The organism is Pectinatus cerevisiiphilus, assembly GCF_004341685.1.
Taxonomy (GTDB): Bacteria; Bacillota; Negativicutes; order Selenomonadales; family Selenomonadaceae; genus Pectinatus; species Pectinatus cerevisiiphilus.
This window is the reverse complement of sequence record NZ_SMAA01000019.1, coordinates 1-42,795: the sequence shown is the minus strand read 5'-3', so window position 1 is coordinate 42,795 and position 42,795 is coordinate 1. Positions and strand designations below refer to the sequence as shown.

General features: G+C 38.7%; 34 protein-coding genes, 2 tRNA genes, 1 pseudogene, 3 riboswitches and 1 other annotated feature. Of the genes and pseudogenes, 18 read left to right on the top strand and 19 right to left on the bottom strand.

The features are described 5' to 3' along the window. From EDC37_RS10760 to EDC37_RS10720, 9 genes are all read left to right on the top strand, one after another. On the top strand, positions 1-240 hold a 240-nt coding region (locus EDC37_RS10760), incomplete at its 5' end, for a transposase (RefSeq protein WP_207900831.1). A gap of 84 nt (positions 241-324) precedes the next feature. After that, a complete protein-coding gene (locus EDC37_RS10755) occupies positions 325-2,205 on the top strand; it encodes a sigma-54-dependent Fis family transcriptional regulator (protein ID WP_132551197.1) in 1,881 nt (626 codons plus the stop codon). Between the two features lie 149 nt (positions 2,206-2,354). Then, on the top strand, positions 2,355-3,665 hold the full coding sequence (locus tag EDC37_RS10750; RefSeq protein WP_132551195.1) for a four-carbon acid sugar kinase family protein: 1,311 nt from the start codon (positions 2,355-2,357) through the stop codon (positions 3,663-3,665). Beyond that, positions 3,662-4,672, top strand: a complete 1,011-nt coding sequence (pdxA, locus tag EDC37_RS10745; RefSeq protein ID WP_132551193.1) for a 4-hydroxythreonine-4-phosphate dehydrogenase PdxA — start codon at positions 3,662-3,664, stop codon at positions 4,670-4,672. Before EDC37_RS10750 ends, pdxA begins: the two co-directional genes overlap by 4 nt. 24 nt (positions 4,673-4,696) lie before the next feature. Then, positions 4,697-5,575: a 4-hydroxy-tetrahydrodipicolinate synthase gene (dapA, locus tag EDC37_RS10740; protein WP_132551191.1), complete on the top strand. Its 879-nt coding sequence runs from the start codon at positions 4,697-4,699 to the stop codon at positions 5,573-5,575. A 15-nt stretch (positions 5,576-5,590) separates the two neighbouring features. Continuing rightward, a complete protein-coding gene (locus tag EDC37_RS10735) occupies positions 5,591-6,568 on the top strand; it encodes a hydroxyacid dehydrogenase (protein ID WP_132551189.1) in 978 nt (325 codons plus the stop codon). Between the two features lie 45 nt (positions 6,569-6,613). Beyond that, complete coding sequence (locus EDC37_RS10730) at positions 6,614-7,762, top strand: iron-containing alcohol dehydrogenase (RefSeq protein ID WP_132551187.1); 1,149 nt, start codon at positions 6,614-6,616, stop codon at positions 7,760-7,762. 226 nt (positions 7,763-7,988) lie between these two features. Next, entirely contained in the window at positions 7,989-9,317 is a 1,329-nt protein-coding gene (locus EDC37_RS10725) for an MFS transporter (protein ID WP_132551185.1), read from the top strand. A 161-nt stretch (positions 9,318-9,478) separates the two neighbouring features. After that, positions 9,479-11,431, top strand: a complete 1,953-nt coding sequence (locus EDC37_RS10720) for a methyl-accepting chemotaxis protein (RefSeq protein WP_132551183.1) — start codon at positions 9,479-9,481, stop codon at positions 11,429-11,431. Between the two features lie 141 nt (positions 11,432-11,572). On the opposite strand, the gene EDC37_RS10715 is transcribed toward EDC37_RS10720, so the two are convergent. The 3 genes and pseudogenes from EDC37_RS10715 to EDC37_RS10705 form a co-directional block, all read right to left on the bottom strand. Next, a complete protein-coding gene (locus EDC37_RS10715) occupies positions 11,573-11,881 on the bottom strand; it encodes a transposase (protein ID WP_132551181.1) in 309 nt (102 codons plus the stop codon). Between the two features lie 12 nt (positions 11,882-11,893). After that, a pseudogene (locus tag EDC37_RS12695) lies at positions 11,894-12,954 on the bottom strand (IS30 family transposase). Between the two features lie 219 nt (positions 12,955-13,173). Continuing rightward, a complete protein-coding gene (locus EDC37_RS10705; RefSeq protein WP_132551179.1) occupies positions 13,174-13,830 on the bottom strand; it encodes an RsiV family protein in 657 nt (218 codons plus the stop codon). Between the two features lie 406 nt (positions 13,831-14,236). Here EDC37_RS10705 and EDC37_RS10700 point away from each other — a divergent pair, with 406 nt between their 5' ends. Further along, positions 14,237-15,337, top strand: coding sequence for a pyridoxal-phosphate dependent enzyme (locus EDC37_RS10700; RefSeq protein WP_132551177.1), 1,101 nt, complete (start codon positions 14,237-14,239; stop codon positions 15,335-15,337). Between the two features lie 102 nt (positions 15,338-15,439). Here the strand turns inward: EDC37_RS10700 and EDC37_RS10695 are convergent, their stop codons facing one another. From EDC37_RS10695 to EDC37_RS10685, 3 genes are all read right to left on the bottom strand, one after another. Beyond that, positions 15,440-16,528, bottom strand: a complete 1,089-nt coding sequence (locus EDC37_RS10695) for an NADH:flavin oxidoreductase (RefSeq protein WP_132551175.1) — start codon at positions 16,526-16,528, stop codon at positions 15,440-15,442. A 149-nt stretch (positions 16,529-16,677) separates the two neighbouring features. Beyond that, positions 16,678-17,943 (bottom strand): UDP-N-acetylglucosamine 1-carboxyvinyltransferase, encoded by a 1,266-nt coding sequence (gene murA, locus EDC37_RS10690; protein ID WP_132551173.1) that lies wholly within the window; start codon positions 17,941-17,943, stop codon positions 16,678-16,680. A 427-nt stretch (positions 17,944-18,370) separates the two neighbouring features. Next, the gene (locus tag EDC37_RS10685) at positions 18,371-19,342 is read right to left on the bottom strand and encodes an alpha/beta hydrolase (RefSeq protein ID WP_132551171.1); all 972 of its coding nucleotides are present in this window, start codon (positions 19,340-19,342) and stop codon (positions 18,371-18,373) included. A gap of 209 nt (positions 19,343-19,551) precedes the next feature. Between EDC37_RS10685 and EDC37_RS10680 the strand changes: the two genes are divergently transcribed. The 4 genes from EDC37_RS10680 (at position 19,552) to EDC37_RS10670 (ending at position 23,238) form a co-directional block, all read left to right on the top strand. After that, positions 19,552-19,627, top strand: a tRNA-Ala gene (locus tag EDC37_RS10680). Positions 19,628-19,639: 12 nt separating this feature from the next. Continuing rightward, positions 19,640-19,715 (top strand) — tRNA-Ala (locus EDC37_RS10675). Positions 19,716-20,131: 416 nt separating this feature from the next. Beyond that, positions 20,132-20,307, top strand: a riboswitch (cobalamin riboswitch). A gap of 146 nt (positions 20,308-20,453) precedes the next feature. Further along, a riboswitch (cobalamin riboswitch) is annotated at positions 20,454-20,635 on the top strand. A gap of 346 nt (positions 20,636-20,981) precedes the next feature. Beyond that, on the top strand, positions 20,982-21,137 hold the full coding sequence (locus tag EDC37_RS12320; protein WP_165874510.1) for a hypothetical protein: 156 nt from the start codon (positions 20,982-20,984) through the stop codon (positions 21,135-21,137). A gap of 1 nt (position 21,138) precedes the next feature. After that, a complete protein-coding gene (locus EDC37_RS10670) occupies positions 21,139-23,238 on the top strand; it encodes a TonB-dependent receptor (protein ID WP_132551169.1) in 2,100 nt (699 codons plus the stop codon). 275 nt (positions 23,239-23,513) lie between these two features. On the opposite strand, the gene leuB is transcribed toward EDC37_RS10670, so the two are convergent. The 4 genes from leuB to EDC37_RS10650 all read right to left on the bottom strand — a co-directional run bounded on the left by leuB (position 23,514) and on the right by EDC37_RS10650 (position 27,816). After that, positions 23,514-24,581, bottom strand: a complete 1,068-nt coding sequence (gene leuB / locus EDC37_RS10665) for a 3-isopropylmalate dehydrogenase (protein WP_132551167.1) — start codon at positions 24,579-24,581, stop codon at positions 23,514-23,516. After that, positions 24,574-25,071 (bottom strand): 3-isopropylmalate dehydratase small subunit, encoded by a 498-nt coding sequence (locus tag EDC37_RS10660; protein ID WP_132551199.1) that lies wholly within the window; start codon positions 25,069-25,071, stop codon positions 24,574-24,576. The genes leuB and EDC37_RS10660 overlap by 8 nt, the downstream gene beginning before the upstream one ends. A gap of 76 nt (positions 25,072-25,147) precedes the next feature. Next, on the bottom strand, positions 25,148-26,407 hold the full coding sequence (gene leuC, locus EDC37_RS10655) for a 3-isopropylmalate dehydratase large subunit (protein WP_132551165.1): 1,260 nt from the start codon (positions 26,405-26,407) through the stop codon (positions 25,148-25,150). Between the two features lie 233 nt (positions 26,408-26,640). After that, the gene (locus EDC37_RS10650) at positions 26,641-27,816 is read right to left on the bottom strand and encodes a PucR family transcriptional regulator (RefSeq protein ID WP_165874509.1); all 1,176 of its coding nucleotides are present in this window, start codon (positions 27,814-27,816) and stop codon (positions 26,641-26,643) included. Between the two features lie 232 nt (positions 27,817-28,048). Between EDC37_RS10650 and EDC37_RS10645 the strand changes: the two genes are divergently transcribed. The 3 genes from EDC37_RS10645 (at position 28,049) to EDC37_RS10635 (ending at position 31,583) form a co-directional block, all read left to right on the top strand. Next, on the top strand, positions 28,049-29,434 hold the full coding sequence (locus EDC37_RS10645) for an aspartate aminotransferase family protein (RefSeq protein ID WP_132551161.1): 1,386 nt from the start codon (positions 28,049-28,051) through the stop codon (positions 29,432-29,434). Between the two features lie 118 nt (positions 29,435-29,552). After that, positions 29,553-30,668 carry a 4-hydroxybutyrate dehydrogenase gene (locus EDC37_RS10640; RefSeq protein WP_132551159.1) on the top strand — a complete coding sequence of 372 codons (1,116 nt, stop codon included), beginning with the start codon at positions 29,553-29,555 and terminating at the stop codon, positions 30,666-30,668. Positions 30,669-30,923: 255 nt separating this feature from the next. Next, entirely contained in the window at positions 30,924-31,583 is a 660-nt protein-coding gene (locus EDC37_RS10635) for a hypothetical protein (protein WP_132551157.1), read from the top strand. Between the two features lie 190 nt (positions 31,584-31,773). On the opposite strand, the gene EDC37_RS10630 is transcribed toward EDC37_RS10635, so the two are convergent. From EDC37_RS10630 to nadA, 9 genes are all read right to left on the bottom strand, one after another. Beyond that, the gene (locus tag EDC37_RS10630; RefSeq protein WP_132551155.1) at positions 31,774-32,964 is read right to left on the bottom strand and encodes a MalY/PatB family protein; all 1,191 of its coding nucleotides are present in this window, start codon (positions 32,962-32,964) and stop codon (positions 31,774-31,776) included. Between the two features lie 21 nt (positions 32,965-32,985). Then, on the bottom strand, positions 32,986-34,119 hold the full coding sequence (locus tag EDC37_RS10625; protein WP_132551153.1) for a trans-sulfuration enzyme family protein: 1,134 nt from the start codon (positions 34,117-34,119) through the stop codon (positions 32,986-32,988). A gap of 68 nt (positions 34,120-34,187) precedes the next feature. Beyond that, a riboswitch (SAM riboswitch) is annotated at positions 34,188-34,287 on the bottom strand. 211 nt (positions 34,288-34,498) lie between these two features. Next, complete coding sequence (locus EDC37_RS10620; protein ID WP_132551151.1) at positions 34,499-35,395, bottom strand: ABC transporter substrate-binding protein; 897 nt, start codon at positions 35,393-35,395, stop codon at positions 34,499-34,501. 41 nt (positions 35,396-35,436) lie between these two features. Beyond that, a complete protein-coding gene (locus tag EDC37_RS10615; protein ID WP_132551149.1) occupies positions 35,437-36,150 on the bottom strand; it encodes an amino acid ABC transporter permease in 714 nt (237 codons plus the stop codon). Next, positions 36,143-36,880, bottom strand: a complete 738-nt coding sequence (locus EDC37_RS10610; RefSeq protein WP_132551147.1) for an amino acid ABC transporter ATP-binding protein — start codon at positions 36,878-36,880, stop codon at positions 36,143-36,145. Before EDC37_RS10610 ends, EDC37_RS10615 begins: the two co-directional genes overlap by 8 nt. A gap of 331 nt (positions 36,881-37,211) precedes the next feature. Then, the gene (locus EDC37_RS10605) at positions 37,212-37,757 is read right to left on the bottom strand and encodes a transcription repressor NadR (protein WP_132551145.1); all 546 of its coding nucleotides are present in this window, start codon (positions 37,755-37,757) and stop codon (positions 37,212-37,214) included. 65 nt (positions 37,758-37,822) lie between these two features. Then, a complete protein-coding gene (nadC, locus tag EDC37_RS10600; protein WP_132551143.1) occupies positions 37,823-38,674 on the bottom strand; it encodes a carboxylating nicotinate-nucleotide diphosphorylase in 852 nt (283 codons plus the stop codon). Between the two features lie 14 nt (positions 38,675-38,688). Then, positions 38,689-39,858, bottom strand: coding sequence for an L-aspartate oxidase (locus EDC37_RS10595; protein ID WP_132551141.1), 1,170 nt, complete (start codon positions 39,856-39,858; stop codon positions 38,689-38,691). Between the two features lie 21 nt (positions 39,859-39,879). After that, a complete protein-coding gene (nadA, locus tag EDC37_RS10590; RefSeq protein ID WP_132551139.1) occupies positions 39,880-40,782 on the bottom strand; it encodes a quinolinate synthase NadA in 903 nt (300 codons plus the stop codon). 327 nt (positions 40,783-41,109) lie between these two features. Here nadA and fucO point away from each other — a divergent pair, with 327 nt between their 5' ends. After that, positions 41,110-42,261 (top strand): lactaldehyde reductase, encoded by a 1,152-nt coding sequence (fucO, locus tag EDC37_RS10585; RefSeq protein WP_132551136.1) that lies wholly within the window; start codon positions 41,110-41,112, stop codon positions 42,259-42,261. A 157-nt stretch (positions 42,262-42,418) separates the two neighbouring features. Continuing rightward, positions 42,419-42,685, top strand: a binding site (T-box leader). Positions 42,686-42,795: the final 110 nt, after the last annotated feature.

The window sequence follows — 42,795 nt, the reverse complement described above, 5'->3', positions numbered from 1 at the left end:
TATAGTTTTGCACCAATAGATTTCCGTAAAATTGCTTCTACCAATATGCTTGAGCGGCTCAATCGGGAAATTCGCCGACGGACAACCGTTGTAGGAATTTTTCCCAGTATGGATTCTTATATTCGACTAGTTGTAACATATCTGATCGAATATAGTGAAGACTGGTCAACGAGTCGTTGCTATATTAATCCGAACACACTACAACAGGTCAAAGAAAAAAGACAAAAATCGGTTGCTTAATTGCTTCGGAGTTACCTTAGATTTTGCGAACTACTATTGACATTAGCTTGTAGGGTATCATAATAATAAGGAGGACAATATCTCATGGAGGCACAGGTATTATTTGTAGCGCCATTTTCAGATTTAGCGGAACTGGCATTAACAGTAATTGATGAAAAATTTTCTGATAGAAAAAATTTGTTCCACGTAGTTAAAGCTGATTTGCAAGAAGCTGATACCTTAGTTAAGCAGGCGACAGATAACGGGATAGAAGTTATTGTCAGCAGGGGAGGAACAGCCTCATTAATAGAAAAAAAAGTCGATGTACCAATTGTTTATATTCAAGTGACAGTTGCAGATATACTGCAAGCTCTATTAAAAGTTGGTAAATATCCTGAAAATATAGCTATTGCTGGGTTTGGCAATATGATATATGGTTGTGATGAATTAGGAAAAATATTACATATAAATCTTACGGAGATTCTTTTACAAAATTCTAATGAAGCAGCTCCTAAAATGGAAGCTGCGGTGATGAACGGAGTAGAATTAGTTGTCGGTGATGCCATTTCGGTTAAAATGTCTGCTAAATATGGTATAAAAAGCACTTTGATCCAATCGGGGAAAGAATCTATATATAGGGCATTGCAAACAGCAATATTAATTGCTTCAATACGACGGGCAGAACAGAAAAAAACTGAACAACTTCGAGCCGTTGTTGATGAATCACATGACGGCATAGTCGCAGTGAATCAAGATAAACGGATTACGATATTAAATCCGGTAGCAGAAAAAATATTTAAAAAATCTTGTTTTGATGTAAAAGGAGAATTTGTTGAAGATATTTTTCCTGAATTATCTACAGTGCAAATAAACGGAAAAGATAAATTAGTAAAGATTTTTGAAAAACAATATACTGTACGGAGGGCTTCCATCGCTGTACGAGATAATAACCAAGGTTATATTTATAATTTACAGAATATTTCTGAGGTACAGAAATTGGAAAGAAATATTCGTAAAAAACTTTCGGCAAAAGGTTTGGTCGCAAAATATAACATTAGTGACATAATAGGGAAATCGAAAGCCTGCCTGAGTATGAAAAGAAAGGCAGTTAAATATGCATTAACAGAGTCTACTATTTTAATTACAGGAGAATCAGGAACGGGTAAAGAGATGCTTGTCCAAAGTATCCATAACTTAAGTGTGCGGGCACAAGGGCCTTTCGTTGCTATTAATTGTGCGGCGTTACCTGAAAATCTGCTGGAGTCAGAACTGTTTGGTTATGTCGAAGGTGCTTTCACCGGAGCTAGACGAGGTGGCAGGCAAGGAATGTTTGAATTGGCGCATGGTGGGACATTGTTTTTGGACGAAATAGGAGAAATGCCATTACCTCTTCAATCACGTATTTTACGCGTATTACAGGAAAGAGAAGTTATGCCGCTTGGCGGAGAAGCGGTTATTCCTGTTGATGTAAGAATTATTGCCGCGACAAATAAAAATTTGGCGACAATGGTCACGGAAGGCAGCTTTAGAAATGATTTATATTATCGACTCAATATTTTACGTATCCATATACCGACTTTAGTAGATCGGCGTGAAGATATTCCCCTTTTAATAAAACACTTTTTGACTAGTATGCACGATAAAAATCCACGTGTTACAGATATTACAAAAGAAGCGGTAGATTATCTGGTAAAATTCGACTGGCTTGGAAATATCAGACAAATCGCTAATATGATGGAACGGATATTATTGCTTACAGCGGGAAATGTTATAACAATAGCTGATGTTAGAGATGCTTGTGAAGATGACGATAGAATGAATGCAAAAATTGGAGAGAAAGAGAATAAGGATATTGGGGATTTAACGCAGATGGAAAACAATCTATTGCAAAAAACCTTGGAAGAAGAAAATTTCAATTATACAAGAGCTGCAAAAAGATTGGGAATACATCGTACTACCTTATGGAGACGATTGAAGAAAATATAGTGCACGATGTTTTAATACGCATCATTTTGCGTTGCAAATAGCAACATAAAATGATGCGTATTTTTTTCAACCCTTAAAATATAAGGATATAAGAATTGGCACGGTGTTTGCATAATATTAAATATATAGATTGCAAAGTAGGTGATAGGATGACAAAATTAGCTGTTATTGCTGATGACCTAACCGGAGCTAATGACACAGCAGTACAATTTGCTAAAAGAAATATGTGCTCATATGTAAAGCTTAATATAAATAAATTGAATGTGGGTAAATCAGATGTTCTTGTAATTGATTCAGATAGCAGAAATTTAAGACCGGAAGAAGCTTATAACAAAGTGAAAGCTATTTGCACTGAAATAGCCAAACAAAAAATTCCTTGTGTGTATAAGAAAATAGATTCGACAATGCGTGGTAATGTAGGAATAGAAATAAAGGCTGCCGCAGATATTTTAAAACCAGAGATTGTAATTATTGCGCCGGCTTATCCAGAAAATAACCGTATTACAATAGGTGGTTATCATTTGCTAGATGGGATACCTTTAGAATATACAGAGATGGCACATGCACCTAAAACTCCAATTCATAATTCTTATATACCAGCAATTTTGCAACAACAGGTTGATGAGAAAGTAGGATTACTGGAATTGCTGGTTATTGATAAAGGTGAAAAATGTATTAAAAAAAGGATAGATGCATTAATCGCTGATAATATAAAATGGATAGTTTGTGATGCAGCCAAGCAAAGCGACTTTAGGCAATTAATGAAAGCGTTAAGTGCTTATAAAAATATTTTATGGGTTGGGTCAGCAGGCTTAGCGGAATATTTAAGTGATTTTTATGGCTGGCAGTGTGATTATGGTACTTCAATAATGCGAAGAGAAGGGCCTGTTTTGATAGTGGCAGGGAGCGTGAGCCATATTACCCAGAAACAAATAAAATATGCAGTGTCTAATAAAAATATTAGGGCTGTCAAATTGGATATATTATCAATATTAGCAGAGTCAAAAGAAAAAAAGGAGGGCATAATTAAAACAATAAAAAAGTTGCTGGCAAAACAAGAAGATGTGCTAATAACAGCGGCAATGGATGACAAAGATGTAAAGAAAGCTTTGTGGACAGGCAAACAGTATGGTTTAAAAATGGAGGAAGTTAGTGAGCGTACCGCCTGTTTTTTAGCGGATATAGTAGCACAGCTGGACTTACAAAAATTGGCTGGCATGATTTTGACTGGTGGGGATACAGCTGTTCATATTTGTAGAGCTATAGGTGCTGATACTATAGAAATAATAAAGGAAATAGACAGTGGTGTACCATTGGGGATGTTGTGTGGGACATGCGATGGTATGTTTGTTGTTACGAAGGCAGGTGCTTTTGGAAAGTCGGAAATTTTTGCGAAAGCTATTGATGTGATAAGAAACAATGAAATTTTAGAACGGAACATTGGAGGGATAGCTGAATGAAACCTGTTTTGGGTATTACTATGGGAGATGCTGCGGGAGTAGGACCAGAAGTTATCGTGAAGGCTTTAATGGATAAGAAAATATATCAGCAAGCTTGTCCTATTGTTTTTGGCGATAAAAAAATAATGCAAAGAGCCGTTAAGATAATTGGTGCTGATCTGAGATGCAGAAGTATCAAAAGTATTAATGAGGGTGGTACTGAATATGGAATTATTGATATAGTTGACCTTGATAATCTACCAGAGGATTTGCCATTTGCAAAGGTAGATGGACGTGCAGGCAAAGCCGCTTATGAATATATAGAAAAAGCTGTTGATTATGCCATGCAAAGAAAAGTGCACGCTATAGTCACAGCACCACTCAATAAGGAGGCACTTAATTTAGGTGGAGTACATTATCCGGGACATACAGAAATTTTAGGGGCGTTGATGGGACAGAAAGATTTTTCTATGATGCTGACAAGTCCCAAGCTTAGAGTTATTCATGTCAGTACACATGTTGCGATCAACCGTGTACCAGCATTGGTAAAGAAGGAACGGATAAGCAAAGTTATTGATTTAGCCTATGATGCACTAGGATTAATGGGAATCAAAGAACCACGAATAGCTGTAGCAGGTCTCAATCCGCATTGTGGTGAAGGTGGTCTTTTCGGTACTGAGGATCAAACAGAAATTGTTCCGGCAGTCGAACAGGCGCGTCGTAAGGGTTACAATGTCACAGGCCCATTACCACCAGACAGCGTGTTTCACAGGGCAGCAAATCTTAACGAATTTGATATTGTTGTCGTTATGTATCATGACCAGGGACATATACCAATCAAAGTGTTGGGATTTGACAGCGGCGTCAATGTAACAGTGGGGTTGCCCTGTATACGGACTTCAGTGGATCATGGAACTGCCTTTCCTGTTGCGGGCAAAGGGATAGCCAATAGTAAGAGTATGACAGCGGCTTTAGAACTTGGGGCGCAGATGGCAAAAGTAAAATTTGCAGATATTTTGAATAAATAATAATTTAATCGGAGGGTATTTATAATGAAAAAAATAGAACCACAAGGTATTATTACACCTGTTTTAACAACACTCACAGAAGATGAAAAATTTGCTCCAGAAAACTATGCGGCATTTATTGATAAGTTAATTAATGCAGGCGTCAACGGTATATTTCCTTTGGGTACGAATGGAGAATTTTATGCATTCAGCAATGAAGAAAAATTGGCAATAATAAAGACTGCCGTAAAGGCAGTAAATGGCAGAGTACCAGTTTATGCTGGTACAGGATGTGTAACTACTAAAGAAACGATTGAATTATCACTTAAAGTAAAAGAATTAGGCGTGGATGTGTTATCAATAATCTCACCTTATTTTGTCGCAGTTTCGCAGGATGATCTTTACAGGCATTATAGTGCGGTGGCTGATGCGGTAGATATGCCAATTCTTCTTTATAATATACCAGCAAGAACAGGCAATAATATTGATTTTAAGACAGTTAAAAAATTGGCAGCACATGAAAATATTATCGGTATAAAGGACAGCAGCGGTAATTTTGATAATACCCTTAAATATATTGAAAATACGGATCCACGCCTTAAAGTTTTGGCAGGCAGTGATTCACTTATTTTATGGACGCTTATGGCAGGAGGAGCAGGTGCCATATCAGGATGTTCCAATGTATTTCCTGAATTAATGGTAAGTATTTATAAATACTGGGCCACCGGTGATCTAGCAAAGGCTAATGAAGCACAGAAGAAAATACGTCCTTTCCGTAATGTGATGCAGATGGGGAATCCTAACTCTGTAGTAAAATTAGCGGCTAATATGCTTGGCAATAAGGTTGGCCCGGCAAGGGAACCGTCAAATTGTACAAATCCGGCTATAGTTGAAGCATTAAAGAAAGTATTTACTTTGTATTGATAGGAGCAATGGATAATGGCAAAAGTAGTTATTTCACATAGATTGCATGATGATGGTATGGCTGTATTGGAAAAAGCAGGACTGGATGTGGTTATAACCAATAGTGGTGAACCTGTAGATATGTTGCCAGAACTGATCGATGCGGAAGGGGTTATTATCAGAATCGGTTCTATTGATAAAGAAACCATGCTTAAATGCAAAAAATTAAAGGTGATAGGTCGTCCGGGAGTCGGTGTCGATAATGTTGATGTAGAAGCTGCAACCGAATTGGGAATACCTGTAGTTATTGCCCCTGGTGCTAATACACGTTCAGTAGCTGAACATGCTATGGCAATGATGTTTGCATGTGCAAAAGACATGGTACATTGTGATAAAGAAATGCGTAAAGGAAATTTTGCTGTACGAAGTGCGTATAAAGCGTATGAACTTTTAGGAAAAACATTAGGACTTATTGGCTGTGGACATATAGGTGGAATTCTTGCACAGATGGCATCGGCGATAGGCATGAATGTAATTATTTATGACCCATTTGTAAAAAAAGAAGCAGTTGAAAAACAAGGATATGGATATAAAGAGGATATTCATGACATTTTAAAAGAAGCAGATGTTGTTTCTATTCATACACCGTTAACACCACAAACTAAAAATATGATAGGTGAAGCTGAATTAAAAATAATGAAACCTACGGGTATACTTATTAATTGTGCTCGCGGAGGTATTGTTAATGAAAGTGCATTATGTAAAGCTTTGCATGAGAATTGGATTTATAGTGCTGCGACAGATGTCATCGTTAATGAGCCGATTAGTGCAGATGATCCGTTGTTCAAATGTGACAATATCATTGTTACACCACATATGGCAGGACAAACAAGGGAAGCCGCATCAGGTGTGGCAACAATGGCAGCTGAAGGTGTAGCTGCAATAATAAGAGGAGAAAAATGGGAGAAAGTGTGCAATCCTAAGGCTTATGAACATCCTAGATGGAATAAATAAATTGTTAAAAGTAAAATTATTACAATGTGTTTTGGAGGAATAAAAATGAAACAATGCCAATTGACAGTTCCGTCAGTTATCCATGCGGGACAAGGTTGTATTAATCAAATATCAGAAATTATTAATATAGAACAGGCTAAAAATATATTAATTTTTACTGATAAAGGTGTGCGTGGTGCCGGTTTGTGCGAAACAGTGGAAAAAATATGCGCAACTGTATCATATAAAGTGATTGATGATTTGACAGCAGAACCAGCTGTAGCCGATATTGAACGTGTAATAGCTGAAATAGGTGAAGCAAAGATTGACCTCATAATAGGTGTCGGCGGTGGTAGCGTTATGGATGCATCAAAGCTTGCCAGCATTATTGTGGGTGCAGACTATACATTAAGAGATTTATTGAAGGACAGCAGTATTGCCAAAAAACATATTAAAACAATAATGGTACCTACGACATGTGGTACAGGTTCAGAAGCAACATGCAATGCGATTGTGGCTATTCCGGAACAGGAATCAAAGCAGGGAATTGTAAATAATTGTATGATTCCTGATTATGTGATACTTGATGTAAATATGATAGCTAAATTACCACCGAAAATTATAGCGTCAACTGGTGTAGATGCTTTAGCCCATGTAGTGGAATGTTTTACTTCAAAAAAGGCCACAGTATTGAGTGACACCTATGCAAAAGAAGGGGCACGTAAGATCTTTCACAACATTAGAAAAGCTTATAATAATGCAGATGATATGGAAGCAAAAAGTGAAATGATGGTAGGCGCATTTTATGGTGGTGTGGCAATTACCGGCTCCGGCACTACAGCAGTCCATGCACTTTCTTACCCATTGGGCGGAAAGTATCATATAGCGCATGGAGTATCTAATGCAATTTTATTTGCCCATGTAATGGCATTTAACAAAGATGCATGTGCAGATAGGTTGGCACAGCTTTGTGATGCTGTTTATCCGGAACTTTCCAGTAAATCAATAGATGAAAAAGCTGAACATATAATAAGTGAAATAGCTGAGGTTGTTAAAGCTACAAATATACCGATAAGTTTAAAAGAATTTGGCGTAAAAGATAGCGACTTGGATTTTCTTGTTCAAGCAGGCAGCCAACAAACGCGATTGTTAGTTAATAATTGTAAAAAATTATCTTTGGATGATATACGTTATATTTACAAAAAGGTGATGTAACATTATAAGGCTGATAATAATTAAAAAAAATTAGGCTATATTATTGAGAAAGGCGTATTTTTTCGATAATTTTATAAATAAGGCCGTTTCAAACGGCCTTATTTATAAAAAAAACTGAATTTATATATAAAAATGTCAATACTGTATTTTAAACTTTTAATAAAAATACAGATAATTATCATTATTACAAAATCATTTTACAAGGAAAGTAAAAAGGAGAATACTTATGGAAAATGATAAAATTACAGCAGAAAATTATACTACCCTTGAAGCATCAAAAATATATAAGAAAACAAAAATGCGTTGGGTAATAGCTGGATTGATGTGGGCGGCAATTGCTATAAATTTTTTAGATAGAACTACTTTAGCTATAGCAACACCGCATATAATGCAAGATTTACATGTAACGACACAAGAAATGGGGATGTTGATGTCTGCATTCTTTCTATGTTATGCGTTATTACAAATTCCAGCGGGATTTGTTTCTGAAAAAATAGGGCAACGTAAGGCATTGGGATTATCTGTTCTTTGGTGGTCAATTGCAACAGGTTTAACTGGCATAGCAACAGGTTTTAAATCATTAATGGGATTGCGTATGGTTTTGGGGATAGGCGAAGCAGGAGCATATCCGAGTAACGCAGCAATTACACGTAAATGGTTTCCAAAAAGTGAAAGAGCTACAGTGGGCGGAATATTTGATAGTGGGCAAAAGTTTGGAGGTGCTTTTGGTGTTCCTGTTTTAACTTGGTTGATGATTTCTATTGGTTGGAGAGAAACATTTGCTGTCTTAGGAATTATTGGGATAGTGTGGTCTATAGCGTGGTGGTTCTTTTTTAAAGATGATCCAGCTGATCATAAAGGTGTAAATAAGCTAGAATTAGATTATATACATGATGGAGAAGAAGTAAAAGAGAAAGATAAGACGATGCCTTTAAAATGGTGGCAATTATTGCGCTATAGAAATGTAATTGCTATGTGTATAGGATTTTTCATGATAAATTATAATTCTTATTTTTTCATTACATGGCTTCCTATGTATCTAATGAAGGACAGAGGTCTTAGTTTCAGCCAAATGGGGTTTGCAGCTTCATTACCACTTTTATGTGGTGCGATTATAGAAATACTAGCAGGTTATTTGTCAGATAGAGTGCATTCATCAGGGAAAATGTCTTTGACTAAAACAAGAAAATTATTTTTATGTATCGGTTTGATTATGGCCGCATTTATTGGTTTTGCAGCTGTATCGGAGTCTCTAATAGTGGCGTTAATATTATTATGCATTTCAAAATCTGGTACAGTTGTTGCAGCTTCACAAGTTTGGGCAATTCCAAGTGAAATCGCCCCACGAAATATGACTGGTATCGTTGCGGGAATTCAAAATTGTATATCAAATTTTGGTGGAGTGGTAGGTCCTATAATAACAGGATTTATTGTTGGTTATACTGGACATTTTGAATTTGCTTTGCTATTTTCAGCATTTTTACTATTGATTGCAATTCTTAATTTTATTTTTGTATTAGGAAAGATAGAACCTATTCGAGTAGAAAAGCAATAAAAATTAAATAGCATAAATTGCAAAAATGCAGTATAAGCTATATTTATGTTTATACTGCATTTTCTCTAACTATCATAATATATATATAACTTGTATTTTTCAATTAACATGATAATATAGAAATGTGGGAAAATTTATATATTATACAGGGAGGTAGTTTAATGTCTTTAAGAAAAAAGGTTATGGCAATTATGCTGATGATGAGTTTTATTCCGCTGCTTATTGTAGCGGCAGTGTCAATGCGACACTTGAGCAACACACTGGAGCAAGAGACAATCTCGCAATGCAATGATATGACAAAACAAATCCAGATACAGATGGGAGAATATTTAGATAAAACTTTTCTTGTATTGAAGACAGTTGCTTCTAATCCAGCAGTAAAAACTTATGATCTGGCACAAACAAAAGTTTTTTTGACAGAAGCCTCGAAAATGAATCCCAATTCATTTTCTCTTGATGATGCGAAAGGAAATCAAGTAGTCAGGGGAGATGATATTAAACCGGCAAATATCTGGGAACGTCCTTTTTTCCAAGATGCGTTGAAAGGTAATGATGAAGCTATTTCAGGTGTTGTTTTCAGTAAAAACTCAGAAAGGCTTGTAGTTAACCTTATGACGCCAATACGTGATGCCGGTAATAATGTTATTGGTGTAATGCAAGGGTCACTGCCACTAACGAAGATGAGTGAATTTGTGACGAATCTTTCTAAAGATGGACGTGTAGCTTATATTGTCGACCAGGAAGGAAAGATAATAGCACATCCTGATGAGGAACTTGTTAAAAAACAGGAAGACCGCAGTAATTTATCTTTTATAAAAAATGCCTTAGACAATAAGACAAGTGGAGTAGATATAATTGATGGACAGTCTGGCAAGCAAGTTGTCAGTTACATATATGATCAACGTACGGGATGGGTAATCTGTCTGGAAACTCCTTATTCATTTATAACGCAAAAAACACATACGCTTCTCTTTACCATGATAGGTTTTATTATTTTTGTGTTACTTGTTGTAGCAGGGATTTCCTATGTTATCGCACGTAAATTTACACAACCTATTTTGGAGATGCAGGCGTTGGCGGAACAGATCGCGGATGGTAAGCTTGACCAAAAATTAAAGGCTGATGCAAAGGATGAAATAGGACGACTGGCAGTGGCTTTTAATAAGATGATTGATAGTTTAAGAAATTTGGTAAAGCATGTCCAGACTAATTCAACCCAGTTAATTGATTCGGCAGAGCAATTTACTACAGGGGCATCACAGACTGCTCTCGCGGCAGATCAGGTTGCCAATTCAATAGCAGGGGTAGCACAAAACAGTGAGCATAGCTATAAACTTTTAAATGATTCGGCAGAAGTGGTAAAAAATATGTCGAAACATATAGAAGATGTGTTTAAAAAGACGGCTGATGTGACTGATTACTCTCGCAAAACAGTAGATACCGCTAAAGCCGGTGGGAGTTCTGTGCAAAATGTTATAACAAAGATGCAGGACATTGAAAAAACAGTTAATGCTTCTGCGGGGTCGGTGGCAAATTTGGGAGAACGGTCAAAAGAAATAGGACAGATAGTGGATACTATTTTGGGAATAGCAGGCCAGACCAATTTGTTGGCACTTAATGCGGCTATTGAAGCGGCAAGAGCCGGTGAACAAGGCAAGGGCTTTGCAGTTGTAGCAGATGAGGTAAGGAAACTTGCTGAGCAGTCACAGGAAGCGGCTACTAAAATAGCTGAAATGATTAGTGAAATACAAAATGATACACAAAAAGCAGTTACAGATATGCAGGTAGGCACTGATGAAGTAAAAAATGGCATGGGAGCTATAAAAGAAGCCGGTACAAACTTTGATGCTATCATGAAAATGGTTACAGATCTTTCTGATGAGGTGGCAAATGTTTCATCTGTTATAAAAGGTTTAGCTGATGATGGACAAAATGTTGCAGCGTCGATGGCTCAAATAGATACATTGATGAAAAAATCTACTGATGAAACACAGACTGTTTCCGCGGCTACGCAAGAACAGGCAGCCTCAATGGAAGAAATAAATTCTTCGAGTGAAAAACTGAAGAAAATGGCACAAGAGCTACAGGAAGCAGTACGTCAATTTAAATTATAATGTTTTAATAACTTATGAACAAAATAGTAAAAGGTCATTGCATTTTAGTGTGATGGCCTTTTATTATTTCAATATATTTAGGTTCATTGTCAATGGTTGGGGTTATGAAAAATTCAAGATAGTACAAGGGCAGTAGGAAAATTATCCTGCTGCTTTTTTACAATTAGCAATAAACATCAATCTATTATGGAATCTCTTAAAGTTCCTGACACCGAAACATATTCTTTTTAAAACCTTAGTCCTGTTATTACAGCCTTCAGTATAACCATTTGTGTAACCTGTTAAAATAGCTCTTTTTATTGGATGGAGCCACTGTCTGACAGTTTTTGCCATGGCAAGGAATCTATCTATACCATATTTTTCTACTAAAAAAAGCCATTTATATATTCTTTTATAAAACTGTTTTTCATTTTTACGTAAATTGCAATAGCAAATTGAACAAAAAATCATTAAAAATAAATCTTAACAAGCATATACATGATCTAAAAAAGAATCAAAGAGATCTTCTGGTGAATGGTAACCGAGCACACGCCTTGGACGACTGTTAAGATCATCTGCAAAAGATAAGATTTCTTCATCTGTGTAGTGTTCAATGGACTTACCCTTGGGAATGTATGCACGCAGCATACCGTTGTGTCGTTCGTTGCGTGGCCGTTCCCATGAACTGTAGGGATGGGCAAAATAAACCCTTGTTCCCCATGCCTCGACAGCCGAAAAGTTCTGAAATTCAGGACCGTTGTCTGCAGTTATAGTTTTAAATACCTGCGCAAACCGTTCACCGTATAACTTGTGAAGCTGATTCATAGCCTCACTGACACCAGCACTATTCCTGCCGGAAATTTTAATGGCGATATAGTGGTCAGTGATACATTCTACCATGGTAAACACAACAGATTCCCTGCCCTGACGTCTGCCAACAACGGTGTCAGCTTCCCAATGACCAAACTCTTCGTGCGCAGCGACAACATCAGGACGTTCATCAATGCTGCGGCCGAGTATGCGCCTATTTTTCGGTTCCATTTGCGGTGCTGCTTGTGTGAAAGAGCATGTGGTACATCAAACAGTGTCAGCGGTAGCTTGCCAGCCCACAGCATATTATACAAGGTCTTGGTACAAGGTATTTGTTCTGCCGCAAACACTTGATGGAGTTTTGCATAACCAACACACATATCCAGAGACCATCGTTTTGTACGAACCTGCCTGGACATCCATTGAATAAACGCTTCACATGAATCACTGTCCAGTTTGTATGGTTTGCGGCAGTGTTTGCGGTGTTTGTTGTAAACATCCTGCCCGCGTTTTGCCGTGTATATGGGAATCCGGCCGCGACGGCCTCTGCGCTGCGGTGTACTGCGGCGCAGTTCGTACATGACTGTAGTGTGAGCACAGCCAACCTCAGCAGCGATGCTGCGCAGGGACATTCCCTGATGGTGTAAAGCTTGAATAATACCACGCTCGTCAAGAGATAAGTGCTTACCATGTTTACGAGAATTTGCATATATGTTAGAATGGGATTGATCCATAGTGATTTCTCCTTTGTGAATGTTTTGTGGTAAATCCATTCTAACACAGGTATATCACTGTGGATTATTTTTTTCTTATTTGTTTAATTTCATTTTACAACTAACCTTTTTTTGTTTTATGCTCTTTTTTTGTAAAAAAATAATGTTGGAGTAAGCTTGAATTTTTGCTTACCCCAACATTTAGTATAGAACCGGTTTTTGTTAATATTTTATTCTTATTTATCCTTTGGGCATAGGCACGAGAATATTGATTATGCCTGTAGACCAAGGTGCAAGTTCATAAGGGGGATATATAATACCTATATACATTCCGTCTGGGCGGTTGGTAAGGTAATAGTCAGCCGAAATATATTTGATTTTGTTGATATCGCTGGCAGAAAGAAGGGCATTACCATCACCACCATAAACTTTTGCGGTATTATTATCTATTAATTCTTGAAGCTGCTGGGGAGTGATCTTGAGATAGTTTTCCAATGGAACTTTGTCCCCCGTTTCTTTATTGTATACAACACCATGAATTTTGTAATCACCATGTGCTGCGCGGTCATAGTAACGATATTCATTGAACGTCAGGGAAACTGTTTTGCTGTCTTCATAACAGAGCTTATACTCGAACTTGCTGGTAACATTGGCAGCACTGTCAAAGGCAGCACGCATGTCAGCAAGATAATTTTCGATATCTCTATTTATTTTATAGCTGGCATCAAAATCAGCTGTCCTAACAAAAGGATATTCAGATTTTTCATTTCCTAGATAAAATTCGGCATGAGAAACTTCACTGACATCTGTTGTTTTATCAGCAGCAAAAGCAGTTGCGCTCAGGCACAGGATGACGACGGCGAAAAGTGTTAGTATTTTAAAATGTATTCTAGACATAATGGAACCTCCTTTAGAATTTATCTATTTACCTTAAAATAACATTAATCGGTTAGTATAGTCAATACAAATAAGTGTTTTAAGTCGGTTAAATTTGCTATATATATTAAAACGACAAATAAGAATAACAATACAGCAATATAATATGACAGTTAGAATATACTAAATAGATAGTATTATGCAATAAAATCATAGACTACATTACTCATTGGCATGATGCACTTTATGGGAAGCTTTTTATGTTATAATAAATATAAAGGATCCGTTTAATTATTTATGTGCTTGTCTTGAGGTGCTGTCGCTTTAGAATAATAGACGGTGCGATATTTAATTTAAAAAATATTAAGGGAATTTGCATAGAGAAGGGCACAGGACGGATAGTTATCGGCTAAATGGAGGAATTTATATGGATTTTGTGTGTTCGGACTGTGGGCATAGAGAAAGTGCTGCAACTTATAAACCTAAATGTGATAAATGCGGGGGACTCTGGAAGCTTGATTATGAGGCTCCTAAGTTTGATTTAGCTAAGGTTGATAAAGAAACTTGGAGTATTTTCCGGTACAGGGAGTTTATGCCAATTGAAGATGATTCCTGGCGTGATATTTCCCTTGGTGAAGGTATGACACCTATTATCAATTTTGATAAAAATGTTTTGTTTAAGATGGATTATTATATGCCAACGTTGTCCTTTAAAGACCGTGGTGCGGTAGTTTTGATTTCACATTGCCGCAGTATTGGGGTAAAAAGTGTTGTACAGGATTCCAGCGGTAATGCAGGCGATAGTGTAGCTGCATATTGTGGCAGGGCCGGTATAAAATGTGAAATATTTGTACCGCATAATACTTCTCCTAAAAAAATAGGAATGATCCGGGCACATGGGGCTATTTGTGATGTTATACAGGGATCACGGGATGACTGTGCAGATGTGTGCAGGGCAAAAGTGAAAAAAGAAGGCAGATATTATGCCAACCATGTATATAATCCATTCTTCTATGAAGGAACTAAGACTTATATTTATGAAGTATATGAACAATTAAAAAAAATTCCAGAAAATATTATTGTCCCTCTCGGTAATGGTACATTGTTGATTGGTGTGGTAAAAGCACTTGAAGAATTCCTTGCCGCGGGCATTATTGATAAAATGCCTAAAATTATTGCAGTACAAAGTGAATGCTGTGATCCTTTTGTAGAAGCTGTGAAAAATAAGTCCGCTGTTCCTGCAAAAGTGCAGATAAAGCCAACACTTGCAGAAGGCATTGCTGTGGGTGTACCTATGCGTGGGAAGGAAATACTGGAATATATTTATAAATACAATATAGAGGTAATTGCTGTACCGGAAGAAATGATTTTGCCAACACGTGGTAAATTGGCGGCAAAGGGAATTTTTTGCGAACATACGACGGTAATAAGTTACGCAGCATATCGGCTTTATTGTGAAAGGTTTGGTATGACCGGCAAATGCCTTATCCCAATATGCGGTGCTGGATTAAAGTCCGAACCATGGTAATTTATGTATATTAAAAGATAAGTAGACAGTTGAAATATAATAGATAGTGAAACCCCGCTTTGAAAATTTGGTTTTCAAAACGGGGTTTTTAGGTTGTTATTTTTATTTTAGATTTTGTTGTTGCTGTTGTTTGCGGATGTTTCGCCAATGCAAGACACAGCGTACGCCGTGATGCAGGTGAGGAACAGCAAAACAACGGTTACAGGAAAGGCAAACTGATTTTTGCGCTTTTTCCAAGGAAAATTTAGTTAATATATCCGGTTCACAAATTAGTGGACGCGCCAGGGAAATGAGCGGAATGGCACTGTTTAGAACCTTATTTATATCATCGACGCTTTTGATACCGCCTACTATACTCATAGGTAATGGGGCATCTTTGGCAAAGTTGGCGATTCGATCAAAGTAATATAATGAGCTTGTGCGTGGTTGGTTAATAAAATCAACGCCGCTCCATTCGATGAATTCGACATCAAGTTCATGGCACTTATTTATGACATACTGCATATCCGTGGCATAATCGTCATTGTCTGTATTCGTATCATTGTTTATTTTTATTGCTACAGGAAAATCTTTTCCACATTTTTCTTTAATATCTTTTATGATTTGCGCACATAGGCGGAAACGGTTTTCAATACTGCCACCGTATTCATCATTGCGCTTGTTAAAGGTTTTATCTATGAAACGCGAGAGGAGGTAACTGTGGGCACCATGCAATTGGACACCGTCAACACCGGCCTGCTTTAAACGATAAGCAGCATTGGCGAAAGCGGTACGTATGGTAGCGATTTGTTCGAGTGATAGTTCCTTCGCATAATGGTTTTTAGGTAAGGCACCTGCGCTGACATCGAAAAATTCTGTTGTATCGATGGCACGTGGACCGGCATGGCTTATTTGCGGCATAAATAAACAATGATTTTTGTGTATTAGGGTTGCAGCCTTACTAAATTGGCTGATATATTTGTCATCATCTATACGTATTTGTTCTTTATTAGCGAGGCCGCCAGCAAGGACACAGCAATGCCCACTTATTATAAGGGCAAGATTGTTACTGGAAAGCTCTTCATACATTTGATATTCTAAATCTGTCATAAATCCGTCTGCCGAACCTAAAAAGCTATGTACTGCTGAACGGATGAACGGATTTTTTAATGTTAAATGTGAAAGTTTTACAGGCTTGTCTAGGGGAATCATTTCTTACGTCCTTTACAAAAAAAATAATGAAATTGTCTTGCAAAAATCTATGTTTAATATTGCATGTATTTTGGATACTAATACTTATCCGCTCTGTATGAAAGAGCATTTCATAAGAGCGGATTTAATGAAAAAGTTATTTTATTAGTTCAATCGTTTATGCGCTTTATATTTGCGCCGAGACTGCATAGCTTACCGACAAGATTGTCATATCCACGGTCGATATGGTGGATATATCCGACTTTTGTTTCACCATCGGCCACGAGTCCCGCTAAAACCATAGCTGCACCTGCCCGTAAGTCTGTCGCTTTTACTTGACAGCCAAGCAGATGGTTTACCCCTTCAACGACAGAGGTACGCCCTTCTATTTTTATGTTGGCGCCCATTCGTTTTAGTTCATCAACATGCATGAACCTGTTTTCAAATACAGTTTCAGTCACTAAACCGGTTCCTTCGGCGATAGTAAGCATAGCCATGAATTGTGCCTGCATATCTGTCGGGAAACCGGGATAAGGCATTGTTTTTATATCGACAGCTTTAAGTTTTTTGTCGTTCCTTACGCGAATGCCTTTTACATCTTCGATAATTTCAGCACCAGCTTCAGAAAGTTTTGCTATGACGGGTTTTAAATGTTCACTGATGGCATTTTCTATATAAATATCACCTCTTGTCATAGCTGCGGCTACCATATAAGTTCCTGCTTCTATCCGGTCAGGGATAATAGTATAATCGCAGCCTGTGAGCTTTTTAACGCCTTCAATTTTGATAACGTTAGTGCCGGCTCCGCGGATATTAGCGCCCATCATATTAAGAAAATTAGCCAGGTCAATTATTTCAGGCTCCTGGGCAGGATTTTCTAAGAGCGTTTTTCCTTCTGCCATGCATGCTGCCATCATGATATTTTCTGTTGCGCCGACGCTTGGGAAATCCAAATAAATCTTAGCGCCACGCAGCTTATCGGGAACGGTGGCATTAATAAAACCATGACCTATCTCTATTTGTGCACCGAGTGCTTCAAATCCTTTGAGATGAAGGTCAATTGGGCGTGTACCTATTGCGCAGCCACCGGGTAGGGAAATTTTGGAGTGACCACAACGGGAGAGTAACGGACCCATAATAAGAAAAGAAGCCCGCATTTTACGGATGAGTTCATATGGTGCTTCGCATGAAGCTATATTGGTACTGTCGGCTGTAAAGGTATGACTGTTTTCGTCAAAGTTTACAGCAACACCAAGTTCATTTAAAACTTCAGAGATGGTTTCCACATCATCCAGGCTAGGAACTTCTTCCAGAACACAAGGATGATCTTGTCCTAATAGCGTTGCAGCGATAATAGGTAAAACAGCATTTTTTGCGCCGCTTATTTTAACGCGGCCACAAAGTCTTTTACCGCCGTTTATGACTAATTTTTCCAATTTATATCCCCCAAAAAATGCTTATATCTCATATAGTTTACCATTTAAAAATACATATGGCAAGCCTTATATTATAGGGGATTAAGACAAACGTATGAACTTAAATTCCAATAGAAAATAAAACCTAATAATTTTTTTTATTGAAACTTAAATCTGCATAAAGTCCTCTATATATTTTTCGGTATTTAAGCTAATCATATAACGTTTTGGTTTAAGACTAATATTTTTACTTCCAATACTAAGTAATTTAAATGTATTAATTACCAGTTTCCTATTGTATTAAATTGTAGACAATTGCCTTATCTATTGTATGATTCGCATCTTCATGGAAGGTTACATATAGATGTCAATGGTAGCTTGCTATCATTTAATGACTACAAATTGCCCCTGGCTATTTTTTTGATATTTACCGTGAATAAAAATGAAATTAATTGGATAAATTGATATTTTTAAGGAATTTATGGACTACAGCAAAATATTCTTCAGGGTTATTACTGATGGAAACAGCATGTGCAGCATTAGGAAAGACATAATATTCTTTATACGAAGGAGTTGCTTTGTATAACTTCTGCAAAGATTTTTCCGGTATAAGTGTATCGGCACCACTGTGCAAAAATAAAATAGGGGCTTGTGCTTTAACTACTGCTCTGATAGGTGATAAATCAGCCATTGTTTCTTTAGTATGCCAATACATTGATAGCTGGCAATAACGCCATAAAACGCCAATAACAAGATTATCCCGCGGTAGTTGAAAAAATTCTCGCAATTTTTCGCGGTAAATATGTGCCAAATCATCATAAGCACTATCTTCCACATAAAAATCAGCTTTTATAGGTGCATTTGATCCACTGTGCAGCAATGCATAGGAACCACCCAGGGAAACACCATGTATGCCTATTTTATTATTGTTTTTAATATTTTTTAGATAATCCATCCATTTGTCGATATCACCTGTTTCTTTTTTGCCCCAGGTCATTTGTCCACCACTTTGCCCGTGACCGCGTAAATCGACTAAAAGGATATTAAAGCCTAATTTTTGGTAAAGTGGCACATAATCCATTGACATAGCTCTATTTTGATATAAACCATGTAGTATGATGATTGCTTTATCAGTGTTTACAGGATTCTTTATATACGTACCAACGAGTTGATAACCATCCTGGGTAGTTACTTCTGCTCGTTCCCATTTTTTTGCTGCCTCCATTTCTCTGATCCTATCCACATTTTGTGAATGATTAGCCAATGCAGGTACTAGATCATCAACCTGTTGCTTATTGTTTAACATCACATAAAGTGTATTGCCAGCGATCATCCCAATAATGTTTATAACAATAAAAGCACCAATAAGAAATCCAGAGAAAAAGTATAGTAATTTATTGAATTTATGCACAGTTTTCATCACATCACCTAAATTTAGATATAAATAATAGTTAAAATGATAATTCTCTTTGGGAGTGATGTCAACTCTTAAAATAAGAAGCGATGTTATAAATTTTTATAGTAAAATATTCAGGTTATGTTTTATGGTATGGCTTAATATTTTTCTTGCATTTGATATTGGAATGCCCTATAATAATATGCAGTGTCAAGAGGTCTTCGACAAATTGTGGGGATGTAGCTCAGCTGGGAGAGCGTACGGTTCGCATCCGTAAGGTCGAGAGTTCAATCCTCTTCATCTCCACCAAAATTTTAATATGGGGACGTAGCTCAGTTGGGAGAGTGCTTGAATGGCATTCAAGAGGTCGAGGGTTCGATTCCCTTCGTCTCCACCATTATGAATAAAAAATTTATAGGGCGCGATGACTAAACCTATAAATTAAAGATAAACCGGCAGAAATTTTCTGTCGGTTTTTTGTTATGCAAAAAAGGATTCATCATCAATAGTTGAGGTTATAAAATGGCTCATCGTCAATGGTTGGGGTTATGAGAAATTCAAGATGGTACAAGAGCAGTAGGAAAATCGTTTTTTTGTTTTTACAGGTTGCGAAATCTTTAGTAATAAGATTATAAATACATATTTAGTATTAACATAAATACTAAATATTAAATATTAGTAAATGACTTTTAATAATATAGTTATAAATTACTGCTCTGATTACTAAATAATACGTACCATTATATATTGACGGTGGATTTTTAAAGTGTTAGTATGTGTAGAGGTAAAATTTATGTAATCTTACCTGTATTATTATGTCTATATGGAACAGGCGTCCGCAAGGACTTAATAGGGAATCCGTATAAAACCGGAGCGGTCCCGCCGCTGTGAGGATGAGCAAACCGTAAGATGCCATTGGGAATTTTCCTGAGAAGGTGCGATAAGCGATGAATCCGAGCCAGAAGAACTGCCTGTTTGACAATCACCGTTAGCATCATTGATGCTTATATACCTACGAGCGATGGGGAGGAGATTTCGTACTGGCAGTATTTTTTTACTGCTGTAAACGAAATGTGCTGTTACAGCCTTCATCTATTGTGGATGGAGGCTTTTTTGTTTTACTGACAAGTTAATAAAGAAATTAATGGGAAATAGGTAATTCTACAAAGAATTTTTATGGGAAAGCCGGCGCAAGTCCGGAGCTGTCCCGCAACCGTGAGGTGTAGTTCATCTAGCAATCCTAAAAGGAACCTCTTGCAAAGGGGCAGGTGAACGTTGATACCGAGCCGGAGCACCAACTGTTTTTAGCATCCACATAAACCTGCGAAAGACGGGCGGATAAATACAGCCAGACCGAGTCATCACAAAAATGTGTATGAAAAGGTCTATTAAAGTTATCCCTTTTATCGGGAAAATGAGCTGCATTTATCCGTCGAACAGAAAACCGCTGTATCGGCAAAACCATACGGCGGTTTTTTTATTTTTTATATAAATGTACTTAGGAGGGGATTGTCGATGAGTTCCTGCAAAACATAGCTTTTCTATCCACAATGGTACCAAATAAACGAACTTATATTTATTAATAAATTTATTAAAGAGAGGTTATCTATATGATTATGAACTACAAGTATACAACGGGCAGGGTAGGTGTGCATATACCCGCATGAATAGAATAGAAGAAACCCCAAAAGAAAACAATTTACAATTTTACCAAAAGAATCTTTTAACATTATTGCTGGATGCTGACGGTAATATGACAACAAGCACTATTATTGGGAAGAATACTGTGGCAACGGACAATAAAGGGAGGTATTTGTAAGATGGGAAAATTTTACAAGAGAGCCATTGTTTGTTGTGGTATTTTAATTGCGTCTATGTATCCACCAGCCTCTGCATGGATGGAAGGCGCTCCATCTGCTCAACCTGCTAATGATCAAGTTCAGTCCTATGACCTGGCGCCTGTGACTGTCACTGCCACGAAAGTGCAGAAAGATGTCAAAAAACTACCTGCCGATATGACTGTCATTACTGCACAGCAGATTAAAGATATGAATGCGCAAAGTTTGGAAGATGTATTGCGGGTGGTTCCAGGTGTCCAACTTTTGAGCTATGGTGCCTCCAACATGGATCAGAATTTGAATGGCATCCGCATTAATGGCAGTAAAGATATCATCCTTTTAATTGACGGTGTAAAGGTATCCGATCTGATGGGAGCCGGAGAAGGCGGGTATATTTTTGCTTCCATGATTAAAAACATGGATAGTATTGAACGGATAGAAGTACTCCGTAACGGCGGTACTGTTTTATATGGTTCCGGTGCTAAAGGCGGAGTCATTAATATTATCACGAAGAAAAAATTCAAAAATAAAAATTCATTATCTATTTCTACGGGAAGTTATCAGTCTAATAATTATAAGATCAGCAGTGAAGGAAATACAGGAAAACTGAATTATCAGTTGTATTTCAACCGCTATGTCCGGGGAAATAATGTTAAAGATGCCCATGGTTTTGTATGGCCGGGCAAAGAACATCAGTCGGTTTACGGTATTAACCTAAACTATTCGCCAGATAAAAATAATACATTTCGTCTGCTTGCTAATGACAACACCAATTATTTTACCAATTATGACTGGTGGTATCATGAAAATGTAACAGATGGAAAGTACCATGCAGTAGACTTTACTTTTTCTTATGACCATACTTTTTCAGACCATTGGAAAAACAGTTTTACCTTCCGTAATAACATGGTGGAAACAAAAGGGGGATTGGATACAGGTGCCAATCTCTGGTATAGTCGTTATTCCTATCAATTTCTAAATGATACTGTTACCTATCAGTCAAAAAGGTACCAAGGTGTCTTGGGCATTGAGCATTCCCTTATGAAGCCGAGAGACAAGGCGTCAACTTCTTATCAATTGTCCATTCCTATTGACGATCCACCAGATCCATTCTGGGGTCCTTTTGAAAGAGAGATCACCGTATCTGTTGAAAACTTGAAGATGGAAAACACTTCTTTATTCTGGAATAATACATTTAGAATTAGTCCCAAAATAGAACTGACCGCAGGATTGCGCCATGACCGGCCTAATTATATGGGACGTTACACAGCGGATACTGAAGCAGAAATGTCTAAAGATGAAAATAAACCATACTATGGTTATGGACTTCCCAAATTTGCCAGCCATACAAGCAAGGCCTTTAAGTTGACCTTCTATCCGACACGTAAAGATACATTTTATATCGGACGTAGTGATTTCTTCGTCATTCCTAGTATTTCCCAGCTGAATGACAATGAATTTGGTAATATCAAACTTAAACCATCAGAAGGATGGAACAGCGAAATCGGTTATATCCATGCGTTCAATGAAAAAGGAAATAACTACATGACCTTTAACCTATGGAACAGAAAAGGGAAAGATGCCATCGGTATGGATGAAGACGGCCAATGGGTCAATTATGGTAGTGAAGATGCCGCTGGCTGGAACCTGCAGATATTTAAACAGATTGGGAACAATACACAGGTTTCGGTAGGCTGGTCTCAATTCCTGCATGATAATATCCCGCAGAATGGCCAATATTACGCAGATAATTTTGCTAAAGGATATGAACCACGGACTGTATTGACATGGATGGTTGATCATCGCATTAACAAATTGGATATGGCGTTAGACGGAAGATACTTTGTCAGACAGAAATATGTCAATAATTACGATTATCCCGGTTGGCCTACCAATCGGTACGCTGTGACCAACCTGTCCTTCAATTATTCCCCTGACAAGCAGACTCGTGTAACATTTAAAATTAACAATCTTTTCAATAAATGGTACGGGGAAATGACACAGGCTGCCTGGGGCGGAAGAGATGAATTTTACACTATGCCGGGACGGAATTATACATTAGGTGTAGAATATACTTTTTAACCCAAAATTCTCTGAAAATGTGAGATAAGCTATATAGAACCATGTAGATTTTGATAAATACGTTAGCATAAATGAAGGTTAGTTTTATATTAAATGTTGGGGTAAGCGAAAATTCAAGCTTACTTCAACATTATTTTTTTACAAAAAAAGAGCATAAAAGCAAAAATCCATTACAATTAAAGTTTCTACACTCAAAAGAAAGGATTAATGTTTTATGCCCAATAAAGACTATTTTATAGAATTATTAAAGTTAAGAGGATTCAACGTAACTTTCATTATATATTGGCTAAGACAGCCTGTGTCATATCGGCGGTATTAGCTTTTTTGAAGCCATCACTAAAGAGATCAGCTGTCCTATACCCGTCAGCCAAAGCTTTTTTGACTGCATTTTCAATATCAACAGCAGCCGCTTCGGCATTAAAGGAATAGCGCAATAACAATGCCGCTGACAAGATTGTGCCCAAAGGATTAGCAATGCCTTTGCCTGCAATATCAGGTGCGGAACCATGAATCGGTTCGTAAAGGCTGGTTTCTTTACCAATGCTTGCCGATGGCATAAGGCCAATAGAACCGCCTAATACTGCTGCTTCATCGCTTAAAATATCACCAAACAGATTACCTGTCACGATAACATCAAAGCGTGTTGGCTTTATCGCCAACTGCATCGCACAATTATCTACATACATATGTTCCAGCGTTATTGCTGGATACTTTTCCGCTATTTTTGTTGCCGTTTTGCGCCACAGACGTGAAGTAGCTAAAACATTAGCTTTGTCAACGGAAGTTACCCTCCCTTTGCGCTTCATAGCAGCCTGCATAGCTAAGTCAACAATTCTTTCCACTTCAGGAATGCTGTAATTTTCCAGGTCCCAAGCTCTAACCGTTCCTTTATAAGTTTCTTGTTCGCATTTATCGCCGAAATATATGCCGCCGATAAGCTCTCTGACGATCAACACATCAGTGCCGCGGACAATATCCGGTTTCAGCGGTGAATAGGCGATCAATTCATCCATTGTCTGTACAGGCCGGAGATTAGCATATAGGCCGAGTCCCTTACGTAAACCTAAGATAGCTCTTTCAGGGCGGAGCTGGGGATCAACATCATCCCATTTATCTCCGCCAACTGCGCCGAAAAGTACCGCGTCAGCATTTTTGGCTGCGTTTAACGTATCGTCAGGAAGTGGCACACCAAATTTATCATAAGCTGTTCCACCAGCATCATAATAAGAATAGGCCAGATCAAGTCCATGTTTTTTATCTATTTTTTGCAAGACAGCGACGGCAGCAGCTGTTATTTCGCTGCCTATTCCGTCACCGGGGATAACAACAATTTGCTTAGGCATTTTTTCTCTTCTCCTTGATGTAGTTTATAAGTCCACCGGCTTTGGCTATATCTTCAACAAATCCTGGGAGAGGGTGTGCATGGAAAACGTCCCCCGTTGTAATATTTTTTATCTCACCAGTAGCTGTATCGACGCTGAGTTTGTCGCCGGCACTTATTTTTTCTACATCCTTGCCTATTTCCAGTAAGGGGAGTCCTATATTGATACCATTGCGGTAAAAAATACGGGCAAAACTAGCTGCTATCACAACTGGAATACCGCTTGCCTTTATCGCTACAGGCGCATGTTCACGCGATGAACCGCAACCAAAGTTTTTACCGCCGACAATGATATCGCCCTTCTGTACATTCTTTGCAAAGCTTTTATCAATATCAACCATACAATGTGATGCCAATTCCTGTGGATCAAAGGACATCAGATAACGCGCTGGGATGATGACATCCGTATCTATATTATCGCCATACCGCCATACTTTTCCTGTCAATGCCATATTCATCGTACCTTTCTTCTATGTTATAAAGCCGAACAGCTATATTTTCTTTTTTTATTGTTTTGTCATTGCAATATTATTGTAGATCTTTTGGCTGGGCTATCTTTCCCAGGATGGCACTGGCTGCTGCTACCTGTGGCCCGGCTAGATAAACTTCACTGTCTACATGACCCATTCTACCGCGGAAATTACGGTTTGTCGTTGAAACACAGCGTTCGCCCGCTGCAAGGATTCCCATATGTGCGCCAAGGCACGGCCCGCAGGTAGGGGTACTGACAGCTGCACCGGCATCGATAAAGATATCTATATAGCCTTTCTTTATAGATTCTTTATAAACTTGTTGGCTACCCGGTATGACAATACAGCGTACATCTTTATGCACCGTATGGCCTTTTAGGATCTGCGCTGCAATACGCATATCTTCAATACGTCCATTTGTACAGGAACCGATTACGACTTGGTCTATTTTTATATCACCAATTTCGTCCACTTTTTTTGTATTTCCCGGTAAATGGGGAAAAGCGACAACTGGTACAAGTTCATTTAGATTTATTGTCACGGTTCTGCAATATTTTGCATCGGCATCAGATTCAATAATAGTATAAGGTTTTTTAACCCTGTTTTTAATATAGGCCAATGTCACTTCATCGACAGGGAATATGCCGTTTTTGCCGCCGGCTTCGATAGCCATATTGGCGATAGTGAGACGATCATCCATAGAAAGGGAATGTACGCCTTCACCGGAAAATTCCAATGTCTTATAAAGCGCACCGTCCACACCGATCATGTCGATTAGCGTGAGCATTACATCTTTGCCTGTTATACCCGCAGGTTTAGTTCCGGTCAGTTTAACTTTTATGGCTTCTGGTACTTTGAACCATGCTTCGCCGGTAGCAAGAGCCACCGCCAGGTCTGTAGTGCCTACGCCTGTTGAAAAACCACCGAGTGCCCCATAAGTGCATGTATGCGAGTCTGCGCCGATAGTCAGCATACCCGGTGCTACGATGCCCTTTTCCGGCAGAATTACATGTTCGATACCGCCTCTGCCGACTTCAAAATAATTTATGATGTTATGTTTATTTACAAAATCACGCACAGCCTTAGAAAGCCCCGCTGATTTAATATCTTTATTAGGTGTAAAATGATCCGGCACAAGAACAATTTTTGTATTGTCAAAAACTGGTCCGCCAATTTTTTCAAATTCTTTGAAGGAAGGCGGTGCAGTGACATCATTTGCCAATACCATGTCGAGTTTACATGTTACTAGCTGTCCAGCTGCTACTTCTTTCAGTCCCGCATGGGTAGCGAGAATTTTTTCTGTCATATTCATTCCCATAAAAACTCCTCCATTTTATTAGGCGATATTTTATTTTCCTCACCAATATGTTTTCTATTTCATGTTTTACGAAAATTGCTAAGCCAGCAGCTTTCATCAATACTTTTGCCAGAGTATTTTTTTTGTAAAAATGTAAACCAGTCTGTATGCTATGATAGTACATATATAATTGTTTTGTCAAGATTATGTACCACATTAACTATCGCAAATGTATACTATAAATTCCCTGTAAATTAAACTGCCATTTTCAAATAATCAGCGATATAAAAGGCCATCATTAAATTAAAACGCGTCACTGCGTCATCAAGATCGCAGGCAAGTATGCTGCGTACCTTTGTCATACGGTAGTTTATCGTATTGCGATGTGTAAATGCTATATCCGCAGTTATTTTTAGGCTGTTATTATGGAAAAGATAAATACGCAGTGTATCATATAATTGGGAATGGTGTTTTTTATCATGCTCAAGCAGTGCAGCAAGCAAAGAGTCGTGTATTTTCTTTAATAGTTCCTTATCATTGGCCGCGAAAAGCAGTCGATATGCACCTAGTTCATCAAAAAAAGCCGTTCTCTTTTCATGCAGCACTGCCGGTGGAATGGCAGCCACCATCATCGCTTCATGGAAAGCATCACTGGCTCTAAAGATGTTTCCATAATAGGAGCTTACACCGCAACGCGTTTTATTATGTGGTAATGCCTTATCATAAATACTAAAAGCTTTTGTTGTAATTTCTTCCAATAATTCTTTCTGTACCGAAAAAATCATCATTATAAGCATATTTTTTTGCCAAAAGATAATATAATCTAACTTCATCTGGTTAAACAAGGTTCTGCTCTGTAAAAGTAAAAATGTTTCCCATTTTTTATTTACGGTGGTATTTTGCCAGTTGAACACTACCATATAAAAAGATTTTTTCAGTAAATCGTGTAATTCAAATTCTTTTTCGCATCGTTTTATTTTTTCTGGTTCAAAAACAGCGGTGCGGATGAGTTCGGTTATATTATTATCTTCCTGTGTGGCTAAAAATAATCTATTTAAATAATCCTGCATAATATCTGCTAAATGTATATGCCATGGCATAATAAACAAAGGAAACTTGTGTATATTACAAAGATTGATAATCTTCTCATCTAATTCTTGTGGTTGTATGTATTTTCCCGTGTTAACAATAAGTCCCGCTGATTTTCTCGCGATAAGTTCTTCAATGAAATTGCCTATCCATGTTTTGTCGTTGCTGCAAAGGCCGGTTGTAATGATCAGCTCATTTCCCCGCAGAAAATTAGACGTGGCAATATCCTCAGTATATTGCACCCATATTATTTCATTGTCGAGTCCGGCTGTTCCAGCCAGCAATTTCAATTGATAAACTTCTGCTGTTTCCGCAAAGAGCTTTTTTAACTGAATGGACATTTTAAGCCTCCCCTTTTTATTTACATAATACAGTAAAAACTTTTGTGCGTAAAGTACAAATAAACAGTAAAAAATTAGTTTCTCATCCCGTTGCGCCGCGTTTGCGGCCAGGCTATTATATAGGTACATCAAACATGACTGTACGGCAATGGAGCCAGTTGATCCGATTGGATAATATCTGCTCCGCAGCGTACAGTTTTTTATTATGTTGGTTTTTTAGGAGGATATGCCCATGTTGAAAGATGCAATGCCTGAAATAATTACAGATTGTTTACCGGGACCAAAGTCGGCTCAAGTTATAAAAAGAAGAAATGAAGCTGTTCCTAGTGCTATACGTTGTGGTTACCCAGTAGTAATCAAACAGGGGGCAGGCGCGATCATTGAAGATCTCGATGGCAACCGCTTTTTAGATTTTATCGGCGGTGTCGGTGTGCTCAACATTGGTTTCAGCCATCCCGAAGTAGTAGCTGCGGTAAAAGAACAAGCGGATAAATATTTTCATGGTATGTTTAATGTTGTCACACATGAAGGTTATGTCAAACTCGCAGAAACCATAAATGCACTTTCACCGGTAAAAGGTGATAAAAGACGTACATTCTTTGCCAACAGTGGTGCTGAAGCAGATGAAAATGCGGTGAAGATCGCGAAGGCTTTCACCAAGAGACCGAATATTATTGTTTTTTCCGGTGCATTTCATGGTCGTACATTATTGACCATGTCTATGACTGCCAAAAAAGCTTATGCCAAAGGCATGGGACCATTCCCTGACGGCGTATATCGTGCCGAATTCCCCTATGTATATCGTAGACCGGAAGGGATGCCAGCAGAAAAGGCAATTGATTATTATATAGAAAAACTGCATGAAACATTCAATGATTGCTCTGACCCTGAACATGTGGCGGCAATTGTAGTTGAACCGCTCCAAGGTGAAGGTGGTTTTATTCCGGCACCTTTGGAATGGGTAAAAGCTGTTCGCAAAATTTGCGACACATATGGAATTTTGTTGATCGCGGATGAAGTACAATGTGGGTTTTGCCGTACTGGACGCATGTTTGCAACTGAATATTGGAAGGAAACCGGTGTGCAGCCTGATATTATCGCAATGGCAAAATCCATTGCTGCCGGTGTACCGCTTAGTGGTATTACTGCACGCGAAGAAATTATGCAGTCTGTACCAGGCGGTGTAATCGGTGGTACCTATTGCGGTAATCCACTTGCCTGTGCAGCGGCCTTAAAGGTTATAGAAATAATGCAGCGTGACAATCTTGCTAAACGCTCTATTGAAATTGGTAAAAAAGTTATGGCACGTTATCATGCATGGATGGAAAAATATGCTGTAATAGGTGATGTACGTGGTATGGGTGGTATGATTGGCATTGAATTTGTCAAAGATCGTACCACCAAAGAACCAGACGCACCGCTCGTCAGCCAGCTTATAGCGGAAGCTGCGCAGCATGGTTTGTTGCTGGAAAATGCCGGCGTGCATGGCAATGTTATACGTTTCCTCGCTCCGTTGGTGATAAGTGACCAGCAGCTTGAAGCAGGGCTTGATATATTTGAAGCAGCTATTGCGAAATGTACAGGCTGTGAAGAAGTGGAACAGGCTCGCCTTGCGTAGTAAGTTTTATTTCTGAACAATCCCTGGGTTTGTAGATTATAATATGAAAATAATTATCCGGTGCCTGTTTCTATTGCGATAAGAGACAGGTACCGGATAAATATACTTTGGAGAGAAAATGAATAATTTTTTAATTAAACCTAAAATTGTTACCTGCTCTTCAGCAGATGAATTTTGCACAGCTTATCATATTGGCAAAGAAGACCTTGTTCTTGTCAGTGGTAATATGCGCAAGCGTAATTTCCCTAATGCATTTGCAGATGCGGTGGTTATTGATTATAGACAATATGTTACCGGAGAACCAACTGATACGATGATTGAGGATATTCGCCAAAGCATAGGCAACCAAAAAATCAATAGAATTTTTGCAATCGGTGGCGGCACGATTCTTGATGCGGCTAAACTTTTTGCCCTGAAAGAATACTCACCTGTAGATAAATTATTTGCCGGTGAAATTTTGCCGCAGAAGGATAAGAAACTTTTCCTTATTCCGACCACCTGTGGTACAGGCAGTGAAATGACTAATATTTCGATACTGGAACTCACTAAGAATAAAACTAAGCTTGGTCTTGCCAATGATGCCCTTTTTGCGGATGAAGCTATTCTAATTCCCGAATTGTTGCAAAATCTGCCATATCAATTTTTTGCTACTAGTTCTATGGATGCCCTCATTCATGCAATAGAATCCTATACTTCGCCTAAAGCTACGGATTTTACTCGTGTTTTTTCCGTTGGGGCTATAGAAAAAATCATTGCCGGTTATAAGGTAATTGCGACCGAAGGGAAAAATATTATCCCGACATTGCTTAAGGATTTTCTTGCGGCGAGCACTTATGCAGGTATCGCTTTTGGTAATGCCGGTTGCGCTGCTGTACATGCGCTTTCCTACCCCTTGGGAGCAGCACGGCATGTACCGCATGGCGAATCAAACTATGCTTTTTTTATCGAAGTATATAAAACCTATGCGAGTATACGTCAGGATGGTGCGCTCTGTCAGCTAAAACAACTCTTGGCAAAGCTGCTTGGCTGCACGCCCAGTATGGTTTTTGTAGAATTGGAAGGATTGCTGGAAAATATTATGCAGCGAAAAAACCTGCATGAATACGGTGTAGTAAAAAAAGATTTAGAAAGTTATACTGATATCGTTATGCAAAAACAGGGACGGCTTATGGCCAATAATTATGTGCCGCTTGACCGAGATACGGTATTAAGTATTTATCAAAAACTATTTTGATAAATAGCGCGGATAATTTTATATAAAAGCTGTTTATTAAAAGCTTAATATAAATTATAAATTTGCAGTTACCATATGCGCTGTTTCCTTTGAAAAATGGACAAGTTTTAAGAATCCTAGTATATATTTAAAAAATAAAAGTAATTGTCACAAATAAATTTTACTTTTGCCTTATTTTTGTCAAAATTCACCTGTATTATAAAGATAAATCAAGGGAATCATATTGATCGAAAATATACTTGGAGGATGGTAAGAATGATTAATTTTTCAAAGAAGAGAATAGGCGCACTTGTTGTTGGTACAGTTATGACATTTGGAACAGCTTTTCCGGCATTGACTTCTGCTGCTGCAGTTGATGGCCCACACGACGGCCCTGCTTTTCATCAGGGAATGGGGCATGCTAATAAAGGCGTGCTTGCGGAAATAGAAAAGGAATTGAACATCAGTGAAACGGATTTCACCAATTACAAAGCAAAAGGTTATAGCCAGAAAGATGTTATCCATGCTGCCCTTATAGCTAAAGCAAGTGGTAAGTCGTTAGACAGTGTCATTAGCCTTAAGACTGCGGATACAACATGGCATTATGTCATGGGAAAAGTAAATGTCACAAAAGACCAGCTTAAACAAGTACAACAGGATTTATTTATTGATAGCATAGTCCAGCGTACTGGTGCAGATAAAACCGCAGTGACCAATTTGTCTAAACAGGGCTATCAAGGCCGTGATATTATGATGGCCGCTGAATTAGCTAAACTTTCTTCAAAACCTATCAATGATGTAATAGCAATGAAGAAAATAAATAATACTTGGCAGGATGTAGCTAGCTCTTTGGGAGTAGATAAGGCAAGCCTGCACCAAGCATTGGGTTCAATGCATGGTGATAATAATGACAATAGTGCTGACAGCGATAAATAAGCTGACAGCAACCAATAAATAGAAATAAAAAGCTTATGACTGCTTTTACAGCGGCCATAAGCTTTTTTTGCGGCTAAAATTGGAAACATTTGGAAGGATGTTATAAATATATTTTTAAGGTATGGTGATATTATTTTAAGAGTTGGCAGATTTACTTTATTTATGTGCATACGGTAAAGGGGTTGCCAACTCATATTTTCTTGTCATTTTGCGTGCGCAGCACATGTATAGCATCTGCTAACTGCTGCAATGCTTTTACCAATATCTGTCGCGGGCAGGCAGCATTGAGGCGCATGTGCTGGGCCAATACATTACTAAACCAAAATCCGTCGTCAAGAGCCAGCTTTGCTTTATTTACCATAAAGTCATGGAGAGCTTTTTTATCAAGGCCGAGCCCTTGGCAGTCCAGCAAAACCAGATATGTGCCTTCAGGGTAATTAGGTTTTATTTCTGGGATATTTTTTTTGCAAAATTCATTGATATATTTAAAATTACCCTCAATGTATTTTAGGACATCTTCCAGCCATTCCCTGCCATGCCTGTATGCTGCTTCGACAGCCACCAAATTAAAACAGCTGTTCCTTTTTATATCTAAGACGCCGAGAATGTTGTCAAACTTATTGCGTTCCTCCATGTTGGGGAAAATAACTAACGAAGCTTGTAAACCAGCTAAATTAAAGGTTTTGCTTGGCGCTATGCAGGTAATCGTATTATGCTGAAGTGCTTCGGAGATACTTGCTATTGATACGTGTTTATGTCCAGGAAAGACAATATCCGCATGTATTTCGTCAGCAATTATGCGCACGCCATACTTTAGGCAGATTTCACCTATGCGGGACAGTTCTTCTTTAGTCCATACTCGTCCCACCGGATTATGCGGGCTGCAAAGCAGAAAATATTTTGCCCCATTGCGGGCTTGTTTTTCAAAATCAGCATAGTCCATTTCATAATGCCCATTGACCTTTAGAAGCGGATTTTCTACTAAAATACGGCCGTTTTTTCGGATCACATCAAAAAATGGATAATACACTGGCGTCTGAATGATTATTTTATCTCCGGGACATGTGAAATTTTGGATGAGCAGGCTCAAGGAAACCACTACACCCAAGCTGTGCAGCATAAGCTGTGGTTCTGGGCGCCAGTCATGGTATTTTTCAAACCAATCGCAAACGGACTGATAGTATGAATCTGGGCGTGAAGTATAACCAAAAATCCCTTGGTCTGCTCGTTCTTTGATTGCTTCTATAATTGGTGCTGCCGTCTTGAAATCCATATCCGCGATCCACAGTGGAATAAGGTCATTGCGCCCAAATTTCTGTTCTAATTCATCATACTTTGCTGAAAAATTATTTTTTCTGTCTATTATTTCATCAAAACTCATTTATTTGTCTCCTATTCATTTTTACTGTAATGCCTGTTGCAAATCATCAATTATATCCTGACTGTTTTCTATTCCTACTGAGAGCCGCAATAATTTATCGGTAATGCCGAGCTGTTGCCGTATTTTTAGCGGAATATCCATATGGGTTTGACATGCAGGAAAGGTAATTAGGCTTTCTACACCGCCCAGGCTTTCTGCAAATTGGATAAATTTAACGCGGCTTAATATTTGGGGTACCCGAGCTGCGTCGTCAACAGCGAAAGAAATTATACCGCCACAGCCAGAGGCCTGTTTATCGTGTATTTTCTTGCCGGGATGGGTTAAGAGCCCTGGATAATATACATTGGTTATATGGGGCTGGGTACTGAGCCATTTCGCTATCTTACCAGCGTTCTCATTGTGTTTTTCCATCCGCAGTCCCAGTGTCTTTAAACCTCTTATCAACAACCAGCTGTCATTGGGGCTAAGCATATTTCCGGTGGCGTTTTGGAGAAAGCGTATTTTTTCGCCGATGGTATTTTCGCGTGTCACAATTACACCGCATAGAAGGTCATTGTGGCCGGCTAAGTATTTGGTGCCGCTATGGACAACAATGTCTGCACCTAATTCAAGGGGACGTTGAAAATATGGTGTTAAAAATGTATTATCGACGATGAGCTGCATATTATGCTCTTTGCAAATACCAGCAAGTGCGGCTATATCGGTGATTTTCATCATTGGGTTGGTGGGCGTTTCGATGAATATTGCCTTTGTATTTTCTTTTATGGCTGCTGCAGTTAGTTTCGCTGAGCTGGTGTCCACAACGGAGAAGCTAATGCCATAATTGGTAAAAAGTTTATTAAACAATCTATATGTACCCCCGTAACAATCGTCTGCCAAAATAATATGGTCGCCTGTCTTATAAAGCATCAGCACCGTTGTTATGGCGGCCATTCCGGAAGAAAAGGCGAATCCATCGCTGCCGTTTTCTAAAAGAGCGATGCCGTCTTCGACTACTTGGCGTGTCGGGTTTTTGCTTCTGGTATAGTCGAAACCAGTGCTTTTCCCCAAGGCAGGGTGTGCAAAAGAAGCCGTATTATAAATAGGTGTGCTTATCGCTCCGGTTTTTTTGTCAGAATTTATACCTATATGGACAATCTTTGATTCCAAATTCATAAATAATGCTCCTTTATAATAAAAATAAAAAAGACCCTTCTAAGAAGAAGGGTCTTTAACGACTCATCCTCTCATTTTTCAGGATTACTCCTGCAGGAATTAGCACCTTGCGTAAACGCCGGTTGCTGGGTGTCATCGGGCCAGTCCCTCGACCACTCTAAATAAGAGATAATATGTGTCTATTATAAAGTAAAATGTGTCAAATGTAAATTTTATATTTACCATTATTGAAAATAAATTGTGCCAGCGTATTTTTTATTACCATTGCACGACAAAAATTGCAGAGCAAACACTCAAGGTGTCCACTCTGCAATTTCATTTTCGCTATGGTTTGGGCACCAAGCAGCGCCTGCACCATAAGGGGAGAGAAGAAATTTATTTATTTTATATTTTGTGTTTTAGCTTTGTCGGCAGATAATATCATATAATCTTCCGGTAGTCCGTATTTTTCAAGAATACTTTTGAGGGTTCCATCGCTGCGCATTTTTTCTAATTCACCGTTTACCGCATCGAGTAAGTCTTTATCACCAAAGCGTACTGCTGCACCTATTTGGCCTGAGGCTTCTGGTGTATATGGGCTTAATATGCGCAAATCAAGTGAAGAATTTTGTTTGAGCGTATAGCCGGCAACGATACCATCTGTTATACAAGCATCTATCTTGCCCGTGTTGACAGCCATCATTAGTTCTGCCTGACTGTTGAAAACTTTGACATCCTTCACTTCGCCTGCATCTTTCCATTTATTGGCAACGTCCAGAAAGGTCATTCCTTTTTGGCCGCCGATGACCTTATCTTTGAGATCGGCTTTACTTTTTATATCAGAATCCTTTTTTACAACTACGGCTTCCCCTTCTGAATACCAGATATTGGTAAATAATGCTTTTTGCAAACGTTCTGGTTTAATGTACATAGCGTCTGTGACCATGTCAATTGAGCCGTTTCCTAGCTCTACCAGTAGATTTTCAAAGGGGACTTGTTTCATTTCTACTTTGGGGATGTCGAGCCGCTTGGCTATTTCGGTAATAATTTCAGAATCAACACCGGAAAACTTATTGGTCTTTGTATCCATATAGGCAAATGGTGCGTCATTGGAGGAACCTACTACTAATACGCCTTTTTCACGTATTTTGGCCAACGTATTTCCATCTCCGGAGGAGCTTGCAGCGGATGAATCCGTCGCAGGTTTTTCCTCATCAGAGCCGCATCCGGCGAGAAGGAAAAGTGAAGATAATACCAACATGGTTAGAATAAAAAGCTTTTTACAGGAGTTTGTCATAATAAACCAGCCTTTCAGATTACTTATTTATAAAATAATAACTACCGATTTGAGGAAGAAAGTTTATATTCGATGAATTTAATACAGTGCGATAAAGGAACGCTTAAAATAAGATAAAACAGCGCTAGGTAAGTATAAGCTTCAATCGTGTAAAAGGTCTGTGAAGCAAAAGTCTGTGTACGCAGTAAAAGTTCGTTTACGGCAACGTATGCCAGCAGGGATGTGTCTTTAATCATCATGACGAGGTAATTGCCCAATGAAGGAATAATACTGCGCAGTGCCTGCGGCATTATTATCCGGAACAATGCTTCATACCGGCCAAATCCCAAGACGAGGGCAGCTTCCATCTGTCCTTTATCGACGGCGACGATACCAGCGCGGATAACTTCTGACATATAACAACCGTAATTAATAGCCAACCCTGCGATACCAGCTACCAGAGGGTCTATCTGCACATCTGTCTTGTAACCCAGCATGGCGGCAAATAAGTTAATGATAAGCGGCACCACATAGTAAATATAAACGAGCTGTACCAGTAAAGGCGTGCCACGGATAACTTCTAGAAAAACATATAAAAAAGCCTTTACGATTTTCCAGCCGAAAAGACGGCCGATAGCGATAAAAATACCAATAATAGTGGCTAAAATAAAACCGAAAAAAGTAGCTTCTAAGACTACACCGATACCATGTATCAGAGATGGGACAAGATATTCTGCTGCTGTAGCAAAATGCAGTTGCGAAAGTAAATTATTCATAGCTCACACCTCCAAGCACCCTGTTCAAAAACTGCTGTGTGCGTTCCTGCTTGGGATGATTGAAGATTTCGGCAGGGCGTCCTTCCTCTACAATAAATCCCTTATCCATAAATACGACCCGATCAGAAACATCTCTAGCAAACCCCATTTCATGTGTTACTACAACCATAGACATTCCTTCTTTTCTGAGGTTTTTCATTACATTCAGTACTTCGTTCACCAGTTCTGGGTCAAGTGCCGAAGTCGGTTCGTCAAAAAGCAGCATTTTAGGCTGCATGGCAAGTGCTCTGGCGATAGCTACACGTTGCTGCTGTCCACCGGAAAGCTGTGCTGGGTAAGCAGCAGCCTTATTGCCTAAACCTACCTTTTCCAAGAGATTACGCGCTATTTTTTCCGCTTCTTTTTTACCAGTATGCTTTACATGCATCGGTGCATACATAACATTCTTCAGCACGGTAAACATGGGGAACAGATTGAACTTTTGAAAAACCATGCCAACTTCTCTGCGCAGCCGTTTACTGTCAAGCGTATTATCAAGTATTGTTCCGTTATAATAAATTTGTCCGCCAGTAGGCTCTTCTAACAGATTTAGGCACCGCAGAAAAGTACTTTTCCCCGAACCAGAGGGACCAATAATACAAATGACTTCACCGTCATCAATCCGCATTGTTATACTTTTCAACACTTCTGTTTTACCATAGCTCTTTTTTAGATCAAATATGTTAAACATAACAGCCACCTCTTTGCAGTAGAAGATAGACAAAGCCCTATTTAGGGATTTACCTAAAATTTATAAAAAAAAGCGCCCATTCCCTTATTTGGGGAATGAGCGCCCTTGCTCCATACATCCTTAATTATTGGGTTCATTCTACCATGTGCTGCCTAAACAAGTCAATGTATGTAAGCACAATTTTTTAATAAACTTTTGGTAGTAGAGCACAATAATTTAATATATTTAGCTATTACACCACTAATGTGTAATAAATGTAAGCGTTAAACCATATACAGTTTTAAACAAGCATCCACAAAATTGGACATTTTATGGTTTTATTACCAGAAAACTACTTTGCATGGTTGCTCAGCACATGCTCATAGGGCAGTATCTCTGCCAAATATCCTTTTTTCTGCAAAGCAGCCTGTATATCTGCAAGTGCTTCTTGTGAATCTGCACATACAGTATGAAAATGATAACCTGATGTTATGTTCATCAAGGGAGTAGATTTCCCTGATTTTATGTCCTGCATAAAATTATTTATATCACGCCGGCTGCGGATGTTGAGACGGGCGGTCATCTTGCCATATACTCTATGGTTTATCATGACATCGACTACTGTCCCGCCCAAATCGACAATGGTTTTCAATTCGTCTTCTGTTTGTTCGTTGCTGTGCTGCATTTTTAAAATGCGGGTGAACTTGTGGACATCACTAAAAATATAGCCTCTGTTCGTTGCAATTACAGGATAATGCTGTGCCCGCAGCAATGCTATGTCCTGTACAACCACTTGTCTGCTAACCCCGGTTAGTCTACCCAGCGCACTTCCAGATAAAGGTTCATTGGAATTTTTTATAGCTTCTATAATGATTTTTCTGCGTTCTTTACCAGTCATTATTTTTCCTCCCTCTTTAGTCGGTGAAATGCGCAGTCATAAATGCTCTGCCTGTGCATGAGAGATCATAGCACATGCAGATGTTTTAGGCTCAAATCTAAAATAGGGGCGGAATGGGTCAAGGCTCCGCTTGATATATAGTCTACACCAACAGACAATATCTTTTCAATATTTTCCTTGTTTATATTGCCTGAGCATTCTGTTTCGGCACGTCCATCAATTATTTCTATTGCTTTTTTCATTTCATCGGGCTGCATGTTATCTAGCATTATGATATCGGCTCCTGTTGCTAAAGCTTCCCTTACCATTGCCAGATTTTCAACCTCGACTTCTATTTTATGTACAAACGGAGCATATTTTCGCGCGGCAGCAACCGCAGCACCTACACTTCCCGCAGCACCTATATGATTATCCTTTAGTAAAATACCGTCCGACAAATTATAGCGATGGTTAAAACCACCACCTACCCGAACCGCATATTTTTCAAAAATACGCATGCAAGGCGTGGTCTTTCTGGTATCAAGCAGTTTTGTTTTACTGCCCTTGAGCAGAGCTGCCACCGCGGCGGTATATGTAGCAATACCGCTCATGCGTTGTAAATAATTGAGTGCAGTCCTTTCGCCTGAGAGGATGACCCGGGCGTCACCTGTTATATCGGCTGCTTTATCACCGCTTTTTACATGGTCGCCATCTTTAGCATAAAATTTTACCACTGTTGTTTCGTCTAACAGATGAAAAACACGTTCAAAAATATCGAGCCCGGCAAGCACGCCGTCCTGTTTGCAGATCAATTCAGCGGAAGCTTTTTGGGGTATTGGCATAACTGCATTAGTAGAAATATCCTCGCTGTTTATATCTTCCTCCAGAGCAAGCCGGATGTACTTATCGGCGGTAAGCTGCATGGTAATCTTGTTCATTATATACGCTTCTTTCAATTTATTCTTTTGCTTATTTCCGCCGCTGCGCGCTTGGCAAAGACGAGGCTTTCCAATAAACTGTTGCTGGCTAAGCGGTTTTTACCATGGACGCCGTTACAGCTTGTTTCCCCTACGGCAAAAAGATTATGCATCGTTGTTTCAGAATTGCTGTCCACGTGTACGCCACCCATAAAATAATGCTGTGCCGGTACTATAGGAATAGGTTCTTTCAGGATGTCATACCCTTCTTCCATACATTTTTCGTAAATATGCGGGAAATGTTCTTTGATGACATCTTTCGGTACTTTTTCGAAGGACATCCAGACATGTTTACTTCCTTCTTTTTCCATTTCTTTATAAATAGCGTTAGACACTACATCACGCGGCAGCAGTTCATTGACGAAACGTTCGCCTTTGTTGTTTAAAAGAATAGCGTTTTCACCTCGTGCCGATTCAGAGATAAGAAAACTACGTCCTTTGTTTTTACTGTATAAACTGGTGGGATGGATCTGTACGTAATCCATATGTTCAAGCTCAACCCCATGCTTTTTCGCAATACGACAACCATCTCCTGTTAAATGCGGGAAATTGGTTGAATGTTCATAAAGGCCGCCGATTCCACCCGTAGCCATGACAACATACGGAGCCTTCACGATAAATTCTTTATTATCTTTTATCGCTTTTATACCGGTACAGATATTATTTTCTTCTAGTATATCCGTCATAGTTGTATATTCCATGATTTCCACATTGGCCAGTTTTTTTACATGTTCCAGCAAAACGGTAGTGATTTCTTTACCCGTAACATCTTCATGGAAACAGATACGCGGCCGTGAATGGGCACCTTCACGTGTATACTTAAGTGTCCCATCACTATTTTTTTCAAACCGCACACCAAGTTCCAACAAGTTGTTGATAATGTCACGACTGGAACGGATCATCAAATCAACGCTTTCTTTCCTGTTTTCGTAATGGCCTGCCCGCATCGTGTCTTCAAAATAAGCGTCGTAGTCATTGGCATCATGCAGGACACATATTCCGCCCTGTGCCAGCATTGAATCACTGCTTAAAACATCGCTTTTCGTTATTATCAATATATTCTTTTCACGCGGCATGTTCAGTGCTGTATAAAGTCCGCCTACACCGCAGCCCGCTATTATTAAATCATATTTTTCTTTTAACATTTGTATGTTCCTCCTCATTACCTATGCCAATTCCAACATTCTAACTAAAGTTTTGCGTGCTGGGCCTGCTAATTTTTCATCAACTTGAATAGCATTGCCACCGTTTTTCAGCACTTTGATAACACTGTCTAAAGTGTTCAATTTCATATTCAAACACTTCGGCACTGTTTCCGGAAAATAATAATTTTTTTCTGCATTTGCACGCATTAATTTATGTCTTATGCCGATTTCAGTAGCTATAATAAATTCTTTATCATCACTTTTGGCTGCATAATTTAATATACCGCTCGTAGAGCCTATATAATCTGCCAGTTTTATGACATCTTCATTGCATTCGGGATGGGCGAGAACTTTAGCTTGAGGATGCAGTTTTTTTAGGGTAGAAATTTCAGAAGCACGCATATGTTCATGAATTGGACAGAAACCGTCATTAAAGATGAAATGTTTTTCCGGTACCTGCATTGCCACATGGCGACCCAGGTTTTTATCGGGAATAAACAAAATATTTTTGTTGGGTAATTTTCTCACAATGTTTACGGCATTAGAGGAGGTCACACACACATCCGAGTATACTTTGGTTTCCGTGGTCGAATTGACATAACAAACAACAGCAAGATCATCATATTTTTCACGGCATTTTTTAATAAATTCATTATCAATCATGTGTGCCATAAAGCAATCGGCTCTGTCGTCAGGCATCAATACATCTTTTTGCGGATTGAGTATTTTAGCACATTCTCCCATAAACCTTACTCCGGCAAAAATTATTGTACGGCATTTTATGCCCGCGGCAACTTTGCTTAAATAAAAAGAATCACCCACATAGTCAGCAATGTCCTGTACTTCTGGTGCAGCATAGTAATGCGCCAGAATGACGGCATCTCTTTGTTTTTTTAGTACTGTTAATTCCTCATCGTTAATCATCGGTTTCTCTCCAATTTTGACTGTCAAAATTTTGGCAGAAATTATTTATCTGCTGTTCCAGATATCAACATGCAGTATAACAGATAATTTTACACATGACAAGACAGTAACTGTTTTATTAAATATTGCCTATGCAAAAAAGAGATTAGATATTGGCAATTTAAGTTATTCTTAATCACACTAGCAAGAATTGTCATTTTATTTTGTCTATTATCTTGATATACAAATGCATTTGCGTTATACTATCTGTAATTGAGTTGATTGTAACTTATTTGTGTTGTATTCTCATTTTTAAGAATTTTTTTATTTTGGAGAGGGGTTTTGGTAATGGTATGTAGAACAATATTGAATGAGACTTCCTATTTCGGCAGAGGTGCCATAAAAGAAATAGCCAGTGAAATAAAAGGACGTGGCTTTAAAAAGATTTTGTTAGTTACTGATAAAGACCTGTTGAAATTTAAAGTGGCCACCAAGGTGTGCGCTGTGCTGGATGAAGCCGGTATTACTTATAAAATATATGATAAGATAAAGGCAAACCCGACTATCACCAATGTTACTGAAGGCGTGGAATGTTGTAAAAATTATGGCGCGGAAGCTATAGTAGCTGTCGGCGGTGGTAGTTCGATAGATACAAGCAAAGCTATTGCCATAATCATTAAGAATCCAGAATTTGCCGATGTTAGAAGCCTTGAAGGAGCATCACCAACTAAGCATAAAGCGCTGCCTATCATTGCAGTCTCCACGACGTCGGGAACCGCTGCCGAAGTGACAATCAACTATGTTATTACCGATGAAGAAAAAAATCGTAAATTTGTCTGCGCTGATCCCCATGATATTCCTGTAGTCGCTATTATAGATCCTGATATGACAGCCTCTATGCCACCAAAACTCTGTGCTGCCACAGGGATGGACGCACTGGTACATGCCATCGAAGGTTATATAACAAAGGGAGCATGGGAACTTACGGATATGATGCATTTGAAAGCCATTGAAATAATCTCCCGGTCTTTGCGTGATTCTGTCAAAGGTGATATTAACGGCCGTGCCGAAATGGCGCTTGGTCAGTATATAGCTGGTATGGGATTTTCTAACGTTGGCCTTGGTATAGTGCACTCTATGGCGCATCCCTTAAGTGCCGTTTATGATACGCCGCATGGTGTGGCCTGTGCTGTGCTGCTTGCTCCGGTACTTAAATTTAACGCAGAAGCTACTGGCGAAAAGTATCGTGCTATAGCTAAAGCAATGGGCGTAAAAAAGACAAAAAGCATGAGTATAGAGCAAGCCCGTAAAGAATGCATTGCTGCCGTTGAAAAACTCAGCACGGATGTCGGTATTCCGAAAAAGCTCAGTGAACTTGGTGTCAAAGAAAAAGATATAACATTCCTGGCTAAATCGGCTATCGCTGATGCCTGCACGCCGGGTAATCCCCGTGATGTATCACTGCAAGAAATAGAAGATATTTATAAATCTATTTTGTAATTTTCGGTCATGAAACAACATTTTAATATTTTTTTTAAATAGTGGCATTATTAGGTAGAGACTGATATTAACAGCCATTATTTTAAACTTTTTTGTAAATTTGTATACAAAAACGCTTGTCAAAATCAGTTGCATGTGCTATTGTATTAAGCATACGAAAAATGCGTTGCAAAGGAATAGTAGTACCTGCAAAAACTGTCAGAGAGTTGCTGGGTGGTGAAAAGCAATAGTTTAACTAGGTATGAACTCGCCTTGAAGCAGCTGCCTGAAATGATGTAAAGTAGGTGCAGACGGGATCCGGCCGTTAAAACGGAAAGATATAACATCGTATTTTATATGATGCGTATCTGTAAAAGTGTATACCGCTATTTTAAGCGGTGTAAATTTGAGTGGTACCGCGAAAGCAAAGCCTTTCGTCTCTTACAAAGAGACGAAAGGCTTTTTTGTATAAAAGAAAACCACGCGATAGTCGCGTGGTTCCAGAGAGCTTAAGCGGTGAACCCTAATGTGCTAACCTGTAAATAAGCCTGCCAG

Coding starts and splice junctions, on each gene's coding strand:
- nadA (WP_132551139.1), bottom strand. CDS start 40,782: ATGATTAACGATGAGGAATTAACAGTACTAAAAAAACAAAGAGATGCC.
- EDC37_RS10730 (WP_132551187.1), top strand. CDS start 6,614: ATGAAACAATGCCAATTGACAGTTCCGTCAGTTATCCATGCGGGACAA.
- EDC37_RS10725 (WP_132551185.1), top strand. CDS start 7,989: ATGGAAAATGATAAAATTACAGCAGAAAATTATACTACCCTTGAAGCA.
- fucO (WP_132551136.1), top strand. CDS start 41,110: ATGGTATGTAGAACAATATTGAATGAGACTTCCTATTTCGGCAGAGGT.
- EDC37_RS10700 (WP_132551177.1), top strand. CDS start 14,237: ATGGATTTTGTGTGTTCGGACTGTGGGCATAGAGAAAGTGCTGCAACT.
- leuC (WP_132551165.1), bottom strand. CDS start 26,407: ATGGGAATGAATATGACAGAAAAAATTCTCGCTACCCATGCGGGACTG.
- EDC37_RS10635 (WP_132551157.1), top strand. CDS start 30,924: ATGATTAATTTTTCAAAGAAGAGAATAGGCGCACTTGTTGTTGGTACA.
- EDC37_RS10735 (WP_132551189.1), top strand. CDS start 5,591: ATGGCAAAAGTAGTTATTTCACATAGATTGCATGATGATGGTATGGCT.
- EDC37_RS10625 (WP_132551153.1), bottom strand. CDS start 34,119: ATGAATTTGGAATCAAAGATTGTCCATATAGGTATAAATTCTGACAAA.
- nadC (WP_132551143.1), bottom strand. CDS start 38,674: ATGAACAAGATTACCATGCAGCTTACCGCCGATAAGTACATCCGGCTT.
- EDC37_RS10750 (WP_132551195.1), top strand. CDS start 2,355: ATGACAAAATTAGCTGTTATTGCTGATGACCTAACCGGAGCTAATGAC.
- EDC37_RS10695 (WP_132551175.1), bottom strand. CDS start 16,528: ATGATTCCCCTAGACAAGCCTGTAAAACTTTCACATTTAACATTAAAA.
- EDC37_RS10685 (WP_132551171.1), bottom strand. CDS start 19,342: ATGAAAACTGTGCATAAATTCAATAAATTACTATACTTTTTCTCTGGA.
- EDC37_RS10660 (WP_132551199.1), bottom strand. CDS start 25,071: ATGGCATTGACAGGAAAAGTATGGCGGTATGGCGATAATATAGATACG.
- EDC37_RS10610 (WP_132551147.1), bottom strand. CDS start 36,880: ATGTTTAACATATTTGATCTAAAAAAGAGCTATGGTAAAACAGAAGTG.
- EDC37_RS12320 (WP_165874510.1), top strand. CDS start 20,982: ATGAATAGAATAGAAGAAACCCCAAAAGAAAACAATTTACAATTTTAC.
- EDC37_RS10645 (WP_132551161.1), top strand. CDS start 28,049: ATGTTGAAAGATGCAATGCCTGAAATAATTACAGATTGTTTACCGGGA.
- pdxA (WP_132551193.1), top strand. CDS start 3,662: ATGAAACCTGTTTTGGGTATTACTATGGGAGATGCTGCGGGAGTAGGA.
- EDC37_RS10615 (WP_132551149.1), bottom strand. CDS start 36,150: ATGAATAATTTACTTTCGCAACTGCATTTTGCTACAGCAGCAGAATAT.
- EDC37_RS10605 (WP_132551145.1), bottom strand. CDS start 37,757: ATGACTGGTAAAGAACGCAGAAAAATCATTATAGAAGCTATAAAAAAT.
- EDC37_RS10630 (WP_132551155.1), bottom strand. CDS start 32,964: ATGAGTTTTGATGAAATAATAGACAGAAAAAATAATTTTTCAGCAAAG.
- EDC37_RS10595 (WP_132551141.1), bottom strand. CDS start 39,858: ATGTTAAAAGAAAAATATGATTTAATAATAGCGGGCTGCGGTGTAGGC.
- EDC37_RS10720 (WP_132551183.1), top strand. CDS start 9,479: ATGTCTTTAAGAAAAAAGGTTATGGCAATTATGCTGATGATGAGTTTT.
- dapA (WP_132551191.1), top strand. CDS start 4,697: ATGAAAAAAATAGAACCACAAGGTATTATTACACCTGTTTTAACAACA.
- EDC37_RS10640 (WP_132551159.1), top strand. CDS start 29,553: ATGAATAATTTTTTAATTAAACCTAAAATTGTTACCTGCTCTTCAGCA.
- EDC37_RS10670 (WP_132551169.1), top strand. CDS start 21,139: ATGGGAAAATTTTACAAGAGAGCCATTGTTTGTTGTGGTATTTTAATT.
- EDC37_RS10620 (WP_132551151.1), bottom strand. CDS start 35,395: ATGACAAACTCCTGTAAAAAGCTTTTTATTCTAACCATGTTGGTATTA.
- EDC37_RS10705 (WP_132551179.1), bottom strand. CDS start 13,830: ATGTCTAGAATACATTTTAAAATACTAACACTTTTCGCCGTCGTCATC.
- leuB (WP_132551167.1), bottom strand. CDS start 24,581: ATGCCTAAGCAAATTGTTGTTATCCCCGGTGACGGAATAGGCAGCGAA.
- EDC37_RS10650 (WP_165874509.1), bottom strand. CDS start 27,816: ATGTCCATTCAGTTAAAAAAGCTCTTTGCGGAAACAGCAGAAGTTTAT.
- EDC37_RS10715 (WP_132551181.1), bottom strand. CDS start 11,881: ATGATTTTTTGTTCAATTTGCTATTGCAATTTACGTAAAAATGAAAAA.
- EDC37_RS10755 (WP_132551197.1), top strand. CDS start 325: ATGGAGGCACAGGTATTATTTGTAGCGCCATTTTCAGATTTAGCGGAA.